At 62.7% G+C, this 46,264-nt stretch carries 45 protein-coding genes (1 of these 45 running past the window's edge); 23 read left to right on the forward strand and 22 right to left on the reverse strand.

Annotated elements, in window-relative coordinates; genetic code table 11:
- On the reverse strand, positions 1-1,725 hold the 5' portion of the coding sequence (dnaG, locus tag IFT44_RS19075) for a DNA primase (RefSeq protein ID WP_192138210.1). Its footprint begins 234 nt before the window's first position; only the first 1,725 of its 1,959 coding nucleotides appear in the window; the start codon lies at positions 1,723-1,725; its stop codon lies beyond the left edge, outside the window.
- A 308-nt stretch (positions 1,726-2,033) separates the two neighbouring features.
- On the reverse strand, positions 2,034-2,249 hold the full coding sequence (rpsU, locus tag IFT44_RS19080; protein WP_002551877.1) for a 30S ribosomal protein S21: 216 nt from the start codon (positions 2,247-2,249) through the stop codon (positions 2,034-2,036).
- A 195-nt stretch (positions 2,250-2,444) separates the two neighbouring features.
- On the opposite strand from rpsU, the gene tsaD reads away from it, so the two are divergent.
- On the forward strand, positions 2,445-3,470 hold the full coding sequence (tsaD, locus tag IFT44_RS19085; RefSeq protein WP_192138211.1) for a tRNA (adenosine(37)-N6)-threonylcarbamoyltransferase complex transferase subunit TsaD: 1,026 nt from the start codon (positions 2,445-2,447) through the stop codon (positions 3,468-3,470).
- Positions 3,471-3,488: 18 nt separating this feature from the next.
- Here tsaD and plsY read toward each other — a convergent pair whose 3' ends face one another.
- Complete coding sequence (gene plsY, locus IFT44_RS19090; protein WP_122477134.1) at positions 3,489-4,058, reverse strand: glycerol-3-phosphate 1-O-acyltransferase PlsY; 570 nt, start codon at positions 4,056-4,058, stop codon at positions 3,489-3,491.
- A gap of 76 nt (positions 4,059-4,134) precedes the next feature.
- Between plsY and folB the strand changes: the two genes are divergently transcribed.
- Together folB and folK are read left to right on the forward strand one after the other, a co-directional pair.
- Positions 4,135-4,488 (forward strand): dihydroneopterin aldolase, encoded by a 354-nt coding sequence (folB, locus tag IFT44_RS19095; RefSeq protein ID WP_122477136.1) that lies wholly within the window; start codon positions 4,135-4,137, stop codon positions 4,486-4,488.
- Positions 4,479-4,994 (forward strand): 2-amino-4-hydroxy-6-hydroxymethyldihydropteridine diphosphokinase, encoded by a 516-nt coding sequence (gene folK, locus IFT44_RS19100; protein ID WP_192176425.1) that lies wholly within the window; start codon positions 4,479-4,481, stop codon positions 4,992-4,994. Before folB ends, folK begins: the two co-directional genes overlap by 10 nt.
- Before the next feature lie 82 nt (positions 4,995-5,076).
- Here the strand turns inward: folK and IFT44_RS19105 are convergent, their stop codons facing one another.
- The 11 genes from IFT44_RS19105 to IFT44_RS19155 form a co-directional block, all read right to left on the reverse strand.
- Positions 5,077-6,300, reverse strand: a complete 1,224-nt coding sequence (locus IFT44_RS19105) for a multifunctional CCA addition/repair protein (protein ID WP_192176426.1) — start codon at positions 6,298-6,300, stop codon at positions 5,077-5,079.
- Positions 6,301-6,366: 66 nt separating this feature from the next.
- Positions 6,367-7,929, reverse strand: a complete 1,563-nt coding sequence (locus IFT44_RS19110) for a SpoVR family protein (protein WP_122477140.1) — start codon at positions 7,927-7,929, stop codon at positions 6,367-6,369.
- The gene (locus IFT44_RS19115) at positions 7,926-9,197 is read right to left on the reverse strand and encodes a YeaH/YhbH family protein (protein WP_192176427.1); all 1,272 of its coding nucleotides are present in this window, start codon (positions 9,195-9,197) and stop codon (positions 7,926-7,928) included. Before IFT44_RS19115 ends, IFT44_RS19110 begins: the two co-directional genes overlap by 4 nt.
- Positions 9,198-9,301: 104 nt before the next feature.
- Positions 9,302-11,224 (reverse strand): PrkA family serine protein kinase, encoded by a 1,923-nt coding sequence (locus IFT44_RS19120; RefSeq protein ID WP_122477144.1) that lies wholly within the window; start codon positions 11,222-11,224, stop codon positions 9,302-9,304.
- 307 nt (positions 11,225-11,531) lie between these two features.
- Positions 11,532-11,855 (reverse strand): thiosulfate sulfurtransferase GlpE, encoded by a 324-nt coding sequence (gene glpE, locus IFT44_RS19125; protein ID WP_122477145.1) that lies wholly within the window; start codon positions 11,853-11,855, stop codon positions 11,532-11,534.
- A 28-nt stretch (positions 11,856-11,883) separates the two neighbouring features.
- Positions 11,884-12,765, reverse strand: coding sequence for a symmetrical bis(5'-nucleosyl)-tetraphosphatase (locus IFT44_RS19130; RefSeq protein ID WP_192176428.1), 882 nt, complete (start codon positions 12,763-12,765; stop codon positions 11,884-11,886).
- A complete protein-coding gene (apaG, locus tag IFT44_RS19135; RefSeq protein ID WP_122477148.1) occupies positions 12,765-13,145 on the reverse strand; it encodes a Co2+/Mg2+ efflux protein ApaG in 381 nt (126 codons plus the stop codon). The genes IFT44_RS19130 and apaG overlap by 1 nt, the downstream gene beginning before the upstream one ends.
- 108 nt (positions 13,146-13,253) lie before the next feature.
- A complete protein-coding gene (gene rsmA / locus IFT44_RS19140; RefSeq protein ID WP_192056455.1) occupies positions 13,254-14,060 on the reverse strand; it encodes a 16S rRNA (adenine(1518)-N(6)/adenine(1519)-N(6))-dimethyltransferase RsmA in 807 nt (268 codons plus the stop codon).
- Complete coding sequence (gene pdxA / locus IFT44_RS19145; protein WP_192176429.1) at positions 14,060-15,046, reverse strand: 4-hydroxythreonine-4-phosphate dehydrogenase PdxA; 987 nt, start codon at positions 15,044-15,046, stop codon at positions 14,060-14,062. Before pdxA ends, rsmA begins: the two co-directional genes overlap by 1 nt.
- A complete protein-coding gene (gene surA / locus IFT44_RS19150) occupies positions 15,043-16,359 on the reverse strand; it encodes a peptidylprolyl isomerase SurA (RefSeq protein WP_122477153.1) in 1,317 nt (438 codons plus the stop codon). Before surA ends, pdxA begins: the two co-directional genes overlap by 4 nt.
- The gene (locus IFT44_RS19155; RefSeq protein ID WP_192176430.1) at positions 16,340-19,123 is read right to left on the reverse strand and encodes an LPS-assembly protein LptD; all 2,784 of its coding nucleotides are present in this window, start codon (positions 19,121-19,123) and stop codon (positions 16,340-16,342) included. Before IFT44_RS19155 ends, surA begins: the two co-directional genes overlap by 20 nt.
- 130 nt (positions 19,124-19,253) lie before the next feature.
- On the opposite strand from IFT44_RS19155, the gene IFT44_RS19160 reads away from it, so the two are divergent.
- The 3 genes from IFT44_RS19160 to IFT44_RS19170 are packed head-to-tail and all read left to right on the forward strand — an operon-like array spanning position 19,254 to position 21,692.
- Positions 19,254-20,267, forward strand: coding sequence for an aminoglycoside phosphotransferase family protein (locus tag IFT44_RS19160; RefSeq protein WP_122477156.1), 1,014 nt, complete (start codon positions 19,254-19,256; stop codon positions 20,265-20,267).
- Entirely contained in the window at positions 20,264-20,923 is a 660-nt protein-coding gene (murU, locus tag IFT44_RS19165; protein WP_192176431.1) for an N-acetylmuramate alpha-1-phosphate uridylyltransferase MurU, read from the forward strand. The genes IFT44_RS19160 and murU overlap by 4 nt, the downstream gene beginning before the upstream one ends.
- A gap of 1 nt (position 20,924) precedes the next feature.
- Positions 20,925-21,692 carry a DnaJ domain-containing protein gene (locus IFT44_RS19170; RefSeq protein ID WP_192104460.1) on the forward strand — a complete coding sequence of 256 codons (768 nt, stop codon included), beginning with the start codon at positions 20,925-20,927 and terminating at the stop codon, positions 21,690-21,692.
- Positions 21,693-21,723: 31 nt separating this feature from the next.
- On the opposite strand, the gene IFT44_RS19175 is transcribed toward IFT44_RS19170, so the two are convergent.
- Positions 21,724-22,668: an alpha/beta hydrolase family protein gene (locus tag IFT44_RS19175; RefSeq protein ID WP_192176432.1), complete on the reverse strand. Its 945-nt coding sequence runs from the start codon at positions 22,666-22,668 to the stop codon at positions 21,724-21,726.
- A gap of 169 nt (positions 22,669-22,837) precedes the next feature.
- Here IFT44_RS19175 and IFT44_RS19180 point away from each other — a divergent pair, with 169 nt between their 5' ends.
- The 13 genes from IFT44_RS19180 (at position 22,838) to IFT44_RS19240 (ending at position 36,717) form a co-directional block, all read left to right on the forward strand.
- A complete protein-coding gene (locus IFT44_RS19180) occupies positions 22,838-24,835 on the forward strand; it encodes a sensor histidine kinase (protein ID WP_192176433.1) in 1,998 nt (665 codons plus the stop codon).
- Between the two features lie 35 nt (positions 24,836-24,870).
- Positions 24,871-25,500: a response regulator gene (locus IFT44_RS19185; protein WP_185795322.1), complete on the forward strand. Its 630-nt coding sequence runs from the start codon at positions 24,871-24,873 to the stop codon at positions 25,498-25,500.
- A 201-nt stretch (positions 25,501-25,701) separates the two neighbouring features.
- Positions 25,702-26,817 carry an ABC transporter ATP-binding protein gene (locus IFT44_RS19190; protein WP_122477165.1) on the forward strand — a complete coding sequence of 372 codons (1,116 nt, stop codon included), beginning with the start codon at positions 25,702-25,704 and terminating at the stop codon, positions 26,815-26,817.
- 96 nt (positions 26,818-26,913) lie between these two features.
- Positions 26,914-27,948 (forward strand): ABC transporter substrate-binding protein, encoded by a 1,035-nt coding sequence (locus tag IFT44_RS19195; protein WP_122477167.1) that lies wholly within the window; start codon positions 26,914-26,916, stop codon positions 27,946-27,948.
- A 78-nt stretch (positions 27,949-28,026) separates the two neighbouring features.
- Complete coding sequence (locus IFT44_RS19200; RefSeq protein WP_192176434.1) at positions 28,027-29,274, forward strand: ABC transporter permease; 1,248 nt, start codon at positions 28,027-28,029, stop codon at positions 29,272-29,274.
- 11 nt (positions 29,275-29,285) lie between these two features.
- Positions 29,286-30,113, forward strand: a complete 828-nt coding sequence (locus tag IFT44_RS19205) for an ABC transporter permease (protein WP_122795540.1) — start codon at positions 29,286-29,288, stop codon at positions 30,111-30,113.
- A 312-nt stretch (positions 30,114-30,425) separates the two neighbouring features.
- Positions 30,426-31,100 (forward strand): ribulose-phosphate 3-epimerase, encoded by a 675-nt coding sequence (gene rpe / locus IFT44_RS19210; protein ID WP_122477170.1) that lies wholly within the window; start codon positions 30,426-30,428, stop codon positions 31,098-31,100.
- Entirely contained in the window at positions 31,097-31,915 is an 819-nt protein-coding gene (locus IFT44_RS19215; protein WP_192176435.1) for a phosphoglycolate phosphatase, read from the forward strand. The genes rpe and IFT44_RS19215 overlap by 4 nt, the downstream gene beginning before the upstream one ends.
- Before the next feature lie 59 nt (positions 31,916-31,974).
- Positions 31,975-33,453: an anthranilate synthase component I gene (gene trpE, locus IFT44_RS19220; RefSeq protein ID WP_192176436.1), complete on the forward strand. Its 1,479-nt coding sequence runs from the start codon at positions 31,975-31,977 to the stop codon at positions 33,451-33,453.
- 77 nt (positions 33,454-33,530) lie between these two features.
- Positions 33,531-34,130, forward strand: a complete 600-nt coding sequence (locus IFT44_RS19225) for an aminodeoxychorismate/anthranilate synthase component II (protein ID WP_122477174.1) — start codon at positions 33,531-33,533, stop codon at positions 34,128-34,130.
- Positions 34,131-34,139: 9 nt separating this feature from the next.
- Positions 34,140-35,189: an anthranilate phosphoribosyltransferase gene (gene trpD / locus IFT44_RS19230; RefSeq protein ID WP_122477175.1), complete on the forward strand. Its 1,050-nt coding sequence runs from the start codon at positions 34,140-34,142 to the stop codon at positions 35,187-35,189.
- Positions 35,186-35,986, forward strand: a complete 801-nt coding sequence (gene trpC / locus IFT44_RS19235) for an indole-3-glycerol phosphate synthase TrpC (protein WP_192104448.1) — start codon at positions 35,186-35,188, stop codon at positions 35,984-35,986. The genes trpD and trpC overlap by 4 nt, the downstream gene beginning before the upstream one ends.
- A gap of 41 nt (positions 35,987-36,027) precedes the next feature.
- A complete protein-coding gene (locus tag IFT44_RS19240) occupies positions 36,028-36,717 on the forward strand; it encodes a lipoate--protein ligase family protein (protein ID WP_192138242.1) in 690 nt (229 codons plus the stop codon).
- A 31-nt stretch (positions 36,718-36,748) separates the two neighbouring features.
- Here IFT44_RS19240 and crp read toward each other — a convergent pair whose 3' ends face one another.
- Positions 36,749-37,387, reverse strand: coding sequence for a cAMP-activated global transcriptional regulator CRP (gene crp, locus IFT44_RS19245; protein WP_122714955.1), 639 nt, complete (start codon positions 37,385-37,387; stop codon positions 36,749-36,751).
- A 200-nt stretch (positions 37,388-37,587) separates the two neighbouring features.
- On the opposite strand from crp, the gene IFT44_RS19250 reads away from it, so the two are divergent.
- Positions 37,588-38,010, forward strand: a complete 423-nt coding sequence (locus tag IFT44_RS19250) for an OsmC family protein (protein WP_122477181.1) — start codon at positions 37,588-37,590, stop codon at positions 38,008-38,010.
- 49 nt (positions 38,011-38,059) lie between these two features.
- On the opposite strand, the gene coq7 is transcribed toward IFT44_RS19250, so the two are convergent.
- The 4 genes from coq7 to hemJ all read right to left on the reverse strand — a co-directional run bounded on the left by coq7 (position 38,060) and on the right by hemJ (position 40,488).
- Positions 38,060-38,707: a 2-polyprenyl-3-methyl-6-methoxy-1,4-benzoquinone monooxygenase gene (gene coq7 / locus IFT44_RS19255; RefSeq protein ID WP_122714957.1), complete on the reverse strand. Its 648-nt coding sequence runs from the start codon at positions 38,705-38,707 to the stop codon at positions 38,060-38,062.
- 78 nt (positions 38,708-38,785) lie between these two features.
- Positions 38,786-39,124 carry a histidine triad nucleotide-binding protein gene (locus IFT44_RS19260; protein ID WP_043192498.1) on the reverse strand — a complete coding sequence of 113 codons (339 nt, stop codon included), beginning with the start codon at positions 39,122-39,124 and terminating at the stop codon, positions 38,786-38,788.
- A gap of 69 nt (positions 39,125-39,193) precedes the next feature.
- Complete coding sequence (locus IFT44_RS19265) at positions 39,194-39,967, reverse strand: SDR family NAD(P)-dependent oxidoreductase (protein WP_192056428.1); 774 nt, start codon at positions 39,965-39,967, stop codon at positions 39,194-39,196.
- 95 nt (positions 39,968-40,062) lie between these two features.
- Entirely contained in the window at positions 40,063-40,488 is a 426-nt protein-coding gene (gene hemJ / locus IFT44_RS19270; RefSeq protein WP_122477187.1) for a protoporphyrinogen oxidase HemJ, read from the reverse strand.
- A gap of 135 nt (positions 40,489-40,623) precedes the next feature.
- Here hemJ and argC point away from each other — a divergent pair, with 135 nt between their 5' ends.
- Positions 40,624-41,658 carry an N-acetyl-gamma-glutamyl-phosphate reductase gene (gene argC / locus IFT44_RS19275; RefSeq protein WP_192138246.1) on the forward strand — a complete coding sequence of 345 codons (1,035 nt, stop codon included), beginning with the start codon at positions 40,624-40,626 and terminating at the stop codon, positions 41,656-41,658.
- A gap of 140 nt (positions 41,659-41,798) precedes the next feature.
- Positions 41,799-42,149 carry an iron-sulfur cluster insertion protein ErpA gene (gene erpA / locus IFT44_RS19280; protein ID WP_122477191.1) on the forward strand — a complete coding sequence of 117 codons (351 nt, stop codon included), beginning with the start codon at positions 41,799-41,801 and terminating at the stop codon, positions 42,147-42,149.
- 59 nt (positions 42,150-42,208) lie between these two features.
- Here the strand turns inward: erpA and IFT44_RS19285 are convergent, their stop codons facing one another.
- Complete coding sequence (locus tag IFT44_RS19285; RefSeq protein ID WP_192138248.1) at positions 42,209-43,300, reverse strand: anhydro-N-acetylmuramic acid kinase; 1,092 nt, start codon at positions 43,298-43,300, stop codon at positions 42,209-42,211.
- A gap of 3 nt (positions 43,301-43,303) precedes the next feature.
- Positions 43,304-44,767 (reverse strand): peptidoglycan DD-metalloendopeptidase family protein, encoded by a 1,464-nt coding sequence (locus IFT44_RS19290; protein ID WP_192176437.1) that lies wholly within the window; start codon positions 44,765-44,767, stop codon positions 43,304-43,306.
- A 209-nt stretch (positions 44,768-44,976) separates the two neighbouring features.
- Between IFT44_RS19290 and tyrS the strand changes: the two genes are divergently transcribed.
- Entirely contained in the window at positions 44,977-46,176 is a 1,200-nt protein-coding gene (gene tyrS, locus IFT44_RS19295) for a tyrosine--tRNA ligase (RefSeq protein WP_192056420.1), read from the forward strand.
- The last annotated feature ends 88 nt before the right edge of the window (positions 46,177-46,264 follow it).

Raw genomic sequence — 46,264 nt, forward strand, 5'->3', positions numbered from 1 at the left:
CTGTTCGGTGCCGTGCCAGCGCGCGATCAACTGCAGAGAGCGTAGCTTAGGATTCTTCTGCAGGGCTTCGAGCAATGCCACCAGCAACTGCGCGTGTACCTGTTCTTCATCGGCAAAATGGCTGACGTCCTCGACCTTTTCCGCCAGTTGCGGGTAGTGCAGCAAGGTTCGCAGCGCGCTCAGGGTAGGCGGCTCGACGGTCACCGGCGTGCGCGGCTGCGGGCGCGGCTCGAAATCACGCTTGCCTTTGCCCTTCCAGGGCTTGCCTTCCCATTTCTTCCCGCCTGGCTTGGCCGATGTCCATTGTTGCTGTGGTTCGAAGGCCGGCGGCGCATGAAAGTCACTGAAGTCGGGCGAATAACCCGGCATCGAATCGTAATCGGCCAGCGGATCATGGCTGGGCATCGGTGTGGCAGGTGCGCTTTGCACCAGCTGGCTGACAGCCTCGCCGCTCAAGCCGGTGATCTGGCTCAGGCGGTTGCGCATCAACGTGCGCAGATTGGCGCCGGGCACCTTGTCGATCAGCGGCGCAGCCAGTGTCGCCATGTGCGCCTTGCCTTCGAGCGAGCGCGGATCGGCTTCTTCGGTCAACTGCTGGAAAAAATAGTCGGCCAGCGGCTGTGCGTGCTGGTTGATGCGGGCGCGGAAGGCGTCTGTTCCCTCAGAGCGCACCAGAGTATCCGGGTCTTCGCCTTCGGGCAGAAACAGGAAGCGCGCCTTGCGCCCATCCTGCAGGCTCGGCAGTGCAGCTTCCAGTGCGCGCCAGGCGGCATTGCGGCCGGCCTGGTCGCCGTCGAAGCAGAACAGCACGCTGGGCACCACGCGGAACAGGCGCTTGAGATGTTCCTCGCTGGTGGCCGTGCCCAGGGTCGCGACGGCATTGCGCAGGCCTTGCTGGGCCAGGGCAATGACGTCCATGTAGCCTTCCACGACGATGATCTCGTCGAGGTTGCGGTTGTGCTTGCGTGCCTCGTACAGGCCGTACAGCTCCTGGCCCTTGTGGAACACCGGGGTTTCCGGCGAGTTCAGGTACTTGGGCTTGTCGTCACCGAGCACGCGGCCACCGAAGGCGATGACCCGTCCGCGGCTGTCGCGGATGGGGAACATCACGCGGTCGCGAAAACGGTCGTAGCGCTTGCCGGAGTCGGCGTTCTCCACCAGCAGGCCGGCGTCGATCATGGCTTTCTGTTGCAGGCTGTCGCTGCTCAGGTGCTTGAACAGGTTGTCCCAGCCGGGCGGGGCGAAGCCCAGGCCGAAATCGCGGGCGATCTCGCCGGACAGGCCCCGACCCTTGAGGTAGTCGACTGCCGCGCGACGTTGCGCATGCCCCTTGAGCGCCATGCGGTAGAACTGCGCGGCAGCTTCAAGCAAGGGGTACAACGGTGAGTCGGTGGGCTGGCGAGGCTTGCTGTTGCGCCCGCTGTCTTCGCGCGGCACTTCCATGCCGGCGGCCTTGGCCAGTTCCTCGACGGCCTGGGGGAAGTCCAGGTTGTCGTGGTCCATGATGAAGCCAAGGGCATTGCCGCCCGCGCCGCAGCCAAAACAGTAATAGAACTGCTTGTCGGGGCTGACGCTGAACGAGGGAGTCTTTTCCTTGTGGAACGGGCAGCAGGCGGTGTAGTTCTTGCCGGCTTTCTTCATTTGCAGGCGAGACTGCACGACATCGACGATATCGGTGCGGTTGAGCAGGTCGTCGATGAAGCCTTGGGGAATCAGCCCGGCCATGGCGTTCTCTTTATCAGCAGCCCAGGAGCGGAAGTGTACCCATTGGAAATCGGTCTGGCAGGTGTTGCAGCGCAGATTTCTGTATCGGAAACGTCTGTACGTTCAACGGAGCCCGGGGGCAGCAGTCGAAGCAGGGCGTTGCCAAAGGAATAAGTGTGCTCGTCTGCAGCCTTGCAAGGCTCGTCAGAATGACGCGCACGATCTGGCGATGAAACCAGTTCTGACGGTTGAGGCGGGGTACTGCTGCAACTGCCGGCAGCCCGGCTGTGGGCCGGGCAAGGCAGAAGCTTGCAACGAACGTCTGTGTATTAGTACAGACGAACGGCGCGGCGCTGTTCGCGCTGGACTTTCTTGGCGTGGCGTTTGACAGCGGCTGCTGCCTTGCGCTTACGCTCCGAAGTCGGCTTCTCGTAAAATTCGCGGCTACGAACTTCAGCCAGTACACCGGCTTTTTCGCAGGAGCGCTTGAAACGACGCAGAGCTACGTCGAAGGGTTCGTTCTCTTTAACTTTGACGGCTGGCATCCAGAGCTACCTTCATTCATTACCGGGGTCGACATCTCATGGCAAAATCGCGCATAAGTACGTCGGTTTTTAAGGGTTGCGGATGTTAACCCTTACCTGAGAGGAATGCAAAGCCTCTGATCGAAAACCGCTGGTCGGTGCCTTGTGCGACGACTATCATGCGCGCCTTCGAATAGAGCTCCACAAGGCCTGGCCATGCTAGTACTGGGATTGGAAACGTCCTGCGACGAAACCGGTGTCGCATTATACGACAGCGAACGCGGCCTGCTGGCCGACGCGCTGTTCAGCCAGATCGACCTGCATCGCGCCTATGGCGGGGTCGTGCCCGAGCTTGCCTCGCGCGATCACGTCAAACGCATGCTGCCGTTGATCCGTCAGGTGCTGGCCGAGGCCGACTGCGCGGCAACCGAGATCGACGCCATTGCCTACACGGCCGGTCCCGGCCTGGTGGGGGCGCTGCTGGTAGGTGCCTCCTGCGCCCAGGCGCTGGCGTTCGCCTGGGACATACCGGCTCTGGGCGTTCATCACATGGAAGGCCACTTGTTGGCGCCCATGCTGGAAGAGCAGCCGCCACAGTTTCCGTTCGTCGCTCTGCTGGTGTCCGGCGGCCATACGCAATTGGTGCAGGTCGACGGCATCGGCCAGTATGCGTTGCTGGGCGAGACCCTGGACGATGCCGCCGGGGAAGCCTTCGACAAGACCGCCAAGCTGATCGGCCTGAATTACCCGGGTGGCCCGGAGATCGCTCGCCTGGCCAGGCAGGGTGTGGCGGGACGCTTCACCTTCCCCCGACCGATGTGCGACCGCCCTGGCCTGGATTTCAGCTTCAGCGGCTTGAAGACCTTTGCCCTCAACACCTGGCAGCAGTGCCGCAGCGCCGGAGACGACGGCGATCAGACCCGCTGCGACATCTCCCTGGCCTTCGAGCAGGCGGTGGTCGATACCCTGACCTACAAATGCCGCCGCGCCTTGAAGCAGACCGGTCTCAAGCGCCTCGTGATCGCCGGCGGGGTGAGTGCCAACCAGTCGCTGCGCCAGGGCCTGGAAAAAATGCTGGGTGAACTGGGTGGCAATGTCTATTACGCCCGTCCGCAGTTCTGTACGGATAACGGCGCAATGATCGCCTATGCTGGTTGTCAGCGGCTGTTGGCCGGGCAGCAGGAAACCCTGGCGATCAGTGTCCAGGCACGTTGGCCAATGGAGCAGTTGCCACCGCTTTGAACGTGCTGGCCAGCCCGCTCAGAAGTGACGCTCGCGGCCGGCGAACAGATCGCGCAGGTTGCCGCGGTGACGCCAGATCACCAGCACCGTCAGCACGCTCATGGGCAGCAGCGCCTCAGGGCGCTGCCAGGCCAGTAACGGTAGGGTCAGGGGCGTGGCGATCAGGGCCGCCAGCGAACTGGTGCGGCTGAGCCGAAAGGTCAGCGCCCAGGCCAGCATTGCCAGCAGTGCAGCGGGTGGGTACAGCCCCATCAGCAGGCCAGCGGAGGTGGCCACGCCCTTGCCGCCCTTGAAGCGGAAATACAGCGGGAACAGGTGGCCGATTACCGCGCAGAGCCCGATCCAGGCTTGCTGCCCGAGGGTCATCCCGGCCCAGGCGGCGGCCAGCACCGGCAGCAAACCCTTGCACAAGTCGCCCAGCAGAGTGAGGATGGCGAGCTTTTTACCGGCCAGGCGCAGCATGTTGGTTGCTCCGGCGTTGCCCGAACCGCTCATTCGCGGGTCGGGAGTGCCCGTCGCGCGACTGAGCACGATAGCGAAGGACAGCGAGCCGAGCAGGTAGGCGCCAAGCGCCAGCAACCAGAACATGCTTACTATTTCCGGGTCTGGAAACCCTTGATTCTAACGGCGCCTGGCGCCCTTGTCGTGCTGCGGAGTGAAGTGCTTGGACAGAGTGTTTATCGAAGGTCTGGAAGTCGACACGGTGATCGGCGCCTACGATTGGGAGCGTGACATTCGTCAGTGCCTGCGTCTGGACCTGGTGTTCGCTTGGGACAACCGCCCGGCTGCGGCTGGCGACGACCTTACCCTGGCCCTCGACTATGCGACGGTGTCGCAGCGCGTCCAGGCATTTGCCGCGCAGGCTCGCTTCGAACTGGTCGAGACGTTCGCCGAACGTCTGGCCCAGCTGTTGATGAGCGAATTCGGCATTCCCTGGCTGCGGCTCAAGGTCACCAAGCCGGGTGCCGTCGCGGCGGCGCAAGGTGTCGGTGTGGAGATCGAGCGCGGATGTCGCTGAATAGAATCTACCTGGGCCTGGGCAGCAACACCGACCGTGAACGCCATCTGTGCGCGGGGCTCGATGCGTTGGCGTCCTTGCTCGTGGACATGCGCTGTTCAGCGGTATTCGAAAGCCAGCCGGTGGGCATCAAGAGCGGCCCGTTCTTCAATCTGGTGGTAACCGGGCTGACCGACTTGCCGTTGACCGCACTGGATCGTCGGTTGAAGTTCATCGAAGCCGACAATGGCCGCTACGCCCCGGAGCGCAAAGGCCTGCCGTTGGATATCGATGTATTGCTGTACGGCGACCTGGTCGGCAACTTCGACGGCTTGGTATTGCCCCGTGCCGAAATTCTGAAAAATGCGTTCGTACTGTGGCCATTGGCATTGATCGCGTCAGAGTTGGTGCATCCGGGCGCAGGGGTGAGTCTTGACCAGCTTTGGCGCGAGTCGAACATCGACCAGGTGTTGGCCCCCGTTCCATTCGAATGGCGCGGGCAGCAATTGACTCCCGTCACGCTTTGAATCATCACCGTCTTCTTCACAAGCACAGCTCCCCACCTGTGGGAGCGGGTCTCTGCCCGCGAAGAGGCCCCCAAGGCCACCCTCAAACCCCCGCCTTATACGCCTTGAGTGCCTCCAACCGCGCCCGCTTCAACGCCTCCCCCAATGCCTGGCCCTTGAACCCCTGGGCAACCAGCGGCTGAACCGCCACACCCCGCGCCGCTGCAGCCGCACCCCTTAGATAATCCGCCTGCGGATATTCCCGCGCCTCGAACCCCAAGCGTCCACGCGCGTCCATCTCGCACGCCATGATGAAATCCTCGAAGCGCCCGGGGCGACGGTACACATCGAAGCTCTGCAGCAACTCCAGCAGCGTCGACGGCTTGAGCTCCAGGGCTCGATGGCCGTGCGTGTGATATTCACCCACCAACACCGCCAGCTCCTGACAATCCCTGGGCACCTTGAAGCGTTCGTTGACCGCCTTGATCAGTTTCGCGCCCCGCTGCTCGTGGGCGATATGCCGCGGCCACTCGCTGGGGCGCGTGGTGCCCTTGCCCAGGTCGTGCAGCAGGCACGCCCAGCGCACGCTCAGTGGCTGGCCATGGCGCGCCGCCTGTTCAAGCACGCTCAGGGTATGCACGCCGGTGTCGATCTCTGGATGATGGGCCGGCGGCTGCGGCACGCCAAACAACGCGTCGACCTCAGGCAGCAGGTGCTCCAGCGCCCCGCAATCGCGCAGCACTTGAATGAACACCTGGGGATGAGCCTCCATCAATGCTCGGGAAATCTCCTTCCAGCTGCGTTCGGCGGTCAAGGCCTGCAGCTCGCCCGACTCGCTCAACTGACGCATGAGCTGCAGGGTCGGTTCGGCCACGCGAAAACCCAGTCCGGCATAGCGCGCGGCGAAGCGTGCGACCCGCAGCACGCGCAAGGGGTCTTCGATGAACGCTGGGGACACGTGCCTGAGCAGGCGCTCGTTCAGGTCCTGCTGACCGCCGTACGGATCGATGATGCGGCCGTCGTCGTCCTCGGCCATGGCATTGATGGTCAGGTCGCGCCGCGACAGGTCCTGCTCCAGGGTCACGTCCGGGCTGGCGTGGAAGACGAACCCGCCATAGCCACGTCCGCTCTTGCGCTCGGTACGTGCCAGGGCATATTCCTCGCCGGTCTGCGGATGCAGGAACACCGGGAAATCACTGCCCACGGGGCGATAGCCGTCAGCGAGCATGCGTTCGGCGTCGGCACCGACCACCACGCGATCGATGTCCACGACCGGTATACCCAGCAAGCGGTCGCGCACCGCTCCACCCACTTCATAGATCTTCATTGCAACACCTCCGATGGCCCGGAAGGATAACACCAAGCCACCGGCGGTTTTGTACACGCACCTGTCTCAGAGGTGGACGACGTTGAGGTCCATCCGCCCATGGCTGCCGTCCGCATGCTCGCTGCGCGGTGGCACGTGATGGGTCTTGACCAACTGATCGCCCTGCAGCGTATCCAGATGGATATCGAACCCCCACAGGCGGTGCAGGTGCTTGAGCACCTCGTCGGTGGATTCTCCCAGTGGCTTGCGGTCATGTTGCTGATGACGCAGGGTCAGCGAGCGGTCACCGCGTCGATCGATGCTCCAGATCTGTACATTGGGCTCGCGGTTACCCAGGTTGTACTGCGCCGCCAGGGTTTCGCGAATGGTGCGATAGCCGTTTTCATCGTGGATGGCTGGCACCAGTAACTCGTCCCGCTGATCGTCGTCCATGATGCTGAACAGCTTCAGGTCGCGAATGACCTTGGGCGACAGGTACTGCAGGATGAAGCTCTCGTCCTTGAAGCTGCTCATGGCGAACTTGATGGTCGACAGCCAGTCACTGCCGGCAATGTCGGGAAACCAGTGACGATCTTCATCGTCCGGGTGCTCGCACATGCGGCGTATATCGCGGTACATGGCAAAGCCCAGGGCATAGGGGTTGATGCCATTGTAGTAGGGGCTGTCGAAACCGGGCTGGAACACCACGCTGGTGTGCGACTGCAGAAACTCCATCATGAAGCCGTCGGTCACCAGGCCTTCGTCGTAGAGGTCGTTCATCAGGGTGTAGTGCCAGAACGTTGCCCAGCCCTCGTTCATCACCTGGGTCTGGCGTTGCGGGTAGAAGTACTGGGCGATCTTGCGCACGATTCGTACGATCTCGCGCTGCCAGGGCTCGAGCAGCGGCGCATGCTTTTCGATGAAATACAGGATGTTCTCCTGCGGCTCGGCCGGGAACCGGGCGTTGTCTTCCTCGCGGTTCTTGTCGGCGCCCTTGGGAATGGTCCGCCACAGATCGTTGATCTGCCGCTGCAGGTGCTCTTCGCGATCGGCCTGGCGGCGACGCTCTTCTTCCGCGGAAATCGGATAGGGACGCTTGTAGCGGTCGACGCCGTAGTTCATCAGGGCGTGGCAGGAATCGAGCAGATCCTCCACGGCATCGATGCCATGACGTTCCTCGCACTTCATGATGTAGGACTTGGCGAACACCAGGTAATCGATGATCGAACTGGCGTCGGTCCAGGTGCGGAACAGGTAGTTGCCCTTGAAGAAGCTGTTGTGCCCATAGCAGGCATGGGCCACCACCAGCGCCTGCATGCAGATGGTGTTCTCTTCCATCAGGTAGGCGATGCATGGATCGGAGTTGATGACGATCTCGTAGGCCAGGCCCATCTGGCCGCGGGTGTAGGACTTCTCGGTGCTGAGAAAATGCTTGCCGTAGGACCAATGGTGATAGCCCAGGGGCATCCCCACCGAGGCGTACGCATCCATCATCTGCTCGGCAGTGATCACCTCGATCTGGTTGGGGTAGGTGTCCAGCGCATAGCGCTCGGCGATGCGGCTGATTTCCCGGTCGTAGGTCTGGATGAGCTCGAACGTCCATTCCGAGCCCGTGGAGATGGGTTGGCGCTTCTGCTCTCTGGCGGTCATGTCGCTAACCTGCGCTGGAAGAGTTCACGGAAGACCGGATAGATATCACCGGCCGACACCAGCTGCTGCTGGGCGAACGTATCGGCGAACGACTCGCTGATGCGCTCGTATTCGTACCACAGGGCCTGATGTTCGCGCGGCGTGATTTCCACATAGGTGTAGTACTGCACGAACGGCATGATCTGCTGGGTGAGGATTTCCCGGCAAATCGGTGAGTCGTCGTTCCAGTTATCGCCGTCCGAGGCCTGGGCGGCATAGATGTTCCATTCGTTGGTTGGGTACCGCGCGGCCATGATCTCCTGCATCAGTTTCAGGGCGCTGGAAACGATGGTGCCGCCGGTCTCGCGCGAATAGAAGAACTCTTCCTCGTCGACTTCGCGGGCGCTGGTGTGATGGCGGATGAACACCACTTCGATCTTGTCGTAGTTACGCTTGAGAAACAGATACAGCAAGATGAAGAAGCGCTTGGCTATGTCCTTGGTGGCTTGGGTCATGGAACCGGACACGTCCATCAGGCAGAACATCACCGCCTTGGAACTGGGGTTGGGATGCTTGACCAGCAGGTTGTACTTGAGGTCGAAGGTGTCCAGAAAGGGCACGCGATGGATGCGGGCGCTGAGCCTTTCGATTTCGCCGATCAATGCCTGAATGTCACCGAAATTGTCCGGTTCCTCGATCTTCAAACGCTCGAGCTCAAGCTTGGCCGCCTTGAGCTTGGCGCGGCTGCTGCCTGAAAGCGCTATGCGCCGCGCATGGGCCGAGCGCAGGGTGCGGATGATGTTGATGCGCGAAGGGTTGCCCTCGTTGCTGATACCGGCACGCACCGTCTTGTAGGTGTCGGTACCACTGAGGTTGCGCTTCACCAGGTTGGGCAGTTCCAGGTCCTCGAACATGAATTCGAGAAATTCCTCCTGGGTGATCTGGAACACGAACTCGTCCATGCCCTCGCCGGAGTTGCCCGCCTTGCCAGGTCCCTTGCCGCCGCCTCCGCCCTGGGGGCGAGCGATGTGTTCGCCGGCGGTGAACTCCTTGTTGCCGGGGTGCACCACGGTCTGCTTGCCGCCGCGGCCGTGCTGCAACACCGGCTCGTCGATATCGCGGCCGGGAATGCTGATCTGCTCGCCATGTTCCATGTCGGTGATGGAACGACGGCCGACGGCATCTTCCACGGCCTTCTTGATGTGGTCACGGTAACGCCGCAGGAAACGCTGGCGGTTCACCGTACTCTTGTTCTTGCCATTGAGGCGTCGGTCGATCACATAGCTCATTAGGCCTCCGGGCAGCCGGGCTGCAAGCCACAAGTCGAGAGCAGCGAAAGGCCCGGGCATCGATGCCTGCCTGGGCCCGTCGCAGCCTGAAACCTACCGCGTGATCACTGCGACTTCCTGACCCGCAGATACCACTCGGACAGCAGACGGACCTGCTTGTCGGTATAGCCGCGCTCGACCATGCGAGTGACGAAGTCGTTGTGCTTCTGCTGGTCCTCCTTGCTGGCCTTGGCGTTGAAACTGATGACCGGCAACAAGTCCTCGGTGTTGGAGAACATTTTCTTCTCGATCACCACGCGCAGCTTCTCGTAGCTGAGCCAGGTCGGATTCTTGCCGTTGTTGTTGGCGCGGGCGCGCAGCACGAAGTTGACGATCTCGTTGCGGAAATCCTTCGGATTGCTGATGCCGGCTGGCTTCTCGATCTTTTCCAGCTCTTCGTTGAGAGCCACGCGGTTGAGAATCTCGCCGGTTTCCGGGTCGCGGTACTCCTGATCCTGAATCCAGAAATCGGCGTACAGCACGTAGCGGTCGAAGATGTTCTGCCCGTACTCGCTGTACGACTCCAGGTACGCGGTCTGGATCTCCTTGCCGATGAACTCGATGTAGCGCGGTGCCAGGTATTCCTTGAGGAAGCGCAGGTACCGCTCGCGCACTTCGGCAGGGAATTGCTCCTGTTCGATCTGCTGCTCCAGTACATAAAGCAGGTGCACCGGGTTGGCGGCGATCTCGTGGGGGTCGAAGTTGAACACCTTGGAGAGGATCTTGAAGGCGAAGCGCGTCGACAGGCCATTCATGCCTTCATCCACGCCCGCAGTGTCGCGGTATTCCTGGATCGACTTGGCCTTGGGATCGGTGTCCTTGAGGTTCTCGCCGTCGTACACGCGCATCTTCGAATAGATGTTGGAGTTGTCCGGCTCCTTGAGCCGCGACAGCACGGTGAACTGCGCCAGCATCTTCAGGGTGTCGGGCGCGCAATGAGCCTTGGACAGCGAGCTGTTGAACAGCAGCTTGTCGTAGATCTTGATCTCGTCGCTGACGCGCAGGCAGTACGGCACCTTGACGATGTAGATCCGGTCGATGAACGCCTCGTTGTTCTTGTTGTTGCGGAAGCTGTGCCACTCCGATTCGTTGGAGTGCGCCAGCAGGATGCCCGAATAGGGAATCGCGCCCAGCCCTTCGGTACTGTTGTAGTTACCCTCCTGGGTGGCGGTCAGCAGCGGATGGAGCACCTTGATCGGCGCCTTGAACATCTCGACGAATTCCATCAGGCCCTGGTTGGCCCGGCACAGGGCACCCGAGTAGCTGTAGGCATCGGCGTCGTTCTGCGGGTATTCCTCCAGCTTGCGGATGTCGACCTTGCCCACCAGCGCGGAAATGTCCTGGTTGTTCTCGTCGCCCGGCTCGGTCTTGGCCACGGCGATCTGGTTGAGAATGGAAGGGTAGAGCTTGACCACGCGGAACTGGCTGATGTCGCCGCCGAATTCGGCCAGGCGCTTGGTGGCCCAGGGCGACATGATGGTGCTCAGGTAGCGTTGCGGAATGCCGAAGTCTTCCTCGAGGATCGCGCCGTCCTCGGTGGCGTTGAACAGGCCCAGGGGCGACTCGAACACCGGTGAGCCCTTGATCGCGTAGAACGGGACCTTCTCGATCAGCTGCTTGAGCTTCTCGGCCAGCGACGACTTGCCGCCGCCTACCGGGCCCAGCAGGTACAGGATCTGTTTCTTTTCTTCCAGGCCCTGCGCCGCATGGCGGAAGTACGACACGATCTGGTCGATGCATTCCTCCATGCCGTGGAAGTCTTCGAACGCTGGGTAGCGACGAATCACCTTGTTGGAGAAGATGCGCGACAGCCGGGAATTGGCCGACGTGTCGAGCAATTCGGGCTCTCCTATCGCCATCAGGATCCGCTCGGCGGCAGACGCGTAGGTCCTGCGGTCGGTTTTGCACAGCTCGAGGTACTCCTGTAACGAGAGCTCTTCCTGGCGTGTGGATTCGAAGCGTTGTTGGAAGTGGCTAAAGATACTCATGACGTCACCTCGCTCGATACGTGGAGCCGACGTCGGATCACTCAGTTGATGCTGGCGGTCACCCAAACCCCGTGGTGGCCGTATACCCCCCAGAACACCCTTGTAGCCTTGACCGATTGACCCGCGCGCCGGTGTACCGGCTCTCCCCTGTTATGGATGGCCTGAGCTTAAGGATAGTTGGTTATCGAAGACTTCAAGCGCGGATGCGCAATTAACTGCCGCCAGGGCCTGGCGACAATGCTGCGAAGGCCCGTGGGACGCGGTGTCGGCGACGAAAAAAATTTCGTCGCGCGGGGCTTGCGAAGGATTATTCAGCCTGGCTGGTTTCGCCCGGAAAGGTGCTGCGCCACAGCTCGAAGCCGCCGTCCATGCTGTACACATCGGAAAAGCCCTGGCTGACCAGGTAGGCAGCGGCGCTCTGGCTGGAATTGCCGTGGTAGCAGACCACGACCAGCGGCTTGTCCAGATCGGCCGCCGTGATGAAACCGTGCAGCGAGTGGTTGTCCAGGTGCGTGGAATCGGTGATATGGCCAGCCGCGAAGGTTTGCGGGTCGCGGATATCCACCACCACGGCGCCCTGTTCGCGCAGGCTCTGGACGTCTTGCGGAGGGATGCGTTTGAATTCGGTCATGGACAGGCTCCTGGGCTGGTCGCCCATTCTAGCGTTTGTCGCTCGGGGGAGGGAAATCCGCCGCGGGGGTCGCTGCAGGCAAGTGCACATCACCCTCATCGGTGCATTTGCAGGACAGGCGCTCGCCGCTGTCGACGTCGAGCAGCGTCATCGCACCGCCCCACACGCATCCGGTATCGAGCGCGAACACGCCCGGCTCCTCGCAACGCCCTTCCAGCGCCGCCCAATGGCCGAAGATGATCTTCAGGTCGCGCGTCTTGCGCTCCTTGTGGGCGAACCAGGGCGCGTAGCCGGGCAGCGCGGTGTCGGCGCCTTCCTTGCCCTTGAGGTCGAGCTTGCCGTCGGCGGTGCAGAAACGCATGCGGGTGAAGTAGTTGGTGATCACACGCAAGCGGGCAACGCCCTGCAACGCCTTGTCCCACTTGTTCGGCTCGTTGCCGTACATGCCGTCCAGAAAAGGCTTGAACAGCTGGTCATCACGCAGCGCGGTCTCGACCTCGGCGGCCAGGCGCAAGGCCTTGCGCAGCGACCATTGTGGTGGGATCCCGGCATGCACCAGCACGGCATTGCGCTGTTCGTCATGGTGCAGCAGCTTCTGCCGGCGCAGCCAGTCGAGCAACTGCGGGCCGTCGGGTGCGTCGAGGATTTCGCGCAAGGTATCGCCGCGCTTGAGCCGCTCGGCGTCGTTGGCCACCGCCAGCAGGTGCAGGTCGTGATTGCCCAGCACACACACCAGCGCGTCACGCATGCCATACAGGTAGCGCAGGGTTTCCAGCGAACTCGGCCCGCGGTTGACCAAGTCGCCCACCAGCCACAGCGTGTCCTTGGCAGGGTCGAAGGCGACCTGTTGCAGCAGGCACTTGAGTGGCTGCAGGCAGCCTTGCAAGTCACCGACTGCGTACACTGCCATCAGTGCAGGGCGCCTGGTACGGCGAGGCGAAACGGGGCGATGACGGCTTCGAACTGCTTGCCGTCTTCGGCCTGCATCTGATAGCTGCCCTGCATGTTGCCCACCGTGGTGGCCATCACCGTGCCGCTGGAATAGGTGTGGCTTTCACCGGCGGCGATCAGCGGTTGCTGGCCAATGACACCGGCGCCCCGGACTTCCTCGACCTTGCCATCGCCATCGGTGATCACCCAGTGGCGAGACAGCAGGCGAGCCGGTATCTGTCCGTTGTTGCTCACGGTAACGGTATAGGCAAAGGCAAAACGCTGCTGCTCGGGCTGTGATTGTTCTGCCAGGAAACGGGTCACGACGCTGACGTCGATCTGATAACGGGGATCGGACATGCAAAGGGCCTTGAAAACGAGAGCTAATGTAGCCGGCGTTGGCCGGTTCAGGGTCAGTCCGGGGCAACGCGGTGGCCTGTGGACCAATCGCTTGGTCCAGGTTAGAGGTCAGAGCGGGTCGCTTCGTTCGGCGAGTTGATCAGCCAGGCGCACGAAAGCCGCCAGGTCGAGCTGTTCGGGCCGCAGGCTGCCGTCGACGCCGGCCGCTTCGATCGCCTCGACGGGCAGCAGCGCCTTGAGCGTGTTGCGCAAGGTCTTGCGCCGCTGGTTGAAGGCTTCGCGCACCACTCGCTCGAGCAGGCGGTGATCCTTGGCCGGGTGGGGCAGGGTGGTGTGAGGTACCAGGCGCACGATGGCCGAATCGACCTTGGGCGGCGGATTGAACGCGCCCGGCCCGACGTTGAACAGGTGCTCGACACGGCAGTGGTACTGAACCATGATCGACAGCCGTCCCCAGTCGCCGCCGCCAGGGCCTGCAGCCATACGCTCGACCACTTCCTTCTGCAGCATGAAATGCATGTCGCGGATCAGGTGGGCGTTGTGCAGCAAATGGAAGATCAGTGGGGTGGAGATGTTGTACGGCAGGTTGCCGACCACGCGCAGGCTGCCAGCCTCGGCGCCCAGGCTGGTGAAGTCGAACTTCAATGCATCGCCCTGGTGCAGGCGGAAATTGCCCTTGCCGGCGAATTGCTGATTGAGGATCGGCACCAGGTCCTTGTCCAGTTCCACCACGTCCAGTTGCGCACCGCTGCCCAGCAGGCCTTCGGTAAGGGCGCCCTGGCCCGGGCCGATTTCCAGCAGGTGTTCACCGGGCTTGGCGTGGATGGAGCGCAGGATACGGTCGATCACGCCGGCATCGTGGAGAAAGTTCTGGCCAAAGCGCTTGCGCGCCCGGTGTTGGTAGTGCTCGGTCATTAAAATGTCTCGGCCATTCGATAGGCGGTGTCGAGGGCGACGCGCAGGCTGCCAGTATCGACCTTGCCGGTTCCGGCCAGGTCCAGGGCGGTGCCGTGGTCCACGGAGGTGCGAATGATCGGCAACCCCAGGGTCACGTTGACCGCGGCGCCAAAGCCTTTGTACTTGAGTACGGGCAGGCCCTGGTCGTGATACATCGCCAGCACCGCATCGCAATGCTGCAGGTATTTGGTAGTGAAGAGCGTATCGGCGGGCAGCGGCCCGCGCAGATCCATGCCTTCGGCGCGCAGACGCTCCAGGGTAGGCTCGATGATGTCGATTTCCTCGCGGCCCAGGTGGCCGCTTTCGCCGGCATGCGGGTTCAGACCGCAGACCAGGATGCGCGGCCGGGCCAGGCCGAACTTGCCCTGCAGGTCGGCGTGCAGAATGCGCGTGACCCGCTCCAGGCGCTCGACGGTGATCGCATCGGCCACCTCGCGCAGGGGCAGGTGAGTGGTTACCAGTGCCACGCGCAGATCGCCGGTTGCAAGCATCATCACCACCTGTTCGGTAGCGGTGAGGTCGGCGAGGAATTCGGTGTGTCCGGAGAACGCGATGCCACCGTCGTTGATCACACCCTTGTGCACCGGCGCAGTAATCATGCCCGCGAACAGCCCGTCGAGGCAGCCCTGCGCTGCACGCGTCAGGGTGTGCAGCACGAACGCGGCGTTGGCGGTATTCAGCTGGCCGGTGAGCACGGGCGCGCCCAGGGGGGTGTCCCAGACATACAGGCTGCCCGCTGGCGCAGGCTGGTCGGGGAGGGCGTCGGCATCGACTTCCAGCAGGCTGACGGCCAGCCCCAGCTGCGCGGCCCGCTCGGCGAGCAGGTCACGGCTGGTGATGGCGATCAAGGGGTGAGGCTGGGGTTGCGCGGCCAGCAGCAGGCACAGGTCTGGACCTATGCCCGCCGGCTCACCGGGCGTCAACGCGAAACGCTTGGGGGTCACTGCGCAGCCTGGTCGGCGCCAGGCAGCTTGATTTCGACGTAAGCTTCGTCGCGGATCTGGCGCATCCAGGTCTGCAGCTCTTCGTCATACTTGCGGTTGCGCAACACGGTCATTGCCTGCTGGTCGCGGGCCTGCTCGGTGTTGTCGGTCGCACGGCGCCCCAGCACCTGCAGCACATGCCAGCCGAACTGGGTCTGGAACGGACGCGAAACCGTTTCCACCGGCGTCGACGCCATGGTTTCGCGGAACTCGGGCACCAGCGACTGAGGGTTGACCCAGTTCAGATCGCCGCCGTTGAGCGCCGAACCCGGATCTTCCGAAAAATTCTTCGCCAAGGTAGCGAAGTCCTCGCCGTTTTCGATGCGTTCGTACAGCTTGCGTGCCAGTTCTTCGGTCTGGGCCGGGCTGCGAATCTCGCTCGGCTTCAACAGAATGTGACGTACGTGCACTTCGTCAACGGTCTGGGTGGCGCCACCGCGCTTGTCCAGCACCTTGAGGATGATGAAGCCCACGGGCGTGCGCACGGGCTGGGTGACATCGCCGACCGGCATGCTGCTGAGCATGCGGTCGAACGGTGCCGGCAGCTGAGCAGGCTTGCGCCAGCCCATGTCGCCGCCTTCCAGGGCGTTCTCGCTCGACGAGCTGGCAATCGCCAACTTGTTGAAGTCGGCACCCTGCTTGAGCTGGCGATAGATGTCCTCGGCCTTGCTCGCCGCTGCCTGGATAGCCGCCGAGCTGGCGCTTTCCGGGACCTGGATCTGGATGTTGGCCAGGTGCAGTTCTTCGGACAGCTGCATCTTGCCCAGGTCCGAGGCGAGGAAGTTCTTCACTTCCTGCTCGGATACCTGGATGCGCTCGGCCACGCGACGCTGGCGTACGCGGCTGATGATCATCTCGCGCTTCACCTGCTCGCGCGCATCGTCATACGACAGGCCGTCATGCGCCAGTGCGGCACGGAACTGCTCGGTCGACATGTTGTTGCGCTGGGCAATGGTGGCGATGGCGCCGTTGAGTTCTTCGTCGGTAATGCGAATGCCGGAACGTTCGCCGATCTGCAGCTGCAGATTCTCGACGATCAGGCGTTCCAGCACCTGCTGTTGCAGGACGCTCGCTGCAGGTACGCCACCGCCACGCTTGGCGATGGTTTGCTGCACTTCCTTGACGCGCTGGTCGAGCTGGCTTTGCATGACCACGTCGTTGTCGACGATGGCCACGACGCGGTCCAGCTGTTGCACCGCGGCGTGCGCCGTGGTGCCCAGCAGCATGGCGCCCAGCACGACTGGGCGCAGCAGATCACATAGCTTGGTCTTCACGTTCACGATAACCTTGAATGCCCTTGTCGAGGAAACCCTCGACCTTATTGCCTACCACGCCACCGAGGCCCTTCAGCACGATTTGCAGGAAGATGCCGTGGTCGCCTTTTTCGTTCTGCGGGGCGGCCTGGCTGTACTCGTCGTAGTCAACCCAGTAGCGGTTGATCAGACGCATCTTCCAGCAGCAGTTGTCGTATTCGAAACCACCAAAGGCTTCCAGCGTGCGATTGCGGTTGTAGTCGAACTGCCAGCGGCTGATGACGCTCCACTGCGGCACGATCGGCCACATGACCGAGAAGTCATGCTGCTGGATCTTGTAGTAGTCCTTCACGTAGTTCGGATCACCCGGCTGACCGTAGTCGCCACCGAAGGTCCAGCGACCGGTCGCCGAATCGTAGTGCACGGTGTCGTCGCGGTAGCGGTAGCCCAGGTTGACCACCTTGTTCGGGTTGTCTTCAGGCTGGTAGTGGAACATCGCGCTGCCCGAACGGGTGCTGCGGCTGTCCGGATCCCAGTTGAAGTCCGAGCTGAAGCGCCAGTCGCGGTTGAAGCGATATTCGTATTCCAGGGCGTACGGCGAAACGTTGGCCTGGGCATCGTCGCGCGTCTTGAAATCGACGCCCGGCAGTTGCACTTCACGATCCTTGAAGTACACGGCCTGGCCGACGGCCACGCGCTGACGCTCGAAACCGTTCTCCTCGATCCAGCGGCTGGTCACGCCCAGCGACAGCTTGTTCTCGTCGCCCACGCGGTCGGCACCGGTGAAGCGGTTTTCGCGGAACAGCGAGCCATAGCTGAAGGTGGTTTCCGACGTGTCGAACACTGGAATGTCGGTCTGGTCTTCCTCGGGAACATAGAGGTAGAACAGGCGCGGTTCCAGGGTCTGGCGGAAGTTGGTGCCGAACATCTGGGTGTCGCGGTCGAAGTACAGGCCGCTGTCGATGCTGGCGATCGGTACGCCGCGGTTCTGCGAGCCGCTGTATTTTTCGAACGTGCTTGAATTCGGATTTTGATTGGCCAAATCCTGCTTGCCTCGGCCATCCAGATCCAGATCGTACTGGGTGTACATGTACTTGAGCGACGGACGCACGAAGCCCCAGTTCCAGTTCAACGGCAGCGATACGCCCGGCTCCAGGTTCAGGCGGTTGCCGTTGGCACGCGCCAGGCCTGTCACGTTGTTGTCGATGCGGCGCTCGCCGAAACCGTCTTCGTTGATGAAGGTGCCGGTGCGCAGGTCACGCTCGAAACGCACGATCTCGCTGTTGTAGGTGAAGTCCAGACCGCCCGGATGGTAAGGCAGCGCACCGTTGAAGGTGATCTGCGGCATGCGGTTGTACGGGGTGATGTCGGCCACGGTCGCCAGCTTGTACGCCTGGGCGTTCAAGCGTGCGGTGTAGTTGTCACCGCGATAGGTCAGGGCACCCTGCTGGTTGATCCAGTCGGTGCGCTCGACGCCGATCTGGTCCGACTGCAGGTCCTGGAAGTAGTACGGATCGCTGATGTCGGTGTAGTCGACTTCAGTGGTCAGGCGCGAATCCAGGCCGCCCTTGTGCTGCCAGTTGACCATCCAGCGGGTCTTGTCGTAGTCGGACTGCTGGCTGCGATCGTCGTTTTCGTCGTTCAGGTACGCGCCGCCGAACTGGCCTTCGCTGGTCTTGGTCAGGTAGCGGAATTCGCCTTCCATCATCAAGCCACGCTTGGCCATGTAGCGCGGGTACAACGTGGCGTCGTAGTTCGGCGCCAGGTTGAAGTAGTACGGGGCAACCAGGGTGAAGCCGCTGTCGCTGTCGCTGGCGAAGGACGGCGGCAGGAAGCCGGACTGGCGACGGTCGTCGATCGGGAAGTAGATATACGGCGTGTACAGCACCGGAATATCCTTCACGCGAAGGGTGACGTTGGTCGCCGTGCCGAAACCGGTGGCCGGGTTCAGCGTGATGTTGTTGCCCTTGAGCTGCCAGGCGTTGCTGTCCGGCTCGCAGGTGGTATAGGTACCGTCCTTGAGGCGGATGATCGCGTTCTCGGCGCGCTTGGCGTACAGCGCATTGCCGCGGATGCGCGACTTGTGCAGCACGTATTCGGCGTTGTCGACCTGGGCCTCACCGGTGTCGAGCTGGATCTGGGCGTGGTCGCCCACGACCAGCGCGCCGTTGTCGCGCAGCTTGACGTTGCCGTTGAGCTCGCCGCGGTTCTCGGCCTGGTGCAGGCTGGCCTCGTCGGCCTCGATCTGCATGCTGCCCTGGCGCATCACGACGTCACCGGCCAGCGAGGCGATCTGCTCCTCGGTCTGGTAGCGCGAAGCCTTGGCGCCGATGAAGGTCGGTGCCTCGCTCTTCGGCGTGTTGTCGTTCATGCCCGGACGCACCGGCTCGATGTACGCACCGGAGCAGTACGGCCCGGTCTCGGCCAGTTGGGCGGCGGTCAGCTTGCTGCGCGGCACCCAGTCGAGATGGCTGTAGTCGGGGCTGCGCGAGCTCAGGCCACGGCCCTTGCTCTGCGTGACCGCGACCGGCCCGACGGTTTTCTCTTCGCGTGAAGAGGCACCGCTGCCGCCGCTCGCCACTGCCGCGCCGTCGTGCACGGGGCGCGGCGGCAACTGCGCGGCGTTGGCCTTGGGGTTGCAGTCCCAGGCACCAGCAGCGGAGACTTGGCAGTCGAATTGCTCTGCAGCAAAAACGAACGGGGTGGCCATGGGTTGCATCACCAGCAAACCGCCAGTGACCAGCAACGGAAATTTTTTACGAAACGCGGGGGATTTCAATGCCATCTTATTAGTCCGGGCTTCCTGCGTGCCATCTTGCCCGCGGGGGGGCCGCACGCCTCTCGATGGTCTGAAAAAGATGCTGGATAATAAAGCATGACCCGCTTGACGGCTAGCGCCGTCGGAGACCCTTGCAATGCCTGATCAAGATGTACGCCTGCAACACCTCAAAACATGGCTCGACGAGCAGCTGGAGAAGCTCTTCCAGGCTCGCCAATGGGGCGCCGTACCCCCGGCCACGTTGACCGCGGCCAGTAGCGATGCAAGTTTTCGCCGATACTTTCGCTGGCAGGGCCAGGGTCGCAGTTTTATCGTCATGGATGCGCCGCCGCCCCAGGAAAACTGCGCGCCGTTCGTGAAAATCGACGAACTGCTGGCGAGCGCCGGCCTCAATGTGCCGCAGATTCATGCCCAGGACCTCGAGCGCGGCTTCCTGTTGTTGAGCGATCTGGGCCACCAGACCTACCTGGACGTGATCGATGCGGACAACGCCGACGCGCTGTTTGCCGATGCCATCGACGCGCTGCTGGCACTGCAGAAACTGCCGGCCAGCGGTGACCTGCCCAGCTACGACGTTGCGCTGTTGCAGCGTGAGCTCGAGCTGTTTCCGCAATGGTATGTCGGCAAGGCTTTGGGCAAGCAGCTCGACGCCGAGCAATCGGCCGCCTGGCAACGGGTGTGCACGCGGCTGATCGACAGCGCCCTGGCGCAGCCCAAGGTGCTGGTGCATCGCGACTACATGCCGCGCAACCTCATGCGCAGCGAGCCCAACCCGGGTGTGCTGGACTTTCAGGATGCGGTCTACGGCCCGGTCACCTACGACATCACCTGCCTGTTCAAGGACGCCTTCCTCAGCTGGCCCGAAGCGCGTGTGCAGACCTGGTTGCAGCGCTACTGGGAACAGGCGGGCGAGCAGGGCGTGCCGGTGCAGCTGGACTTCGCCGAGTTCTGCCGTGCCAGTGATCTGATGGGCGTGCAGCGTCATCTGAAAGTGATCGGCATTTTTGCCCGTATCTGCCATCGTGATGGCAAACCCCGTTATCTGGCCGACGCGCCGCGTTTCTTCTCTTATATAGAGACGGTGCTCGCGCGGCGCCCCGAGCTGGCTGAACTGGGTGAACTGTTCAAGAGCCTTGGAGTGTCCTCATGAAAGCCATGATCCTCGCGGCAGGCAAAGGCGAGCGCATGCGCCCGCTGACCCTGACCACGCCCAAGCCGTTGCTGGCCGCCGGCGGCAAGCGGTTGATCGAGTATCACCTGCTGGCCCTGGCCCAGGCCGGCTTTGCCGAGGTGGTGATCAATCACGCCTGGCTGGGCCAGCAGATCGAAGACTACCTGGGCGACGGTGCTCGCTACGGGGTGGCCATCGAGTATTCCCGCGAAACCGAGCCGCTGGAAACCGGCGGTGGCATTCGCAACGCGTTGCCATTGCTCGGCGATGCACCGTTCGTGGTGGTCAACGGCGACATCTGGACCGACTACGACTTCAGTCGGTTGCGCGGTCCGTTGGCGGGCCACGCGCATCTGGTGCTGGTCGACAACCCGGCTCATCACCCCGAAGGCGACTTCAGCCTGGTCGAAGGCCAGGTGCGCGACCAGCCTGGCCTGACCTACAGCGGTATTGCCGTGCTCCATCCCGATCTGTTCGACGGCCATGGCGAGCCAGCCTTCAAGCTCGCACCGCTGCTGCGCCGCGCAATGGACGTGGGGCAGGTCACCGGCGAACACTATCAGGGCCAGTGGATCGACGTCGGCACTGCGCAACGCCTGACCGAACTCGACCACCTGCTGGCCGAGCGAGGTTGATATGTTGTGGCCCGGAACGGTAGTCGGCGCGGCGGCAGGTTATGCCCTCGCCAGCATTCCAGGGGCGCTGCTGGGCATAGTGCTCGGCCAGGCGCTGGATCGACACCTCAGGTTGCAGACCTGGAGTGAATTGGTAGATAGGCTCAAGGGCAAATCGGTGCTGCGTGACGAGCAACTGCTGTTCGTCCTGCTGGGGCGAGTGGCCAAGGCCGAAGGCCAGGTGCTGGCGGTGCATATCCAGCAGGCGCGGCGGGAGATGCGCTCGTTGAACCTCAACGAGCAGGCGCGAAAACGGGCCATCGTTGCGTTCAATCGCGGCAAGACGGGAGGCGATCAGCTGCGCAGTCACCTGCTGCTTCTCAAGCACCAACCCAACTCCGCCGAAGGCATGCTGCGTGCCTGCTGGCGGATGGTCTGGGCCGATGGCCAGGCCGGTACCGCCGAGCGCGAACTGGTAGTCAGCTGGGGCAAATGGCTGGGCTGGTCCTCGGCACGGGTGCAGGGGCTGGGGCAGGATTACGAGCCGCGTCACAGGCCGGTGACCAAGCGAGGCGGGGCCTTCGAAGAAGCGCTGCGCCTGTTGGGGGTTTCGTCGACCACCGAGCCCGACCAGATCAAGCGTGCCTATCGGCGTCTGCTCAGCCGCCACCATCCCGACAAACTGGTGGGCGGTGGTGCCACACCGGCGCAGATTCGCGAGGCCACCGACCGCACGCGCGAACTGCACAACGCCTACAGCCTGATCCGCGAGCGCCTGGACCTGCGCTGATGCGCAGGCCCGGCATCAACCGCGCAGTGGCTTACTGCGCATTCAAGGCACCCTTGACCCGCCGGAACAGCTGCTCGGCCTGCGCGGCCTTGTCCGGCAGCGACCTGAGCGAAACCTGCGAGTACACCGCACCTTTCTGCCGCTTGCTGGCCTGCAAACGCCGTTGCGCGGCGTCAGCCGCTGCTTGACGATCGCTGTAGAAGACATCCGTGGTGGGCACCTTGAGCAGCGCGGCCAGTTCGTCGATCTGCTGCGGCGCATTGTCCGGTGTGCGGGTATCCACCAACACCAGCTTCTGCACGTGCGCCGGCTGCCGTTCGGCCATGTAGCGGGTCGCCCAGTAAGCGCCGCTGCCATGCCCCAACAGCACGATCCTGCGTGAGTTGTGTTGCTGGGCGAAAGCGATGCCGGCTTCGATGCGGGCAAAGATCCGCTCGGCATCCACCTGCATCGGGTCTTGCAGCTGCACTTCGGTGCTGGCCGTATCGGCGTCCTGAGCCGTGGCTTTTTCCACCCCGGCGCCAGCGTCCGGTGGCGTCGCCTGGGTGTCGGTGGTCACCGGCAATGGCGGTTTCTCGTTTGGCCTGGCCGAAGGCATCTGGCTGACCAGGTCCGGCAGGCTCAGGCTCAGGGTGTTGAACGCCGCATCCGGCAACTTGCGCCGCAACGGCCCCACGCCCTGAGGCCAGTCCGCCGTTTCCCCGGCCCCTGGCACGATGATCACCGTACCCTGCGCATCGGCGGTATTGGCCGGACGCCACAACGACAGGAACTCGTCGCTGCCGGCCTGCAATTGTTGCTGCTCGCTGGCGGGCAACTGACGTTCCAGTGCCTGGGCATCCTCGACGCTGCGCTCCGCCAGAGGCTGGCGGACTTCGGCCGTCTGCTTGGCTGGCGCGGCCTCTTCGGCCGCTGCAACACCGTGCAGGGGCACCAGCAATGCCAGGCAAACGGCTCTCAACTGAACAACTTTCATCGGTACTTCCCGCCCAAATGAATGACTCGCTTGTTCGATACCGGGCCGAGTGCACGCTGCCATCGATGCAACCTGACAGGCGATCCTTTTCTCGCGGATAATCCCGACACCGGTCGATATTCAAAGCCTATAGCTTAGTGCCATCCACGCAAAGGTCGTTCATACCGATATGTACCCACTGCTGCGTCGCCTTTCACTGCTGGGCGGGTTGTGCCTGCCGTTGCTCGTCCATGGCGCCGCCGCCGTGCCCGCCGTGAAGCTGCCGCTCGACGCTGCGCAGATCCAGTGGCTTGATGAGCATCGCACCTTGCGCGTCGGGCTGGTACTGCAGCAACCCTATGCGCAACTGGACCGTCGCCTGGGCCAGTTGTCCGGCGTCAACGTCGACCTGATGAACTGGCTGGCCAAGGCCATGCAGGTGGAGCTGATCTGGCGCAACTACGCCGACCAGCCGGCGCTGGAACAGGGTTTGCGCGCAGGCGAGGTGGACCTGGCGCCCGGTCTTGCGCAAACCCCTGCCGGATTGAAACTGTGGCAGTTTTCCGATCCCTACCTGCGCGTGCCGCAGTTGTTGGTAGGCGAGCGCAATGGCGAAGTCGCCATCGATCTCGAGACGCTTTCGGCCAATGACCGGGTCGCCGTGCGCATGCCAGGGGCGGTTGCCGACTATTTGCGCAACACCTACACCCACCTCAATCTGCAAGGTGTGCCGCTGGAACGGCAGGCCCTGCAATTACTGCTTAGCCAGCAGGCACGTTATGCGGTGGTGGACGAGGCGCAGTTGGGCCGGCTGTCCCGCGAGGCCGAGTTCGACGAGCTGGTGGTGGTCGGCGACATAGGTTATCCACAGTTGCTGCGCGTGGCGACGCGGCGCGACTGGCCGCAGTTGGCGCATATCGTCACCGTGGCCTTGGAGTCTCTGCCCGCCAAGGACCTGGAGCGGCTGCACGAGCGGTGGTTGCAGCCACAGTATCCGCGTCTGAGCGAATCTCGAGGGTTCTGGCAGAACCTGTGCCTGCTGCTGGTGCTGATCGCCGTGGCCATCATCGCACTGCTGGTCTGGCAGCGCCGCCAGGTCCACGCGCTGGAACGGCAACTGCTGGCGGCTCGGGAAGACATTGCCCTGCGCGCGGCGAGCGAGGAAGCCCTGCGGGTCAACCAGTTCTCCATCGAGCAAAGCACGGTCGGCATACTGTGGGTCAACTGGGACAGCCATGTGCGCTACGCCAACCGCGCTGCCGAGCGCATGCTCGGCTACGACACCGGCGCGGTGGTGGACAAACCCCTGGCCGACTTCGAACCAGGCCTGAGCATGGACCGCTGGCTGAACCTGTGGCGGCTGGCCCGGGCCAGCGAACACGCTGCGCAGACCTTCGAAACCCACTGCGTACGCGCCGACGGCAGCGTCCTGCCCACCGATGTCTCGCTGAGCTTCCTGCGCTTTCGCGAAGCCGAATATTTGGTGGTCTACCTCACCGATGTGACCGAGCGGCGGCGGGCGCTGGCTGCCCTGCAGCACAGCGAGGCGCAACTGCGCGAGCTGTCGGCGCACCTGGAAACCGTGCGCGAGGAAGAAAAGGCGCGCATTGCCCGAGAAGTGCACGACGAACTGGGACAGATCCTCACGGTACTGAAACTGGAAACCTCGATGTGCGAGCTGGCCTACGCCGACCTCGATAGCGGGCTGCAGGAACGCCTCAACAGCATGAAGCGCTTGATCGCCCAGCTGTTCCAGCAGGTGCGCGACGTGGCCACCGCCTTGCGCCCGCCGATACTGGATGCCGGTATCGCTTCGGCAATCGAGTGGCAGGCGCACCGCTTCGAGGAGCGCACCCAGATTCCCTGCCTGGTCAGCGTTCCGGAACAGTTGCCGCCCCTGGACGACGCCAAGGCCGTGGGCCTCTTTCGCCTTCTGCAAGAGGCGCTGACCAATGTCATTCGCCACGCCCAGGCGCATACTGTGCAAATCGAGCTCAGCCAGGAAGGCAACGACCTGCGTCTGTCGATCACCGACGATGGCTGCGGCTTCGAACCTGCCCAAGTGAGCTCGCTGTCGTTCGGCCTGGTGGGCATGCGCGAGCGCGTACTGATGCTCGGTGGCCGGCTTGAACTGAGCAGTCTGCTGGGTGAGGGCACTGCCCTGACGGTTACCGTGCCGTTGAACTGAGCGCGCCGTTGAATTGATTGCTGGAGGGTGACCCGTTGATCCGAGTGCTGGTGGCCGAAGACCACACCATCGTGCGTGAAGGCATCAAGCAATTGATTGCCCTGGCCAAGGACTTGGTGGTGGCAGGGGAGGCCGGCAATGGCGAGCAGTTGCTCGAGATCTTGCGCGTCACCCCTTGCGACGTGGTCCTGCTGGACATCTCCATGCCGGGCGTCAATGGGCTGGAGGCCATTCCGCGGATCCGCGCGCTGCCTCATCCGCCGGCCATTCTGGTGTTGTCCATGCACGACGAGGCGCAGATGGCCGCGCGTGCATTGAAAGTCGGCGCGGCAGGTTATGCCACCAAGGACAGCGACCCGGCGCTGCTGCTGACCGCTATCCGCCGAGTCGCCGCGGGCGGGCGCTACATCGACCCGGCCCTGGCCGACCGCATGGTCTTCGAGGTCGGGCTCACCGATGCCCGGCCGCGGCATGCCCTGCTGTCGGAGCGCGAGTTCTCGGTGTTCGAACGCCTGGCTCGCGGCGCCAACGTCAACGACATTGCCCAGCAGTTGGCCCTGAGCAGCAAAACCATCAGCACCCACAAGGCGCGCCTGATGCACAAGCTCAATGTGGCGTCGCTGGCCGACCTGGTGAAGTACGCGATGGAGCACAAGCTGGTCTGAAAACGACAGTGGCACCCGGGGTTCTGCCACGCAGCCGCTCTGGCACTTCTCGCCCATGCTCAGGGGCGACATGCCTGTAGGGCAATCCCTACCCCGAATCTTCCAACTACCCCATGGCAATCTCTCCCAGCCCCCGATTTGCAAGGGTTGCGGCCTTCTCTAGGCTTGACCCCACGGCAGTCATTCAACAAAGGTGTGGGTATGAGCGAGGCAAGCGCAAGTACGGACGAGATACTGGTCAGCTTCCGTGGCGTGCAGAAAAGCTATGACGGTGAAAACCTCATCGTCAAGGACCTCAATCTGGACATCCGCAAGGGCGAGTTCCTTACGCTCCTCGGCCCCTCCGGCTCCGGCAAGACCACCAGCCTGATGATGTTGGCAGGCTTCGAAACCCCCACGGCGGGGGAAATCCAGCTGTCCGGACGCTCGATCAACCACGTGCCGCCGCACAAGCGTGACATCGGCATGGTGTTCCAGAACTACGCCCTGTTTCCGCACATGACCGTGGCGGAAAACCTGGCCTTCCCCCTGTCCGTGCGCGGCCTGAGCAAGACCGACATCAGCGAGCGGGTCAAGCGGGTGCTCGGCATGGTCCAGCTCGATGCCTTTGCCCACCGCTATCCGGCGCAGCTGTCCGGCGGGCAGCAACAGCGTGTGGCCCTGGCCCGCGCCTTGGTTTTCGAGCCGCAACTGGTGCTCATGGACGAACCGCTGGGTGCCCTGGACAAACAGCTGCGCGAGCACATGCAGATGGAGATCAAGCACCTGCACCAGCGCCTGGGCGTCACCGTGGTGTACGTGACCCACGATCAGGGCGAGGCGCTGACCATGTCCGACCGCGTGGCCGTGTTCCATCAGGGCGAGATCCAGCAGATCGCCCCACCCCGTGCCCTCTACGAGGAGCCAAAGAACACCTTCGTCGCCAACTTCATCGGCGAAAACAACCGCATCAACGGACGTCTGCTCAGCCGCGAGGGCGAGCGCTGCATCGTCGAACTGCCACGGGGTGAAAAAATCGAGGCGCTGGCGATCAATGTCGGCCAGATAGGCGCACCGGTGACCCTGTCGATTCGGCCCGAACGGGTTCGCCTGAACGGCCACAGCGGCGAGTGCATCAACCGCTTCTCGGGGCGAGTCGCCGAATTCATCTACCTGGGCGACCACGTACGTGTGCGCCTGGAGGTGTGCGGCAAGACCGATTTCTTCGTCAAGCAGCCCATCGCCCAGCTCGACCCGGCATTGGCCGTGGGCGACGTGGTGCCCTTGGGCTGGCCTCTGGAACACGCCCGTGCGCTGGACCCGCTGTTGGATCAGTGAGGGCTTCACCGCTGAAGTTGCTGCAACCGTACCAAAACGATCAGAGGCGAACCATCGCCCCGCGCTTGACCCACCTGCACTTGGAGAGACGATTAAATGCTCAAGCACTTGAAATTGACCGGGCTGACGCTCGGCCTGTTCTGGGCCGGCCAGGCGTTGGCCGCTACCGACCTGACCGTGGTGTCTTTCGGCGGGGCCAACAAGGCCGCGCAGGTCAAGGCGTTCTACGAACCGTGGGAAAAGGCCGGCTCCGGCAAGATCGTCGCCGGTGAGTACAACGGCGAGATGGCCAAGGTCAAGGCCATGGTCGATACCAAGAGCGTGTCCTGGGACCTGGTGGAGGTGGAATCGCCCGAGCTGTCCCGCGGCTGCGACGAGGGCATGTTCGAAGAGCTCGATCCGGCGCTGTTCGGCAAGCAGGAAGACTTCGTCAAGGGTGCCATCCAGCCCTGCGGTGTAGGTTTCTTCGTCTGGTCCACAGTGCTGGCCTACAACGCCGACAAACTCAAGACGGCGCCCACCGGTTGGACCGACTTCTGGAACACCAAGGAATTCCCGGGCAAGCGTGGCTTGCGCAAGGGTGCCAAGTACACCCTGGAATTCGCCCTGATGGCCGACGGCGTGGCGCCCAAAGACGTGTATTCGGTGCTCGCCACCAAGGCCGGCCAGGACCGCGCCTTCAAGAAACTCGATGAACTCAAGCCCAGCATCCAGTGGTGGGAAGCCGGTGCCCAACCGCCGCAGTACCTCGCCTCCGGCGATGTGGTCATGAGCTCGGCCTACAACGGGCGCATCGCTGCCGTGCAGAAAGAGAGCAACCTGAAAGTGGTCTGGAACGGTGGCATCTATGACTTCGACGCCTGGGCCATTCCCAAGGGTGCGAAGAATGTCGAGGCCGCCAAGAAATTCATCGCCTGGTCGGTCGCGCCGCAGCAGCAGAAAACCTACTCGGAAAACATCGCCTACGGCCCTGCCAATACCCAGGCCGTGCCGCTGCTGAACAAGGACATTCTCAAGGACATGCCGACCACGCCGGAAAACATCGTCAATCAGGTGCAGATCGACGTGAGCTTCTGGGCCGACAACGGCGAGCAACTGGAACAGCGCTTCAATGCCTGGGCTGCCAAGTAACACGCGTCGCGGCAACGCTGTCATGGGCGCGCCTGCCGGGCGCGCCTTTTTCGACCTGAATGATTCGCGGAGTTGACCATGGCCGTCGCAGTGCCTCTCAAACCGGACCCCAGCCTCACCTTGAAACAGCGGCTGTCACGGGCCGAACGACTCAACCGCTGGAAAGCCCAGGCGTTGATTGCGCCGCTGGTGTTGTTCCTGCTGCTGGTGTTCCTGGTGCCCATCGCCGCGCTCTTGTACAAAAGCGTCGGCAACCCCGAAGTGGTCGAAGGCATGCCGCGCACCGTGGCGGCCGTGACCGCGTGGGACGGCAAGGGCCTGCCCGACGAACCGGTGTACCGGTCACTGGCCGAGGACCTCGCCGAATCGCGCAAGAATCAAAGCCTGGGCGATCTGTCCAAGCGTCTGAACATGGAGCTGGCCGGCTACCGCAGCCTGCTGGCGAAAACCGCGCGTGCCCTGCCGTTCAAGACCGAACCGGTCTCCTATAAAGAGGCGCTGCAGGCATTCGACGAGCGCTGGGGTGACCCGGCCTACTGGCAGGCGATCCGCCGCAACACCAGCGCCATCACGCCGTTCTACCTGCTGGCGGCGGTCGATCACCGCATCGACGATCTTGGCGAAGTCGCCCCCGCCACGCCGGACCAGGCGATCTACCTGGACATCTTCGCCCGCACGTTCTGGATGGGGCTGGTAATCACCGCCATCTGCCTGGCGCTAGCCTATCCCTTGGCCTATCTGCTGGCCAACCTGCCGACCCGGCAGAGCAACCTGCTGATGATCCTGGTGCTGCTGCCGTTCTGGACGTCCATCCTGGTGCGCGTCGCCGCCTGGATCGTGCTGCTGCAATCGGGCGGCCTGATCAACAGCGCGCTGATGGCCATGGGCATCATCGATAAACCGCTGGAGCTGGTGTTCAACCGCGCCGGGGTCTATATCTCCATGGTGCACATCCTCCTGCCGTTCATGATCCTGCCCATCTACAGCGTGATGAAAGGCATCTCGCCCACTTACATGCGTGCGGCCATTTCCCTGGGTTGCCATCCGTTCGCCAGCTTCTGGCGGGTGTACTTCCCGCAGACCTACGCCGGGGTTGGCGCCGGCTGCCTGCTGGTGTTCATCCTGGCCATCGGCTATTACATCACTCCGGCGCTGCTGGGCAGCCCCAACGACCAGATGGTCAGCTACTTCGTGGCCTTCTACACCAACACCAGCATCAACTGGGGAATGGCGACCGCGCTGGGCGGCCTGCTGCTTCTGGCCACCGTGGTGTTGTACCTGATCTATAGCTGGCTGGTCGGCGCCAGCCGCCTGCGCCTGAGCTGAGGAACACTGACATGACGAGCCCTTACCTGTCGCCCATCGAACGCCTGTGGTTCTACACCCTGCGCATCCTGTGCGGTTTGATTCTGCTGTTCCTGATCCTGCCGGTACTGGTGATCATTCCGCTGTCGTTCAACTCCGGCAGCTTTCTGGTGTATCCCCTGCAGGGCTTTTCGCTGCACTGGTACCAGGATTTCTTCGGTTCGGCAGAGTGGATGCGCGCGCTGCGCAACAGCGTGATCATCGCCCCGGCCGCCACGGTCGTCGCGATGATCTTCGGTACCCTGGCAGCAATCGGTCTGACCCGCGGCGACTTCCCTGGCAAGTCCCTGGTGATGGCCTTGGTCATTTCGCCGATGGTGGTACCGGTGGTGATCATCGGCGTGGCCAGTTATCTGTTCTTCGCGCCGCTGGGGATGGGCAACAGCTTTCTCTCGCTGATCGTGGTGCACGCGGTGCTGGGTGTACCGTTCGTGATCATCACGGTGTCGGCGACGTTGCAGGGTTTCAACCACAACCTGGTACGGGCGGCGGCCAGCCTTGGCGCTTCGCCGCTGACCACGTTCCGTCGGGTGACCCTGCCGCTGATTGCACCGGGGGTGATTTCCGGCGCGCTGTTCGCCTTTGCCACCTCGTTCGATGAAGTGGTGGTGACCCTGTTCCTGGCCGGGCCGGAGCAGGCCACCTTGCCTCGGCAGATGTTCAGCGGCATCCGCGAGAACCTCAGCCCGACCATCGCCGCCGCCGCCACCCTGCTGATCGTCTTCTCGGTGTTGCTGCTGCTGGTACTGGAATGGCTGCGCGGCCGCGGCGAAAAGCTGCGCACCGCCGCCGTCCATTAACGCACCCGATGAGCACTCCTCACATCCCGTAGGAGCGGTCATCGGCCGCGAAAGGCCCACCCCGTTGTCCCAGGCAAACCGCGTCGTCCTTTTCGCGGCCACAGACCGCTCCTACGACAACCGGACAAAGACCATGCGATGTCGTCCAGCCCGGTAAAGGCCTCCGTAGGAGCGGTCATCGGCCGCGAAAGGCTCACCCTGGTGTCCCTGACAAACCACAGCGAATCCTGATCTGCTCCAGCGCAATTCGCCCGCTCATGCCGCCTGAGCTACAATGCGCGCCACCGTGATTCCAGCCTGAATAGGTGCGCCATGCAGCCCTTCGCAATTGCCCCGTCCATCCTCTCCGCGGACTTCGCCCGCCTGGGCGAAGAAGTCGATAACGTACTCGCCGCTGGCGCCGATATCGTCCACTTCGACGTGATGGACAACCACTATGTCCCCAACCTCACCATCGGCCCGATGGTGTGTGCGGCGCTGCGCAAATACGGCGTCAGCGCGCCCATCGATGTGCACCTGATGGTCAGCCCGGTCGACCGCATCATCGGCGACTTCATCGAGGCAGGTGCCAGCTACATCACCTTCCACCCCGAGGCGACCCAGCACATCGACCGCTCGCTGCAATTGATCCGCGAGGGCGGCTGCAAGGCTGGTCTGGTATTCAACCCGGCCACACCGCTGAACCTGCTCGAATACGTCATGGACAAGGTCGACATGATCCTCCTGATGAGCGTCAACCCCGGCTTCGGCGGCCAGAAGTTCATTCCCGGTACGCTGAACAAGCTGCGCGAAGCCCGCGCCCTGATCGACGCCAGCGGCCGCGATATCCGCCTGGAGATCGACGGTGGCGTCAACGTCGCCAACATCCGCGAGATCGCCGCCGCCGGGGCCGACACTTTCGTTGCCGGCTCGGCCATCTTCAACGCGCCGGACTACCGCCATGTGATCGAGCAAATGCGCACGGAATTGACGCTGGCCCGTTCATGAGTGCCATGGAGCGGCTGTTTCCCGGCGGCCTGCCACGGCTGGTGATGTTCGACCTGGACGGCACGCTGGTGGACTCCGTACCCGATCTGGCCGCCGCCGTCGACACCATGCTGGCCCAGCTGGGGCGCGCGCCGGCGGGGCTCGAAGCTGTCCGCGAATGGGTTGGCAACGGTGCCCGCGTGCTGGTTCGCCGGGCGCTCGCGGGTGGCCTCGAGCACCAGCACGTGGGCGAGGCGGAAACCGCGCACGCCCTCGAGCTTTTTTCGGCGGCCTATGCGTCCAGCCATGCCTTGACCCAGGTCTACCCAGGCGTGCACGAAACACTGAAATGGCTGCACAAGAAACGCGTGAAGATGGCGCTGATCACCAACAAGCCGGAGCGCTTCGTCGCCCCCTTGCTGGACCAGATGGGCCTGGGCCGCTATTTCAAGTGGATCATTGGCGGCGACACGCTGCCCCAGCAGAAGCCCGATCCGGCTGCCCTGTTTTTCGTCATGAAAATGGCCAAGGTCAAGGCGCAGCATTCATTGTTCGTCGGCGATTCACGCAGCGACGTGCAGGCGGCCAAGGCTGCCGGCGTGACCTGTATTGCGCTCAGCTACGGCTACAATCACGGGCGTCCGATCGCCGAGGAATCACCGGCGCTGGTGATCGACGATCTGCGCGCGCTGATGCCTGGTTGCTTCGATCCGGCCACTGGGATAACGTTGGCCAACGGCAAATCCCCCGCTCATAGAGATTCCATCGTGGTGGTCACTCGCAAACTCTGGATGAAAGTCATCAAGGCCCTGGCCCGCTGGCGTTGGCGCGCCTGACTTTTCCGTTCCAACGTTTGCCCACAGACCGTTCGACCCCTCCATCACGAGGCTGAATCATGACCCGCGAAGACTTCCTGCGCCTGGCTGCCGAAGGCTACAACCGCATTCCGATGGCCCACGAAACCCTGGCCGACTTCGACACCCCCCTGTCCATCTACCTGAAGCTGGCCGACCAGCCCAATTCCTATCTGCTGGAATCTGTGCAGGGCGGCGAGAAGTGGGGCCGTTACTCGATCATCGGCCTGCCGTGCCGCACCGTCCTGCGCGTCCATGGCTACCACGCCAGCGTGACCTGCGACGGCGTCGAGATCGAAGCGTGCGAAGTCGAAGACCCGTTGGCCTTCGTCGAAGCTTTCAAGGCACGCTACAACGTGCCGAGCATTGCCGGTCTGCCACGCTTCAACGGTGGCCTGGTCGGTTACTTCGGCTACGACTGCGTGCGCTACGTTGAAAAACGCCTGGGCCAGTGCCCCAACCCCGATCCGCTGGGGGTTCCGGACATCCTGCTGATGGTGTCCGACGCGGTGGTGGTGTTCGACAACCTGGCGGGCAAGATGCACGCCATCGTCCTCGCCGATCCGGCCCAGGCCGACGCCTACGAACAGGCCCGCAGCCAGCTGGAAACCTTGATGGAGCGACTGCGCCAGCCCATCGTTCCGCGCCGCGGTCTGGATTTCAACCGCCCGCAGGCCAGTGACCCGGTGTTTCGCTCAAGCTTTACCCAGTCCGACTACGAAGGCGCCGTCGACACCATCAAGGAGTACATCCTGGCGGGCGACGTCATGCAGGTGGTGCCGTCGCAGCGCATGTCCATCGACTTCAAGGCCGCGCCGATCGACCTGTACCGCGCACTGCGCTGCTTCAACCCAACGCCCTACATGTACTTTTTCAATTTCGGCGACTTCCATGTGGTCGGCAGCTCACCCGAAGTACTGGTGCGTGTCGAGGACGATCTGATCACCGTACGCCCGATTGCCGGAACGCGCCCACGCGGTGCTACCGAAGAAGCCGACCATGCGCTTGAAGTCGACCTGCTGTCCGACGACAAGGAGATCGCCGAGCACTTGATGTTGATCGACCTGGGCCGCAACGACGTGGGCCGGGTATCGGAAGTCGGCTCGGTGAAGCTGACCGAAAAGATGGTCATCGAGCGTTACTCCAACGTGATGCACATCGTGTCCAACGTGACCGGCCACCTCAAGCAGGGCCTGACCGCGATGGACGCCCTGCGTGCCATTCTGCCGGCCGGCACCTTGTCCGGCGCGCCGAAGATCCGCGCCATGGAAATCATCGACGAGCTGGAGCCGGTCAAGCGCGGTGTCTACGGCGGCGCGGTCGGCTACTTCGCCTGGAACGGCAACATGGACACCGCGATCGCCATTCGTACCGCGGTCATCAAGAACGGCGAGCTGCACGTGCAGGCAGGCGGCGGCATCGTCGCCGACTCGGTGCCTGCGCTGGAATGGGAAGAGACGCTGAACAAACGTCGCGCCATGTTCAAGGCCGTGGCCCTGGCCGAGCAGTCGCCAGACTGATTCCGGACCCGGCAAGCCAGTGTCCACCGGTTCCAGCGAGCCGGTGGTCCGTCAGCAGATTCGAGAGGTTAAGCACCATGTTGCTCATGATCGACAATTACGACTCCTTTACCTACAACGTCGTGCAGTACCTGGGCGAACTGGGCGCCGACGTCAAAGTCATCCGCAACGATGAACTCAGCATCGCCCAGATCGAAGCCTTGGCACCTGAGCGCATCGTCGTGTCGCCTGGCCCCTGCACCCCCAACGAAGCCGGTGTTTCCCTAGACGTGATCCGGCATTTTGCCGGCAAGCTGCCGATCCTTGGCGTCTGCCTGGGCCATCAGTCCATCGGCCAGGCCTTCGGTGGCGACGTGGTCCGCGCCCGTCAGGTCATGCACGGCAAGACCAGCCCGATCACCCACACCGACCTGGGCGTGTTCGAAGGTCTCAACCATCCGCTGACGGTCACCCGCTACCATTCATTGGTCGTGAAGGCGCAGACCTTGCCCGAGTGCCTGGAGCTCACGGCCTGGACGACCCACGAAGACGGCACGGTGGACGAAATCATGGGCCTGCGCCACAAGACCCTGAATGTCGAAGGCGTGCAGTTCCACCCCGAATCGATCCTGACCGAGCAAGGCCACGAGCTGTTCGCCAACTTTCTCAAGCAGACCGGCGGCAGCCGCCAGGGCTAAGGAATACCCATGGATATCAAGAGCGCGCTGACCCGTATCGTCAGCCAGCTGGACCTCACCACCGAGGAAATGCGCGCGGTGATGCTCGACATCATGACCGGCCAGTGCAGCGAAGCGCAGATCGGCGCCTTCATGATGGGCATGCGCATGAAAAGCGAAACCATCGACGAGATCGTCGGCGCCGTGACGGCAATGCGCGAACTCGCCAGCAAGGTCGAACTGCGAACCCTGGACAAAGTGGTCGACATCGTCGGCACCGGTGGCGACGGCGCCAACATCTTCAACGTGTCCACCGCCTCGGCATTGGTCGTCGCGGCAGCCGGCTGCACGGTGGCCAAGCATGGCAACCGCGCGGTGTCGGGCAAGAGCGGCAGCGCCGACCTGCTCGAAGCTGCTGGCGTCTACCTCAACCTGGACGCACAGCAGGTCGCCCGCTGCATCGACAGCGTCGGCATCGGCTTCATGTTCGCCCAGGCCCATCACAGTGCCATGAAGCACGCGGCCATCCCGCGCCGCGACCTGGGCCTGCGAACCCTGTTCAACATGCTCGGCCCGCTGACCAACCCGGCCGGCGTCAAGCATCAGGTGGTGGGTGTGTTCACTCAGGCCTTGTGCCGACCGCTGGCCGAAGTGCTCGCGCGCCTGGGCAGCAAGCATGTACTGGTGGTGCATTCGCGCGATGGCCTGGACGAATTCAGCCTTGCCGCGCCGACCTTCGTTGCCGAGCTCAAGAATGGCGAGGTCAGCGAATATTGGGTCGAGCCCGAAGACCTCGGCATCAAGAGCCAGAGCTTGCATGGCCTGGTGGTCGACAGCCCGGCAGCCTCGCTCGAATTGATCCGCGACGCCTTGGGTCGGCGCAAGACCGAGCAGGGCGAGAAAGCGGCCGAAATGATCGTGCTCAACGCCGGCGCTGCGCTGTACGCTGCCGATGTGGCGAGCAGCCTGAAAGAGGGCGTGGCCATGGCTCACGATGCATTGCACACCGGGCTGGCCCGCGAAAAGCTCGAAGAACTGGGTGCCTTTACCGCGGTATTCAAGCAGGAGAACGAAGCATGAGCGTGCCCACCGTGCTGGAAAACATACTGGCGCGCAAGACGCAGGAAGTGGCCGAGCGGCGCGCGCGAGTCAGCCTCGCCGAGCTTGAGCGTCTTGCCGCCGCGGCCGACGCGCCGCGCGGGTTTGCCCAGGCCTTGATCACCCAGGCTGCTTCGAAGCGGCCAGCCGTGATCGCCGAGGTCAAGAAAGCCTCGCCAAGCAAGGGCGTCATCCGCGAACACTTCGTTCCGGCCGACATCGCCCGCAGCTACGAGAAGGGCGGGGCTACCTGCCTGTCGGTGCTGACCGACATCGACTTTTTCCAGGGCGCCGACCTGTACTTGCAACAGGCACGCGGCGCCTGCCAGCTGCCGGTGATCCGCAAGGACTTCATGATCGATCCCTATCAGGTGATCGAGGCACGGGCACTGGGTGCCGACTGTATTCTGCTGATCGTCTCGGCACTGCAGGATGCGCAAATGGCTGAACTTGCCGCCGTGGCCAAAGGGCTCGGCCTCGACGTGCTGGTCGAAGTGCACGACGGCGATGAGCTGGAGCGCGCGCTGAACACCCTGGACACACCGCTGGTCGGGGTCAACAACCGCAACCTGCACACCTTCGACGTCAGCCTGGAAACCACCCTGGATCTGCTTCCACGCATTCCACGTGATCGCCTGGTGATCACCGAAAGCGGAATTTTCAACCGCGCCGATGTCCAGTTGATGGAAATAAACGGGGTCTATTCCTTCCTGGTCGGCGAAGCATTCATGCGCGCCGAAGATCCAGGCCTGGAGCTGCAGCGGTTGTTCTTCCCCTGATCCAACGGCCGCCTTGGCCTTCACCTCATGAGTCTCAGTCAATGCTTGTGCATTTGCCTACGGAACAGGGTTTGCGCGCCGAGCAGGATCTGCTCGGCGCTGTCTGCAAAGGCGAGCAAGCCTGGGGTTTGCTGTTCTGGTGCCCGACGGATCGCACGCTGGTGATGCCACGACGCATGAGCCGCCTCGATGGTTTCCAGGAGGCCAGCCTCGCCTCGGCCGCCAGCGGCTGGCCGGTGCTGCTGCGCGAAACTGGCGGCGAACCGGTGCCGCAGTCGTCATCCACCATCAACGTCGCGTTGGTGTATGTCGCTCCGCAGCCTGAGGGCGACCAGCACCGTATCGAAACGGCTTACCGCCGCCTGTGCCAGCCGTTGCTCGATGCCCTTGAACGGCTGGGTGGCAGTGCGTCGTTGGGGGAAATAGAAGGGGCTTTTTGCGATGGCCGTTTCAACGTCAATCTCGACGGCCGCAAATGGGTCGGCACGGCGCAGCGTTGGCGCCAGGGCTTGAGCGGCACACGTCCGGTGGTGTTGGTGCACGGGGCGATGCTGATGGATGACGAGCGTGAATCCATGGCAGCAGCGGTCAATCTGTTCAATCGGCAGTGTGGTCTGGAACAGCGGGTCAAGGCCGACAGCCATATCGCGCTGCATGAGCGTCATCCCGCCCCTGACCTGATCGACGAGCTGCACGCCGTCTATACGCGGATGCTGTCGGCGTTGGCTTGAACGCTGCCCGAGCGTCGAGGCTGCCTTGCGCTCAGCGCGTGCCGAACACCACCATGGTCTTGCCCTTGACATGGACCACGCTGCGCTCCTCCAGGTCCTTGAGCACGCGACCGACCATCTCCCGTGAACAACCCACGATACGCCCGATTTCCTGCCGGGTGATCTTGATCTGCATGCCATCGGGGTGGGTCATGGCGTCGGGCTGCTTGCACAGGTCGAGCAGGCAGCGGGCAACCCGTCCGGTCACATCGAAGAACGCCAGGTCGCCGACCTTGCGCGTGGTGTCGCGCAGACGTTGCGCCATCTGTCCACCCACCGCGTAGAGCATCTCCGGCTCCTGCTGGGCCAATTCGCGAAACGCGGCATAGCTGATCTGCACCACTTCGCATTCGGTCTTGGCGCGTACCCATGCGTTGTGTGCCTGTGTGCCGCTTGCAGTCTGAAACAGGCCCAGCTCGCCGAAGAAATCGCCAACGTTGAGGTAGGCAATCACCAGCTCCCGACCTTCCTCCGCCTCGATCACCACCGTCGCCGAACCTTTGAGAATCAACGAAAGCGAGTCGTCACGCGCACCTGCGGCGATCAAGGTGGTCTTGGCGGCGAACCGATAACGCTGACCGTGTGCGAGCAGCTTCTCGAGGTTCTTGATCTTGTGCGCGGCAGCGGTCATGACTTGGTTCCGGAAAGGGCAATCTATCTGCATGAATCACGGCGATACGCCAGTACATTGGCGTCAGCTTATCAGACACACTCTAGAGTCACACGCCATTTAGACGGCGAGACAGGCGCTTCGGCCGATCCTGCCTCATCAATCGTTACAACTGCGCTGTGTTAAGCTCACCCGCTTTATGAACACGGGAGTCCGGAAAGATGAAGGCGCGTATTCAATGGGCCGGCGAGGCCATGTTTCTGGGCGAGTCAGGCAGCGGCCATGTCGTGGTCATGGACGGGCCTCCCGAAAGCGGCGGTCGCAACCTGGGCGTGCGCCCCATGGAAATGTTGCTGCTGGGCCTGGGCGGCTGCAGCAACTATGACGTGGTCAGCATTCTCAAGAAATCGCGGCAACCCATCGAAAGCTGCGAGGCCTTTCTGGAAGCCGAACGCGCCAGCGAAGACCCCAAGGTCTTCACCAAGATCCACCTGCATTTCGTGGTCAAGGGCCGCGGTTTGAAAGAGGCCCAGGTCAAGCGTGCGGTGGAACTCTCGGCAGAGAAGTACTGCTCGGCATCCATCATGCTGGGACGCGCCGGCGTCGAGATTACCCATGACTACGAGATCGTCGAGCTGGGGTGAATGAAAAAGGGCGCTCACCGAGCGCCCTTTCTGCATGCCCCATGCGCATTCAGATGCGATAGGTGCTCTTGGTCATGACCTTGGCCAGCAAACTCATGCCAAAGCGTATCGGTGCCGGAAACCTGGCTCCGCCGGCGTCGAGCGCCGATTCGGCGTGGGCCTGCTCATCACTGCGCATCTGCGCCAGGATCGCCCGCGATTTCACGTCCTCGGCAGGCAGTTGCAGCAGATGCTCGTCGAGGTGCTTGACCACCTGGTGCTCGGTGGCTGCCACGAAGCCCAGGCTCACACGGTCACTGATAATCCCTGCGGCTGCACCGATACCGAACGACATCCCATAGAACAGCGGATTGAGCACACTGGTATGGCTGCCCAATTGACGAATGCGCTGCTCGCACCAGGCCAGGTGATCCACTTCCTCTTCTGCTGCATGCTCCATGGCCTTGCGCACCTGGGGCAGCTTCGCGGTCAGTGCCTGGCCTTGGTACAGTGCCTGCGCGCAGACCTCACCGGTGTGATTGATGCGCATCAGTCCGGCCACGTGCCGGCTCTGTTGCTTGTCCATCGTCACCTCGGGCTGGACGACGGCCGGCGACGGTCGCGACGGATGGCCGCTGAACGGCAGCAGGGTGCGCATGGCCGTGTCGGCCTGCAGCAACAATCGGTCAATCGGCGAGTAGTGACGCTGGGTAGCCATGGGCACCTCCGTTGAAATCTTGCCTGCATGTTGGCGCACGAGCGCGCAGCACTGGGCTGCGGCTCGAATGAATGCCGGTCAGCCGGGCGGCCAGTTCATCTGGCGCTGCCCCAGCACATGCATGTGTATGTGGTAGACGGTCTGACCGCCCAGTTCGTTGCAGTTCATCACCACCCGGAAACCTTCTTCGCAACCCAGCTCCTTGGCCAGGCGCTGGGCGGTGAACAGAATGTGCCCTGCCAGGCCCTTGTCGTCTTCGGTCAGGTCGTTGAGCGTACGAATGGCCTTTTTCGGGATGACCAGGAAATGCACCGGAGCCTGGGGCGCAATATCGTGGAAGGCCAACACCTGGTCGTCCTCGTAGATGATCCTGGCCGGAATCTCCCGGTTGATGATCTTGGTAAACAGAGTATCCACAATGCATCTCCATGGCGGTCGAAGGGTCAGTGTACTGAGGCTTGCGTCCAGCGCCCAGTGTTGCCTGCTTCAATGCGGGGCATAGGCCTTGTTGATCCACCCGGCCAATCTCCGCGTCAGCCAGCGCGGGAACAGGCGTGGAGCCCTTGCCAGCCAGCCATTGCGCCGTCCGGGTACGATCACCGCGCGATCGCGGGCGAGCGCGCGCACGGTCTGCAAGGCGACCTGCTCGGCGTCCAGCACCAGCGAGCTGCCCGCCAGGCGCGGAATTCGCCGTTGGCTTGCGCGTACGGGGCCCGGACACAGCACCGAGACCCTCACCCCGGTCTGCTTGAGTTCCTCGCGCAACCCTTCGGAAAAATGCAGGACATAGGCCTTGCTGGCCGCATAGCTGCTCATCCATGGGCCGGGTTGAAACGCGGCCAGCGAGGCTACATTGAGAATCTGCCCACCGCCCTGCACGGCCATGGCGTTGCCCAGGGCATGGCAGAGGCGGGTCAGGGCCAGAATGTTCAGTTCGATCAGGTCCTGTTCCTGGCTCCAGTCCTGGGCAAGAAAGTGCCCATGGGAGCGCACGGCGGCACAGTTCACCAGCAGGTCGATCTGACGTTCGCTTTCCTCGAGCTCCAGCAGGAAGCCGGATAGCCGCAATGGCTCGCCGAGGTCACAGGCACGAAACAGTACTTCCACACCAAAGCGCTGGGTCAGTTCAGCGGCAATGATTTCCAGCGGGTCACGGTGGCGCGCCACCAGCAGCAGGCTGCGTCCGCGCCTGGCCAGGGCTTCGGCCATGGCCAGGCCCAGGCCTGCCGACGCGCCTGTGATCATGGCATAACGGGTCATCGAATTCTCCATACCCGCGCCAGGCAAGCTGGCGCGATTTCATATGGACAGTCTACAGGGCGCACCGGCTTTGAGCGCGTTGCTTGTGCGCAGGATCAGAATGGCTTGACCACCACCAGAATCACCACGGCCAGCAGCACCAGCACCGGAATTTCGTTGAACCAGCGGAAAAACACATGGCTGCGCTTGTTTTCGCCCCGCGCGAAACGCTTCATCTGCGCGCCGCATACGTGGTGATAGCCGGTCAACAAGATGACCAGGGTCAGCTTGGCATGCATCCACCCCTGGCTCATCCAGCCCGGCGACAGCGCGATCAGCCAGATGCCGAAGATGAACGTGGCGATCATCGCCGGCGTCATGATCCCGCGGTACAGCTTGCGCTCCATGACGGCGAAGCGTTCGCGGCTGACGGTGTCCTCGCTCTGGGCGTGGTAGACGAACAGGCGCGGCAGGTAGAACAACCCGGCAAACCAGCAGACAACGCTGACGATGTGCAGGGCCTTGATCCATAGATAAAGCATTTCCAGTTATTCCCAGGTTCACGGTAGCGTCGATAGTAGAGTCTGCCAGCGCTCACGTCATCTCAACGGTTGTTACACAGACGCAGGCCCCCTATCATCGAAGGCTTTCCAGTCGCATCGTGAAGAGGGCATTTTATGGTCAAGGTCGGTATCGTCGGCGGCACGGGTTATACCGGGGTCGAACTACTGCGTCTGCTGGCGCAGCATCCGCAGGCGCAGGTAGAGGTCATTACCTCCCGATCCGAGGCTGGCCTGCCCGTTGCCGACCTGTACCCCAACCTGCGAGGCCACTACGACGGCCTGGCGTTCAGCGTCCCTGACATCAAGACGTTGGGTGCTTGCGACGTGGTGTTCTTCGCCACGCCCCATGGCGTCGCCCATGCCCTGGCCGGTGAGCTGCTCGCGGCGGGAACCAGGATCATCGACCTGTCCGCCGACTTCCGTCTGCAGGATGCCGATGAATGGGCCAAATGGTACGGCCAGCCCCATGGTGCACCCGAGCTGCTGGTCGACGCTGTCTACGGCTTGCCCGAGGTCAACCGCGAGCAGATCCGCCAGGCGCGTCTGATCGCCGTGCCGGGTTGCTATCCCACGGCCACCCAGCTGGGTTTCCTGCCGCTGCTCGAGGCCGGCCTGGCCGACAACACGCGCCTGATCGCCGACTGCAAGTCGGGTGTCAGCGGCGCGGGTCGTGGCGCCAGCGTAGGCTCGCTGTTCTGCGAGGCGGGTGAAAGCATGAAGGCCTACGCAGTCAAGGGGCATCGCCATCTGCCTGAAATCACCCAGGGCCTGCGTCGCGCGGCTGGCGGCGAAGTGGGCCTGACCTTCGTTCCCCATCTCACTCCAATGATCCGTGGCATTCACTCCACGCTGTACGCCACCGTCGTCGACAAATCGGTCGATCTGCAGGCGTTGTACGAGGCGCGTTATGCCGACGAGCCGTTCGTCGATGTCATGCCGGCCGGCAGCCACCCCGAGACCCGCAGCGTACGCGGCGCCAATGTCTGCCGGATCGCCGTGCATCGCCCACAGGGCGGTGATCTGGTCGTCGTGCTTTCGGTCATCGACAACCTGGTCAAGGGGGCGTCGGGCCAGGCCGTACAGAACATGAACATCCTGTTCGGCCTGGACGAGCGCTTCGGTCTGTCTCACGCCGGCATGCTGCCCTGACGCTTGCCGCAGTGGTTTCCAGAGGCCCGCTTGCGGGCCTCTTTGCGTTTGCCACTGGCTAATTCTTGACCATTTTCGTAGGAGAAGCGGATAATGCCGCCATTGAGCATTATGACGGCGTACGCCGGGAGAACTTCTACATGAGCGTCGAATCCTTTACCCCCATGGCTTTGCAATTCACCCAAGGGGCCGCCATCAAGGTCAAGAACCTGGTCGACGAAGAGGGTAATGATCGCCTCAAGCTGCGCGTCTTCGTCACCGGTGGCGGCTGCTCGGGCTTCCAGTATGGCTTCACCTTCGATGAAGACGTTGCCGAAGACGACACCATCGTCGAGCGCGAAGGCGTCAGCCTGGTGGTCGATCCCATGAGCTTCCAGTACCTGGCCGGCGCGCAGGTGGATTACCAGGAAGGTCTGGAAGGTTCGCGGTTCGTCATCAACAACCCGAACGCCAGCACCACTTGCGGTTGCGGTCAGTCCTTCTCGATCTGATCCAGCGCCAACAAAAACGCCGCGCATCTGCGCGGCGTTTTCGTTTCAGGCGTCAGGCTTCAAGCCGGGTATATAGCGCCCAGTACTCGCAGGCCGCGTGCGCCAGTCACGCTCGGCCGATTGGCGGCTATGCCCTGCAGGCAGCAATCGGCCAGCCAGGCGAACGCCATTGCCTCGACCCAGTCCGGGTCGACACCGGCTTTCGCCGTACTGGCCACCTGAGTGTCTGGCAACAAGGCTTGCAGGCGCGTCATCAGCGTCTGGTTGTGCGCGCCGCCGCCACAGACCAGCAGCGCATGGGTGGTCGGCTGGGCGACACGCAGCGACTGTACGGTACTCTGCGCGGTCAGCTCGAGAAGCGTTGCCTGAACGTCGGCATCGGCGAGCGCGGGCCGCGCCTCCAGGTGTCGCTGCAGCCACCCCAGATTGAACACCTCGCGGCCCGTGCTTTTCGGTCCGCTGCCAGCGAAGAACGGGTCGCCCAGCAGCGCGCCGAGCAAATGCGGCTGTAGCGTGCCGGTTGCTGCCCAGGCGCCACCCTGGTCATAGTCCAGGCCGCGCTTGAGCTGAATCCAGGCATCCATCAGCACATTGCCAGGTCCGCAATCGAAACCGCTGACCGGCGTATTCCCGCCAATCAGGCTGAGGTTGCTGAAACCACCCACGTTGAGCACCGCACGCGCCTCGCCTTCGGCGCCGAACAGGGCCTCGTGGAAAGCCGGCACCAGGGGAGCACCTTGACCACCGGCTGCGACATCGCGGCGGCGAAAATCGCCTACCACGGTGATCTGGGTCAGTTCTGCCAGCAGGGCAGGGTTGCCAATCTGCACGGTGAAGCCACGGGCAGGCTCGTGGCGAACGGTCTGGCCGTGGCTGCCGATGGCACGGATGTCTGCAGGGGCCAGTTGCTGTGCGGTGAGCAAGGCCGATATGCCATCAGCCGCCAACGCGACCCACTGGTTTTCCGCCAGAGCGGCCCGGGCTATCTCATCCGGCCCGCTGGCGCACAGTTCCAGCAGTTGCTGGCGCAGCGCTTCGGGCATAGGCACGTAGTGTGTCGCGACCAGCCGAGTCGAGCGGTCCTGCTCGATCAGGGCAATGTCCAGCCCGTCCAGGCTGGTGCCGGACATTACCCCCAGGTAGTAAGTCATGACTCAGCGCTTGCTCGCCAACAGCGTCGTCCGCTCAGCGTCCATCTTCGCCATCAACGGCTGGCTCAGCTGGTTGAAACGCTGTTTTTCGGCCTTGGCAATCGGGTCGGCCATCGGCAGCTTCTGGCCCAGTGGGTCAACATGGACACCATTGACCTGGAACTCGTAGTGCAAGTGCGGGCCCGTGGACAAACCGGTGGTGCCGATGTAGCCGATGACCTGGCCTTGCTTGACGCTGCCGCCGGTCTTGATGCCCTTGGCAAAGCCCTGCATGTGCCCGTACAGCGTGGTGTAGCTGTTGCCGTGCTGGATGATCACGGTATTGCCGTAGCCACCGCGGCGGCCGGCCAGCGTTACCTTGCCATCACCGGCGGCTTTGATCGGCGTGCCCCGTGGCGCTGCATAATCGACACCCTTGTGCGCGCGAATCTTGTTCAGGATCGGATGCTTGCGGCCCATCGAGAAGCGCGAGCTGATGCGGGCAAAGTCCACCGGTGTACGAATGAACGCCTTGCGCATGCTGTTGCCATCGGCGGTGTAGTAGTTGCTGTTGCCTTGCTTGTTGGTGTACCGGACTGCGGTATAGGTCTTGCCGCGGTTGGTAAAGCGCGCGGCCAGGATGCCGCCAGTGCCGATCACCTTGCCGTTGAGCACACGCTGCTCGTAGACGATATCGAACTCATCGCCCTGGCGAATATCCTGAGCGAAGTCCACGTCGTAGCCGAAGATGCTGGCCATGTCCATGGTCTGGCTGTGGGACAGTCCAGCGCGCGCCGCAGATTGCGACAGGGAGTTCTTGATGACTCCGTGCGCATAGGCTTCGCGCGTCACTGGCTTGCTGGTTTCACGCTCGAATGCGAAACCATTGCCGGCCTTGGTCAGGCGGATGGTGTCCAGCTCGCTGACTTTGCTGTGCAGGCCCAGCAGATCGCCTTCCGGCGACAGCTCGAACTCCAGCAGTTGCCCACGCTTGAGCTGGGTGAACTGCTTGGCCTTCTTGTCAGTGCCTACCACTTGGGCGGCGGTGGAAGCTGGCAGGCCAACCTTTTCGAACAGCGTGGAGAGCGTGTCGCCCTTGGCCACAACGACTTGACGGTGCGAAGGCTCTTTCTTGACCGCTGCGACGTCCTTGGCGACAGTCGCTTCCTTGCTTGCAGCTGCCTGAGAAGTAGCCGGCGCAGCTGGCTGTGCAGCCTGCTCGGTGTCTGTCGAATCGCTGGTCTCGATCTGGGCGAATGGCGCGGGAGCAGCCTGCTCGGCGATCGGGGCTACCGGAGTGTCCTGTTCGGCGTCCTTGAGCTGTTCTGCGGGAGCCGGCATTTCCAGGCTCATGGTGGTGCGCTTTGCTTCCACATCACTGGAGGGGAATACCAGCAAGGCAAGGCTGAGGAGGGCGGCTATGCCGCTGGCAGCCACAAGGTGGCTTTTCGGATAAAGCGGCGGCGCTTTAGGCGGTTGCTTGGTCATAGGTGATTTTTTGACTTTTGAAGATGGAAAGATGAGATGAATGACATGATGAAGATGAAATAACTGTATAAAATATAACCAAAACCCCTCTAAAGCAAGCTCGCAGACGTTTGCTTGGCGCCAATGAGTCACATCTGTGCTCGCGCCTTGTATTTGACCCGTGATCTTGTATCGTTGGGCCCTTTGAATCCGAGCGTTGTAGGACCTATATGAAGTCTGTTGAAGAGCAGCTGGCGCTGATCAAGCGCGGCACGGAAGAGGTGCTGGTCGAATCCGAACTGGTCGAGAAGCTCAAGCGCGGTCAGCCGCTGCGTATCAAGGCAGGCTTCGACCCCACCGCTCCGGATCTGCACCTGGGTCACACGGTGCTGATCAACAAGCTTCGGCAGTTCCAGGAGCTGGGTCACCAGGTCATCTTCCTTATAGGTGACTTCACGGGCTCCATCGGTGATCCCAGTGGCAAGAGCGCCACGCGCCCGCCCTTGACCCGTGAGCAGGTGCTCGAGAATGCCGAAACCTACAAGGCCCAGGTGTTCAAGATCCTTGACCCGGCCAAAACCGAGGTGGCGTTCAACTCTACCTGGATGGACGTCCTCAGCCCGGCCGATTTCATTCGCCTGGCTTCGCAGTACACCGTGGCGCGCATGCTCGAGCGTGACGACTTCAGCAAGCGCTACACCAGCAACCAGCCGATCGCCATCCACGAGTTCCTCTATCCACTGGTTCAGGGTTATGACTCTGTCGCCCTGCGCGCAGACGTCGAGCTGGGCGGTACCGACCAGAAATTCAACTTGTTGATGGGGCGCGAGTTGCAGCGCGCCTATGGTCAGGAAGCTCAGTGCATCGTCACCCTGCCGTTGCTGGAAGGCTTGGACGGCGTGAAGAAGATGTCCAAGTCGCTGGGTAACTACGTCGGCATCCAGGAAGCGCCCGGCATCATGTACAGCAAGCTGGTCTCCATCCCGGATGCGTTGATGTGGCGTTACTTCGAACTGCTCAGCTTTCGCAGCATGGACGAGATCGAAGCGTTCAAGGCTGACGTGGAGGCCGGCGCCAATCCTCGTGACATCAAGATCAAGCTCGCCGAAGAAATCGTCGCGCGATTCCATGGCGAGGAAGCCGCCCAAAGCGCGCACAAGGCTGCGGGCAATCGCATGAAGGAGGGCGAGTTGCCGGAGGATCTGCCGGAAATGGATATCGCAGGCGCGGAAGATATGCCCATTGCCGCTATCCTTAATAAAGCAGGGATGGTCAAGAACGCCGCGGGCGCTCGCGATCTACTTAATGCCGGAAGTGTTCGTGTCGATGGCGTCGTGGTAGATCGGGCATTCGTCTTCACACTGGGTGCGACCCATATAGTGCAGGCCGGGAAGAAGGCTTTTGCCCGCATTACGCTAAAAAACGAATAATCCGAAACAAGGGCTTGACGGCGAACTTCAAGTGTCTATAATTCGCCCCACTTCCGGCGCAGCCGAAACGATAAACTCCTTGTTAATC

This window comes from Pseudomonas sp. CFBP 13710, from assembly GCF_014842235.1.
GTDB classification, from domain to species: Bacteria; Pseudomonadota; Gammaproteobacteria; order Pseudomonadales; family Pseudomonadaceae; genus Aquipseudomonas; species Aquipseudomonas baltica.

Bases quoted from the DNA above. Each gene is read 5' to 3' on its own strand.
- rpsU (WP_002551877.1), bottom strand. From the start codon at position 2,249: ATGCCAGCCGTCAAAGTTAAAGAGAACGAACCCTTCGACGTAGCTCTG.
- tsaD (WP_192138211.1), top strand. From the start codon at position 2,445: ATGCTAGTACTGGGATTGGAAACGTCCTGCGACGAAACCGGTGTCGCA.
- plsY (WP_122477134.1), bottom strand. From the start codon at position 4,058: ATGTTCTGGTTGCTGGCGCTTGGCGCCTACCTGCTCGGCTCGCTGTCC.
- folK (WP_192176425.1), top strand. From the start codon at position 4,479: ATGTCGCTGAATAGAATCTACCTGGGCCTGGGCAGCAACACCGACCGT.
- IFT44_RS19105 (WP_192176426.1), bottom strand. From the start codon at position 6,300: ATGAAGATCTATGAAGTGGGTGGAGCGGTGCGCGACCGCTTGCTGGGT.
- IFT44_RS19110 (WP_122477140.1), bottom strand. From the start codon at position 7,929: ATGACCGCCAGAGAGCAGAAGCGCCAACCCATCTCCACGGGCTCGGAA.
- IFT44_RS19115 (WP_192176427.1), bottom strand. From the start codon at position 9,197: ATGAGCTATGTGATCGACCGACGCCTCAATGGCAAGAACAAGAGTACG.
- IFT44_RS19120 (WP_122477144.1), bottom strand. From the start codon at position 11,224: ATGAGTATCTTTAGCCACTTCCAACAACGCTTCGAATCCACACGCCAG.
- glpE (WP_122477145.1), bottom strand. From the start codon at position 11,855: ATGACCGAATTCAAACGCATCCCTCCGCAAGACGTCCAGAGCCTGCGC.
- IFT44_RS19130 (WP_192176428.1), bottom strand. From the start codon at position 12,765: ATGGCAGTGTACGCAGTCGGTGACTTGCAAGGCTGCCTGCAGCCACTC.
- apaG (WP_122477148.1), bottom strand. From the start codon at position 13,145: ATGTCCGATCCCCGTTATCAGATCGACGTCAGCGTCGTGACCCGTTTC.
- rsmA (WP_192056455.1), bottom strand. From the start codon at position 14,060: ATGACCGAGCACTACCAACACCGGGCGCGCAAGCGCTTTGGCCAGAAC.
- IFT44_RS19155 (WP_192176430.1), bottom strand. From the start codon at position 19,123: ATGGCATTGAAATCCCCCGCGTTTCGTAAAAAATTTCCGTTGCTGGTC.
- IFT44_RS19160 (WP_122477156.1), top strand. From the start codon at position 19,254: ATGCCTGATCAAGATGTACGCCTGCAACACCTCAAAACATGGCTCGAC.
- murU (WP_192176431.1), top strand. From the start codon at position 20,264: ATGAAAGCCATGATCCTCGCGGCAGGCAAAGGCGAGCGCATGCGCCCG.
- IFT44_RS19170 (WP_192104460.1), top strand. From the start codon at position 20,925: ATGTTGTGGCCCGGAACGGTAGTCGGCGCGGCGGCAGGTTATGCCCTC.
- IFT44_RS19175 (WP_192176432.1), bottom strand. From the start codon at position 22,668: ATGAAAGTTGTTCAGTTGAGAGCCGTTTGCCTGGCATTGCTGGTGCCC.
- IFT44_RS19180 (WP_192176433.1), top strand. From the start codon at position 22,838: ATGTACCCACTGCTGCGTCGCCTTTCACTGCTGGGCGGGTTGTGCCTG.
- IFT44_RS19190 (WP_122477165.1), top strand. From the start codon at position 25,702: ATGAGCGAGGCAAGCGCAAGTACGGACGAGATACTGGTCAGCTTCCGT.
- IFT44_RS19195 (WP_122477167.1), top strand. From the start codon at position 26,914: ATGCTCAAGCACTTGAAATTGACCGGGCTGACGCTCGGCCTGTTCTGG.
- IFT44_RS19200 (WP_192176434.1), top strand. From the start codon at position 28,027: ATGGCCGTCGCAGTGCCTCTCAAACCGGACCCCAGCCTCACCTTGAAA.
- IFT44_RS19205 (WP_122795540.1), top strand. From the start codon at position 29,286: ATGACGAGCCCTTACCTGTCGCCCATCGAACGCCTGTGGTTCTACACC.
- rpe (WP_122477170.1), top strand. From the start codon at position 30,426: ATGCAGCCCTTCGCAATTGCCCCGTCCATCCTCTCCGCGGACTTCGCC.
- IFT44_RS19215 (WP_192176435.1), top strand. From the start codon at position 31,097: ATGAGTGCCATGGAGCGGCTGTTTCCCGGCGGCCTGCCACGGCTGGTG.
- trpE (WP_192176436.1), top strand. From the start codon at position 31,975: ATGACCCGCGAAGACTTCCTGCGCCTGGCTGCCGAAGGCTACAACCGC.
- IFT44_RS19225 (WP_122477174.1), top strand. From the start codon at position 33,531: ATGTTGCTCATGATCGACAATTACGACTCCTTTACCTACAACGTCGTG.
- trpD (WP_122477175.1), top strand. From the start codon at position 34,140: ATGGATATCAAGAGCGCGCTGACCCGTATCGTCAGCCAGCTGGACCTC.
- trpC (WP_192104448.1), top strand. From the start codon at position 35,186: ATGAGCGTGCCCACCGTGCTGGAAAACATACTGGCGCGCAAGACGCAG.
- IFT44_RS19240 (WP_192138242.1), top strand. From the start codon at position 36,028: ATGCTTGTGCATTTGCCTACGGAACAGGGTTTGCGCGCCGAGCAGGAT.
- crp (WP_122714955.1), bottom strand. From the start codon at position 37,387: ATGACCGCTGCCGCGCACAAGATCAAGAACCTCGAGAAGCTGCTCGCA.
- IFT44_RS19250 (WP_122477181.1), top strand. From the start codon at position 37,588: ATGAAGGCGCGTATTCAATGGGCCGGCGAGGCCATGTTTCTGGGCGAG.
- coq7 (WP_122714957.1), bottom strand. From the start codon at position 38,707: ATGGCTACCCAGCGTCACTACTCGCCGATTGACCGATTGTTGCTGCAG.
- IFT44_RS19265 (WP_192056428.1), bottom strand. From the start codon at position 39,967: ATGACCCGTTATGCCATGATCACAGGCGCGTCGGCAGGCCTGGGCCTG.
- hemJ (WP_122477187.1), bottom strand. From the start codon at position 40,488: ATGCTTTATCTATGGATCAAGGCCCTGCACATCGTCAGCGTTGTCTGC.
- argC (WP_192138246.1), top strand. From the start codon at position 40,624: ATGGTCAAGGTCGGTATCGTCGGCGGCACGGGTTATACCGGGGTCGAA.
- erpA (WP_122477191.1), top strand. From the start codon at position 41,799: ATGAGCGTCGAATCCTTTACCCCCATGGCTTTGCAATTCACCCAAGGG.
- IFT44_RS19285 (WP_192138248.1), bottom strand. From the start codon at position 43,300: ATGACTTACTACCTGGGGGTAATGTCCGGCACCAGCCTGGACGGGCTG.
- IFT44_RS19290 (WP_192176437.1), bottom strand. From the start codon at position 44,767: ATGACCAAGCAACCGCCTAAAGCGCCGCCGCTTTATCCGAAAAGCCAC.
- tyrS (WP_192056420.1), top strand. From the start codon at position 44,977: ATGAAGTCTGTTGAAGAGCAGCTGGCGCTGATCAAGCGCGGCACGGAA.